This is a genomic window from Pseudomonas soli (assembly GCF_021283165.2).
Classification (GTDB): Bacteria; Pseudomonadota; Gammaproteobacteria; order Pseudomonadales; family Pseudomonadaceae; genus Aquipseudomonas; species Aquipseudomonas soli.
In genome coordinates this window covers 726,671-783,817 of the sequence record NZ_CP128543.1, presented here as the reverse complement: position 1 = coordinate 783,817, position 57,147 = coordinate 726,671, and the positions used below count along the sequence as shown (strand labels likewise).

Sequence of the window (57,147 nt, the reverse complement as noted above, 5' to 3'; positions counted from 1 at the left end):
CAAGGCGCTGACCAACATGTATTTGTTGCTGCACCTGATGGACCGCGACCTGGCCGGGCACATTCGCCTGCCGTACTACCTCGACGAGGCGGCGGACATCGACGAACGCAACCAGGCGGCGTTGCTGGAAACCAGCCAGCAGCTGGGCTTCGTGCCGATCCTGGCGAGCGTGAAGCCGCAGGTGTCGGCGCGGGTGGCGATCGACCTGGAAGGTGGCAGCGGGCCGAATGGCATCTACATCGACGAGTCGGACTGGAAGTACATCAGCCGTCGCGACGAGGTGAAGGCGATAGTGCGTGAGGATGAGGCCGAGGAACTGGCCTGATTCAAACCGAAAAGCATCGCGGGGCAATTCGCATCGGCGCACCGCCGCTCCCACAAGGCTCTGTGGGAGCGGGATTGCCCCGCGATCATTTCAACCGGCTGTTACTGTTGAGCCCAAGGCACGATCGGAATCGCCGTCACCGCATTCTGCGGGCTGCCTTCGATCACGCGGTCGCTGTACACCAGGTACACCAGCGTGTTGCGCTTCTTGTCGAGAAAACGTACCACCTGCATGGTCTTGAACACCAGCGAGGTGCGTTCCTTGAACACCTCCTCGCCATCCTTGAGCTCACCCTTGAACTGGATCGGCCCGACCTGACGGCAGGCAATCGACGCCTCGGCGCGGTCCTCGGCCAGACCCAACCCACCTTTCAGGCCGCCGGTCTTGGCCCGCGACAGGTAACAAGTCACACCATCGACCTTCGGGTCGTCGAACGCCTCGACGACGATGCGGTCATTCGGCCCGACGAACTTGAACACGGTGGACACCTGGCCGATTTCCTCGGCCCCGGCCAGCATCGGCAGTGCCAGCGCGGCGGCGGCAATCAATCCTTTAAGCACTTGCATCTCCTTCAGACCAACACCAGGTTGTCGCGGTGCACCAGCTCAGGCTCGGCGCTGTAGCCCAGCAGGCCCTCAATGGCATCGGACGGCTGGCCAATGATCTTCTGCGCCTCCAGGGCGCTGTAGTTGGCCAGGCCACGGGCCACTTCCAGGCCGTCGGGACCGACGCAGACCACCATCTCGCCACGGCGGAAACTGCCCTGCACGGTCTTCACGCCGACCGGCAGCAGGCTCTTGTTCGATTCGCGCAGCGCCTTCACGGCACCGTTGTCGATCACCAGGGTGCCACGGGTCTGCAGATGGCCGGCCAGCCACTGCTTGCGCGCGGCGAGCATGCCGCGCTCAGGCGACAGCAGGGTGCCCAGGCGCTCACCGGCCTTCAGGCGGTCGAGCACGCGCTCGATACGGCCACCGATGATGATGGTATGCGCACCAGAACGGGCGGCCAGGCGCGCGGCGCGCAGCTTGGTTTGCATGCCGCCACGGCCCAAGGCGCCGCCGGTGCCGCCGGCCACGGCATCCAGCGCCGGATCATCGGCGCGGGCTTCGTAGATCAGCTGGGCCTCGGGGTTGTTGCGCGGGTCGGCGTCGAACATGCCGTCGCGGTCGGTGAGGATCACCAGCAGGTCGGCTTCCACCAGGTTGGCCACCAACGCCGCCAGGGTGTCGTTGTCACCGAAGCGGATCTCGTCGGTGACAACGGTGTCGTTCTCATTGATCACCGGCACCACGCCCAGGTCTACCAGGGTGCGCAGGGTGCTGCGGGCGTTGAGGTAACGCTTGCGGTCGGAGAGGTCGTCGTGGGTCAGGAGGATCTGCGCGGTGTGCTTGCCGTGTTCGCCGAAGCTCGACTCCCAGGCCTGCACCAGGCGCATCTGGCCAAGCGAGGCGGCGGCCTGCAGCTCGTTCATCGCGCTCGGTCGCGTGGTCCAGCCCAGCTGGCTCATGCCCGCCGCCACGGCCCCGGAGGAGACCAGCACCAGTTCCACGCCCGCTTCACGCAGGGCCACCATCTGCTCGACCCACACCGCCATGGCGCCACGGTCGAGGCCCTTGCCGTCGGCGGTCAGCAGCGCGCTGCCGATCTTCACGACCCAGCGCTTGGCGCCAGTCACCTTGCTTCGCATCTTCTCTTCCAACCTATGTCGAATCTGTAGATACCTTGGATACAAAAACGCCGCTCCAGAGAGCGGCGTTTAGTGTACTGCAACCGATCAGTCGCGCACGTAAATGATTTCCGGGCCGTCTTCATCGTCCTCGAAATCATCCCAGTCGTCATCGTCGCCGATGTCGTGCACGCTCTTGACGCCGGTGCGACGCAGGGTGCGGGCGTCGTCGAGGGCCTGCAGCTGGGCGCGGGCCTCGTCTTCGATGCGCTGGTCGAGCTCGGCCAACTCTGCAGCGTAGGCCGGGTCATTGGCCAGGCGGTCGGCGCGGTCCTCGAGGTAACGCATCAGGTCATGGCTGAGCTTCTCGGTACCCTGCTTGGCGATAGCCGAGATCACGTACACCGGGCCATCCCAGTTCAGGCGCTCGACCACTTCCTTGACGCGCTCGTCACGCTCGTCGTCCATGATCATGTCGGCCTTGTTCAGCACCAGCCAGCGCTCACGGTCGACCAGCGCCGGGCTGAACTGCGCCAGCTCGTTGATGATCACTTCGGCTGCGTCGGCCGGGCTGCTGCCATCCAGCGGCGCCAGGTCGACCAGGTGCAGCAGCACGCGGGTACGGGCCAGGTGCTTGAGGAAGCGGATACCCAGGCCGGCACCTTCGGAGGCGCCTTCGATCAGGCCAGGGATGTCGGCGATGACGAAGCTCTTCCAGCGGTCGACGCTGACCACGCCAAGGTTCGGCACCAGGGTGGTGAACGGGTAGTCGGCGACCTTCGGCTTGGCGGCCGAAACCGAGCGGATGAAAGTACTCTTGCCGGCGTTCGGCAGACCCAGCAGACCGACGTCGGCCAGGACTTTCATTTCCATCTTCAGGTCGCGCTGATCGCCCGGCTTGCCTGGGGTGGTCTGGCGCGGCGCACGGTTGGTGCTCGACTTGAAACGGGTGTTGCCCAGGCCGTGCCAGCCGCCTTGGGCGACCATCAGCTTCTGGCCCGGGGTGACCAGGTCACCGATCACTTCCTGGGTGGAGGCGTCGATCACGGTGGTGCCGACCGGCACGCGCAGGAACAGGTCCTCGCCCTTCTTGCCGGTGCAATCGGTGCTGCCACCGTTCTGGCCGCGCTGGGCCTCGTGGTGGCGGGTATAGCGATAGTCGACGAGGGTGTTGAGGTTCTCGTCGGCCACCATGTACACCGAGCCGCCGTCACCGCCGTCGCCGCCGTTGGGGCCACCGTTCTCGATGAATTTCTCGCGGCGGAAGCTCATGCAACCGTTGCCGCCGTCACCGGCTTTTACCCGGATCGATACTTCGTCTACAAACTTCATTCAAAACCGCCTCTCGTCGGACGACGAGTCGAAAACCAGAAAACCATGAGGCTCTTGCAAAAATGAGCGCGGCGGCCCCGTACGAATCAGAAACCAACGCCGGCAGCCCAGACAAACAGCTTTGCAAGAGGCTCACCACAAACGAAAAAGCCCCGTCGCATGACGGGGCTTCTGGAGCGACGTCGCGATTAAGCGGCGACGATGCTCACGTAACGGCGCATGAACTCGCCTTTCTTCTCGAACTTGATCACGCCTTCGATCTTGGCGAACAGGGTGTGATCCTTGCCCATGCCAACGCCGTAGCCAGCGTGGAATTCGGTGCCGCGCTGACGGACGATGATGTTGCCAGGTTTGATGACCTGACCGCCATACATCTTCACGCCAAGGCGTTTCGATTCTGAGTCGCGACCGTTACGAGTACTACCACCAGCCTTCTTGTGAGCCATGGTTCAATTCTCCAATAAATTCAGGGGATCGGGGCGATTAAGCCTGGATACCGGTGATTTTGATTTCGGTGAACCACTGGCGGTGGCCCATGCGCTTCATGTGGTGCTTACGACGACGGAACTTGATGATGCGAACCTTGTCGTGACGGCCTTGCGAAACGACTTCGGCCACTACTTTAGCACCAGCAACAACTGGAGCGCCGATGGTGACTTCTTCACCGTTGGCGACCAGCAGAACGCGATCGAAGGTCACGGATTCGCCAGTGGCGACTTCCAGTTTTTCGATCTTGAGGAGTTCACCTTCAGCGACTTTGTACTGCTTGCCGCCGGTAACGATTACTGCGTAAGACATGGTATTTCTCCGATAATCCTGCTCACCCAGCGCTTTATATGATGAGTATTGGCTGGCATGGCTGCACAGGGCTGGAACGGCCCGGTGCAATTGCGTAAGGCAGGTGCTGCCCAGGAAGTTAGGGTGCGCGATTGTACGCAACCCCATAAATGCTTGCAAGTACCGGCCCGGGGCCACGGCCACCGCGCCTTGACACACCGGTACCTGCGACCTAGCATGCCGCGCAACCTCAATGGAGCAGCCGATGCAACCCCAAACCTTCTACCGCGCGGTAGCTGATGACTTCAGCGCCGTCGACGAGATCATCAAGAAGCAGCTGACCTCGCGCGTGCCGCTGGTATCGAAGATCGGCGACTATATCACGTCCGCCGGCGGCAAACGCCTGCGCCCCCTGCTCGTGCTGCTGTGCGGCAAGGCCCTGGGCCGCGAGGGCGACGACCTGCGCCTGCTGGCGGCGACCATCGAGTTCCTGCACACCGCCACCCTGCTGCACGACGACGTGGTCGACATGTCCGGCATGCGCCGTGGCCGCTCCACCGCCAACGCCCTGTGGGGCAACGCGCCGAGCGTGCTGGTGGGCGACTTCCTCTATTCGCGCTCGTTCGAGATGATGGTCGAGCTGGGCTCGATGCCGGTCATGCAGATCCTCTCCAAGGCCACACGGGTGATCGCCGAAGGTGAAGTGCTGCAGCTGTCGCGCGTGCGTGATGCCAGCACCACCGAGGAAATCTACATGGACGTCATCCGCGGCAAGACCGCGATGCTGTTCGAAGCCTCGACCCACAGCGCCGCCGCCCTGGCCGGCGCCACGGACGCGCAGCGCGAGGCCCTGCGTACCTTCGGCGACCACCTGGGCGTGGCCTTCCAGCTGGTCGACGACCTGCTCGACTACAAGGGCGACTCCGAGACCCTGGGCAAGAACGTCGGCGACGACCTGGCCGAAGGCAAGCCGACCCTGCCGCTGATCTACACCATGCGCGAAGGCACCGCGGAGCAGGCCGCTCTGGTACGCCAGGCGATCCAGAAGGGTGGCCTGGAGGACCTGGAGCAGATCCGCCTCGCCGTCGAGGCATCCGGCGCGCTGGACTACACCGCGCAGATGGCCCGCGACTACGTCGCTCGCGCCATTGCCTGCCTGGAAGTGCTGCCGGCCAGCGAGTACCGGGATGCACTGGTAGAGCTGAGCGAGTTTGCCGTAGCGCGTACGCACTGACACATCGCATCACCCCTATCGCGGGGCAAGCCCGCTCCCACGCCAGCACATCATGGCGTGGGAGCGGGCTTGCCCCGCGATGCTTTTGTGCAGGAAATCACTAAACCCTATACAATGTGCGCCTTTAACCGCCTGTACTTGAAAGGAAACGCCGTGAGCACTCTGCCACCCTGCCCCCAATGCAACTCCGAATACACCTATGAGGATGGCACCCAACTGATCTGCCCCGAATGCGCCCACGAGTGGTCGGCCAACGGCGAAGCCGAAGCCGCCAGCGACGACGTGGTGAAAAAGGATTCGGTCGGCAACGTCCTGCAGGACGGCGACACCGTCACCGTGATCAAGGATCTCAAGGTCAAGGGTTCGTCCCTGGTGGTCAAGGTCGGCACCAAGGTCAAGAACATCCGTCTGTGCGACGGCGACCACGACATCGACTGCAAGATCGACGGCATCGGCGCGATGAAACTCAAGTCTGAGTTCGTGCGCAAGGTCTGATCGCCTGCCCCTCGGGGCTGCCCAACGGGCGGCCCTGACAGATCCTGCAACAGGATCGCCGGGACCATTCGGAAGAAATCTTCCAATAGTCTCTTGCTATTTTGATAATAAGAATTATTCTCATTGGAACCGCTATCCAAGGAGAGTAGCCATGACCTATCTGATCGACGCCTGGCTCGACCGCCCCCACCCTTACCTGCGTATCCTGCATCGCGAGACTGGCGAAGTCTGCGCCGTGCTCGAGGAAGACGCGCTCGATGAATTGCGCGACCAGGGCGACCTGGACCTCATGGGGCTGAATTCGAGTGAGCCGGGAGTGCTCAAGGAGCTGGTGAGGAACCTGTTCCTGTTCTGCTATGCGCGGGCATTGCGCCCGGGCGGAACGGATTGGAACTGAATTTAGCAGGCCTGCCCTCATCGCCGGCAAGCCGGCTCCCACACTGATCGCAACGACCTAAGGTCTTGTGCTGTTCCTGTGGGAACGGGCTTGCCCGCGAATGGGCCGCAAAGCGGCCCCCGACGGTATTACAGAACGTCGAGCAGTTCGACGTCGAATACCAGGGTGCTGTGCGGCGGGATGCTGCCGACGCCTTGAGCGCCGTAGGCCAGCTCGCTCGGCACGTACAGGCGCCATTTGCTGCCAGCATTCATCAGTTGCAGGGCCTCGGTCCAGCCGGCGATCACGCCGCCAACCGGGAATTCGGCAGGCTGGCCACGATCGTAGGAGCTGTCGAACACGGTGCCGTCGATCAGGGTGCCGTGGTAATGAGTACGCACGTTGTCTTCGCGGGACGGCTTGGCGCCCTCGCCTGCGGTCAGCACTTCGTACTGCAGGCCCGAGGCCAGGGTCACGATGCCTTCACGCTTGGCGTTGTCAGCCAGGAATTCCTTGCCGGCGGCAGCGGCGGCTTCGGCCTTGGCAGCAGCTTCTGCCTGCATCACTTCGCGGATGACCTTGAAGGCCGCCGACAGGTCTTCTTCGCTGACGCGGCTGTCGGCGCCGTTGAAGGCATCGGTCAGGCCGGCGACGATGGCGGTCAGGTTGACGCCCGGTGGCGGGTTGTCGCGCAGCTGGCCACCCAGCTGACGGCCGATGCCGTAGCTGACGCGGGATTCGTCGGTGGACAGATTGAGTTCGGACATTGGCGTGCTCCGCTTGAGGGCGCACTGCATCCGCGCCCTGATGAAAAGGGCGAGCAGCCTAGCACACTGGCGCCGCGCGAAGCAGCTACCAGGCCGATCGCTGGGAGATCGGTAATTTGAGGTCTTCTTCCGGGTGCGTGCCCATGCCGCACATCTCGTCTTGCACGGACCAATGGGTAAGATTCATCGACACTTGGGGAATGGCTTGCAGAAGCTGCCTTGCATCCTCCACCGAATGCACCCTCAGGCGTTCACCACGGGCGTCGGCAAGGGGGTGGGCACGGCCTTTGATCCGGGCCTCCAACAGATAATCGCCGCCTTCGATGGCGATCAGGTTGAGTTCGTCGACATGGCCAGCCCTGGCCTCGGAATTGAGCTGATGCAGGTTCATGGACGCACCTCGCTGCGGGAACCGCGCATGAGTGCTCATTTTTTGTACAGACCTGCTGAAAGTACAAGCCACCATCCGTCAGGAGCTGAAAAGCATCGCGGGGCAAGCCCGCGATGAGCGCAGACGGATCAGTGCTTGGTGATGCGATCCAGGTAACCCATGACGAATGCCGAAATGACGAAGGTCATGTGGATGATCACGTACCACATCAGGTAGTCGGTGGAGATGTTCTGCGCATCCATGAACACCCGCAGCAGGTGGATCGAGGAAATGGCGACGATCGATGCGGCGACCTTCATCTTCAACGACGAGGAATCCATCTTGCCCAGCCAGTTGAGCTTTTCCTTGCTCTCGTCGATGTCCAGCTGCGAGACGAAGTTCTCGTAGCCGGAGATCATCACCATCACCAGCAGGCCACCAACCAGCGACATGTCGATCAGCGACAGGATCACCAGGATCAGGTCGGCTTCGGCGAGGGTGAAGACGTTGGGCAGGACATGGATGATTTCCTGGAAGAACTTCAGGGCCAGTGCCAACAGGCCCAGCGAGAGGCCGAAGTAGATCGGGGCGAGCAGCCAGCGCGAGGCATACATCGCGTTTTCGAGGATACGTTCCATGGACAATAAGGGACTCTGAAGTGACTGGAAAAGCGAGCGCGAGTATATCCAGCCACCTGTTACAGCAAAAGCCTGCGGTCAGTTGCCGCAGGCCCGATAAGTCCTCGATACCCTATCGCCGGCAAGCCGGCTCCCACAGGTCAGGTGTGTAACAGCTTGCTGGCGACGAGATCATTGGGTCAGGTTTCGGGATGGAACTGATAATCCCCAAGGTTCCGGCAACGTTCACCATTGATCCGACGCAACTGCGCCTGCAGGTGCAGGCACCAGATCTGCGGATCTTCAGCGACCTGATAGCCATGGAGGGTGAGGCTGTCGACGATGGCGTTCATCACCGATTCGGCGACCATCGGCCCGTGGAACGGGCCCTGGGCCTTGATCGCCGAGGGTTGTTCACCGGCCATGCCGGCGGCGAACAGCAAGGTCCACATGCCATTGTCGCCGGCCAGCGGACGGATGCTGCATTCGATGCGGGTCACCAGGCCCAGGCACTGGCGGGTGAGGCTGAGGTTGCGCATGGCGGCGTCCCCTCTGTAAAGCCCTGTTCAGCCTGAAACCTTCAGGCTGTTTCCATCCTGAACCCTGATAACGTCCTTAAGTTCCACTGTAGCCGACCTAAGGAAAAAGTTGGAAAACTGGCGCTGAACGGTAGCACTTCGCCGCTAGCGCCAGTTTATTGACTTACGCAGGCTTGGCCTGGGTGATGACCTCCTCCAGGCGCTCTTTCTCGGCTTCCTTGATTTCTTCCTCGCTGATCATCTCGGCGATCACCCGCAGGCGCTCGACCACCCGGGCGTTGACACTGCCCTCGGCGAATTCGCCCTTGTCATCCATCTCGCCGGCCTCCTCGCCCACCAGCAGGCTCAAGGCTTCGTCGGCCTGGCTGACGGCATAGACATGGAAACGACCAGCCTCGACCGCCTGCACCACCCGCTCGTCGAGCATCAGCGTGGCGACGTTGGCACGCGGGATGATCACCCCTTGTTCACCGGTCAGGCCACGGGCTTCACAAAGTCGGAAGAAGCCTTCGATCTTCTCGTTGACCCCACCGACCGCCTGCACCTCGCCAAACTGGTTGATCGAGCCGGTAATGGCAAAGCACTGCTTCAGCGGCGTACGCGACAACGCCGAGATCAGCGTGCATGCCTCGCCCAGCGAGGCGCTGTCGCCGTCGACATAGCCATAGGACTGCTCCAGCGCGATGCTCGCCGAGATCGCCAGGGGAAACTCCTGGGCATAGCGGCTGCCCAGGTAGCCGGTGAGGATCATCACCCCCTTGGAGTGGATCGGCTGCCCCAGGTTGACCTCGCGCTCGATGTCGACGATGCCACTGCCGCCCGGGTAGACGGTGGCGGAAATCCGCGCCGGCATGCCGAACGCCGAATCGCCGACCTCGAGCACGGTCAAGCCGTTGCACTTGCCGATCGCCGCGCCTTCGGTGTCAATCAGGATGATCCCGGCGAGCATGTCGTCTAGCACCCGCTGCGACACCCGCCCGGTGCGCTGGGCCTTGGCCTTCAGGGCGCGCTCGATGTGACCGGCGTCGGTCATGCTCTCGCTGGCCAGCTGGCGGATGAAGTCGGCCTCGCTGACCAGCTGGAACAAGTCGCCGATGCGCGCCGACAGCCGCGACTGGTTCTCGGCCAGGCGCGCGCTGTAGGTGGCCAGGCGCGCCACTGCATCGCTGGTCAGCGGCGCCATGCCTTCCTCGTTGGTGCGGGTGCGCAGCAACTGGGCGAACTGCTCCAGGTTCTCGTCGACCATGGGCATGTCTTCATCGAAGTCCACGAGCACCCGGAACATCTCCTGGAAGTCCGGGTCATGGTCCTGCAGCGCATAGTACAGTTGGCGCGAGCCAATGATCACCAGCTTGACGCTGAGCGGGATCATCTGTGGCGTCAGGCTCACCGTGGCGACACGGCCCAGTTCGCCCAGCGGCGACTCCATCTTCAGCTTGCGCGACTGCAAGGCACGCTTCAGGGCGTCCCAGACAAAGGGCTCGCCGAGCATCTTCTCGGCTTCGAGAATCAAGAAGCCGCCATTGGCGCGGTGCAACGCACCGGCGCGAAGCTGGCGATAGGAGGTGTACAAAGCGCCCTGGTCGGTGCTGTATTCGATGCGACCGAACAGATTGTCGTAGGTCGGATGCGGCTCGAACACCACCGGCGCCCCGCCTTTGCCCGGGTGGCCGACCACCAGGTTGGGGGCGTATTGCTCCTCGAGCATCTTGCGCGCCACCGCGTCGGTCTTGCTGTCATCGACCAATTGTTCGACGACAGTCCGCAGCAGGTTCAACTGCACCGATTGCAGATAGGCGCACACTGCGGCGTTTTCTGCGTACTTTTCCGATAACGGCGCCAGCAGCGGCTGTAGAGCAAGGGTGATGGTCTCCTCGTTGAGCTGGCGCAACTGGTTGTTCGATTCACGCTTCCATTGCGGCAGGCTGGAGAGCTCCTCGTTCAAACGCTCCTCGAGCTCGGCGATGTCCTCGTGGAAGCGCTCGCGCAATTGCTCAGGCAGTTGAGCGAATTCAGCTTCGTCCAGCGCCTTGCCATCGGCCATGGGGGTAAAGGCGACATTGCTGCTGTCGCGGTATAGCGCCACATCCTTCTCCAGCGAGGCGCGCTCGATCACATCCAGTGCCCGGTCATAGCGCTGGTTGAAGGCGCGGTCGATGGCGCTTTTCTTCTGCTGGTAGGAAGGGTGCTCGAACACCGCCGGGAACGTAGCCAACAGGTTGTCGATCAGGCCGTTCATGTCGCTGATGAACTCATGGGCGCTACCAGCCGGCAGTTCCAGCGCGCGTGGCTCGCGCGAGTCCTCGAAGTTGTTGACATACAACCAGTCGGCCGGGGTGTGCTGGCGCTTGCCTTCGGCCTTGAGGTAACGCTTGACGAAGGAGAAACGGCCCGTACCGGGCTCGCCCATCACATACACGTTGTAACCGGGACGCGGCATGGCCACGCCGAACTGCAGGGCCTCGACAGCACGTTCCTGGCCCAGCACACCACGAAATGGCTCCAGATCGTCGGTATTGGAAAAAGCAAACTGTTCAGCGGAGAAACGCCGGGTCAGGGCTTCTGGCGCGAGACGCAGGCGCGAGGCGACAGGATCGGGCATTGGGTTTCCTTACTTCGGCGGGGCGGATGAAAGGCATTCTGGCGCTGCCAGCGCGTAGCGGCAAGGCTCCGTGGGACTTTATGTCACAGCCCAAGCCTGGCCATCACGCAAGCAATTTTTCGCAATAAACAACGCAACCTTTGGATCGTGCCTAAACTCCAAGCTGCGCAGGAGGATGGAAATCCTCTCGCACTGGCAACTGCGTTGCCAGAAACCTGACCATTGGTACGTCACTTGAGAAAGAGAACATCGCTATGAAACGGATTCTTCTGGGTACTCTGTTCGCCGCTGTCTCGATCAACGCCATGGCTGAAGCGCCAGGCGGCCCGAACTGCGGCTGGGGCAACCTGCTGTTCGAGGGCCAGCGCGGCACGCCGGCCCACTTCCTGGCCTCCACCACCAACGGCACTTCCGGCAACGCAACATTCGGCATGACCTCGGGCACCAATGGCTGCTCGACCAAGGCCGCACTCACCTATGGCGGCAAATCCTGGTTCGCCATGAACGGCATGATGAACGAGCTCTCCGAAGACATGGCCCAGGGCCAGGGCGAAGCTCTGACCACCTATGCCGTGGTCCTAGGTGTAGCCCCTGAAGACCGCGCGCATTTCGCCGCTGTCACCCACGAGCACTTCCAGCAGATCTTCAGCAGCGCCGACGTGACTGCCGAGACTGTCCATTCCAACACCCTGGCGGTGCTCAAGAGCGACCCGCAGTTGGCCAAGTACGCCACCGAGGCTTGAGTACCACGCCTCCCGCCCCGGCAGCGGGGCGGGTTTGGCGCTTTACCTTTCGGCATCATCAGGATGTAGTTGCCCGACATGCTCAAACGCCTCGCTTCCCTGGCGCTGATCGTCAGCGCACCGCTTCATGCCGCCCCACAGCTTGACCTGGCCCGCGTCCAGCAGTTGGCGGCCACGCCCTACTGGATCGCCCTCGGCCATTACGAGACTGCCAAGCTTGGCGGTTGGCGCAGCTATGTGGACGACCCGCGCTTCTTTCTCGCCGAGGATGGCGCGCATCACCCGGACCAGGAGCTGCAGGCAACGGTCGCCGCGCTCTATGCCCCGGCCAGCCTGGGTGACAAGCATGCCCAGTGCGTGTTCCCGGCACGGACCCGCTGGCTGCGCGAACAGCTGGCCCTCACCGACCTGCCGAGCCCGGCCTGCCAGGAATTCGATACCTGGTACAAGTCGATCGACCCGCACAGCGCGGCGCTGATCTTCCCGGCTGCCTACCTCAACAGCCCGTCGTCGATGTTCGGCCATACGCTGCTGCGCATCGACCAGTCCAATACCCGGCGTGACGACACCACGCTGCTGAGCTACGCGATCAATTTCGGCGCCTACATCGAGGGCAGCGACAACAGCATCCTCTATGCCTGGAAAGGCCTGATGGGCGGCTATCCCGGGCTGTTCGCGATGATGCCCTACCAGGAAAAGCTGTCCGAGTACCGCAGCCTGGAAAACCGTGACCTGTGGGAGTATCAACTGGACCTGACCCCAGAAGAGACCGGGCGCATGGTCGAGCACGTGTGGGAACTCAAGCAGATCAAGTTCGACTATTTCTTCTTCGACGAAAATTGCTCCTATCGCCTGCTGGAGCTGTTGCAGGTGGCACGCCCCAGCCTGGACCTGACCTCGCAGTTCCCGCTGACCGCCATCCCGACCGACACCGTGAAGGCGGTGAAACAGTCCGGGCTGGTGGCGGACGTGCGCTACCGCCCGTCCCGCGAGCGTGAACTGCTGGCCCGTGCCGAGCCGCTGGACCACGAGGAAAAGCAGCAGGTGCTGGCCATCAGCGCCGACACCGCGCAGCTGCAGAGCCCCTCCTTCACCGCCCTGCCCCGCGACCGCCAGGCGCTGGTACAGGACGCCGCCTACCGGTTGGAGCGCTACCGCGCCAACGGCCAGGAACGCGACCCGGCCCAGGCCGGCCGCAGCTATGAACTGCTCAGGGCGATCAACCGCAACCCGCCGCCGCCATTGCAGATCGAGCGGCCCGGCCTGCCGGAGGACGGCCACCAGTCGCGAACCTGGCAACTGGGGGTGGGTACCCGTGAGGACCGCGCCTACGCCGAGTATGGCCTGCGCATGGCTTACCACGACCTCAACGACAACATGGACAGTTTCCCCCTCGGCGCGCAGATCGAGATCCTGCAGCTCAAGCTGCGTCAGTACGAGGGCAACGACTGGCAGGTACAACGCCTGGACCTGGCCACCATCCGCTCGCTGACACCGCGCAACGAACTGCTCAAGCCATGGTCGTGGCAGGTCGCGGGCGGTCTGGAGCGCGTGCCGGGCAAGCATGACGACGAGGTGCTGGTCAGCCATGTCAACGGCGGCGCCGGCGGTACCTGGCAACTGGGTGACGACTTGCTGGGCTTTGCCCTGGGCACGGTGCGGGTCGAGCATCACAACGATTTCGCTGAGTTAATCTCGCCCGCCGCCGGGTTCAACGGCGGGCTGCTGTGGCGCAACCCGCTGGGCAACCTGACGCTTGAGGCAAAGGGTGATTTTTTCACCAACGGCGAAGTACGGCGTAGCGTGAGCCTTAACCAGCAATGGGAGATCAGCCGCGACCTGGGCTTGCGATTGAGTGCTTCACGCCAATTCAGCCACCTGGCCACGGCGCAGAACGAGGTGATGCTGGAGTTGAAGTGGTATCAGTACTGAGCACCTGGGCCGCTTTGCGGTCCCAGTCCCGATGCAATCCTTCGACAGCGTTTTGACATCGCGCCAACAATTCCCGACCTAGACTTTGCGGTATCAATCCGAGGGTCCTGTGGTCATGTCGCGGTACTGGTTAGCCTTGTTTCTCTTGCTGCTGGCGGGTTGCGAAACCACCCATGAACAAATGGTCAACCAGGGCTACCCGCCCGCCTATGCCGACGGCTTCCAGGACGGCTGCAGCAGCGGTCGCCAGGCCGCCGGGCTGATGGCCGGCGACTTCCGCAAGGATGTCCCGCGCTACCTGAATAACCGCCAGTACGAAAGCGGCTGGGACGATGGCTTTCGCCAGTGCCACGCCATGCAGTCCAACGAAGACCTGCGCGAGTATCGCGAACGCTATTGGGACGAGCGTGACCGCGACTGGCAGAAGGAGAAAGACCAAGGTGCGGCCCGTGCATACCGCCGCAACTGACGTCGTAAATGGACAACTGTTGAAACCCGCAGCCTGCCACCATGGTCTCCAGCACAAGGAGGCCAACCATGAGCCGAGCATTCGTCAATGAAGACCAGGCCGCCGCCCAGGCCAGCCAGCCGGTCGAGCGCCTGGTCAGCGACCAGCCCAATTACGTCACCGCCAACGGCCTGGCACAGTTGCAGCAGCGAGTGGCCGCGCTCAATGCATTGCGCGCCGCGCTGCAGGCCGAAGGCGATGCCGACAAGCAGCGGCTGGCCGATACCGAGCGTGACCTGCGCTACTTCACTGCTCGGGTGCAGAGCGCGCAGGTGGTACCTGCTGTAACGTCCACGGAGAAGGTGCAGATCGGCAGCCTGGTGCGGTTCGTCGATGAACATGACCAGGAGCATCAGGTGCAACTGGTGGGCGAGGATCAGGCCGATGCCGCCCAAGGATTGGTCAACTGGGGCTCGCCGCTGGGGCAGGCGCTTCTGGGCGCCGGGCCTGGGGATGAAGTGTTGTGGCGACGGCCGGCGGGGGACCAGATGATCGAGGTACTGGCCATTCTGGGTGAGTGCTGAAATCATCGCGGGCGCTTCGCGCCCCTTTCGGCGCGAAGCGGCCGCAAGTTATCGAATCAGACCACGCCCTGGGCCAGCATCGCGTCAGCCACCTTCACAAAGCCGGCGATATTGGCGCCCTTGACGTAGTTGATGCTGCCATCGGCCTCCTCGCCGTAGTGCACGCAGGCATGGTGGATCGACTGCATGATGTGGTGCAGCTTGCTGTCCACCTCCCCGGCCGTCCACAGCAGGCGCATGGCGTTCTGCGACATCTCCAGGCCCGACACGGCCACGCCACCGGCATTGGATGCCTTGCCAGGCGCGTAGAGGATGCCGGCCTCGATGAAGATATCCACAGCCTCCAGGGTGGTCGGCATGTTGGCCCCTTCGGCAACGCAGATACAGCCATTGCGCAGCAGGGTACGGGCGTCTTCGGCGCCCAGTTCGTTCTGCGTCGCGCACGGCAGCGCGATATCGCATGCCAGGCTCCAGGGCGTCTGGCCTTTGCGGAACTCCAGGCCGAACTGCTCGGCCAGCTCGCTGATGCGACCGCGCTTGACGTTCTTCAGCTCCATCACCGCGTCCCACTGGGCATCGGTAAGGCCGGCTTCGGCATACAAGGTGCCTTCGGAGTCGGACAGCGAGATCACCTTGCCGCCCAGGTCCATGACCTTGCGCGCCGCGTACTGGGCAACGTTGCCGGAACCGGAGATCGCCACGCGGCGACCGTCGATGCGCTGGTCGCGGCGCTTGAGCATCTCTTCGGCGAAGTACACGCAGCCGTAGCCGGTGGCCTCCGGGCGGATCAGGCTGCCGCCATAGGTCATGCCCTTGCCGGTCAGCACCGAAGTGAACTGGTTGGCCAGGCGCTTGTACTGGCCGAACAGGAAGCCGATCTCGCGGGCACCGACGCCGATGTCACCCGCAGGCACGTCGAGGTCGGCGCCAATGTGGCGGTACAGCTCGCTCATGAACGCCTGGCAGAAGCGCATCACTTCGGCGTCGCTCTTGCCCTTCGGGTCGAAGTCCGAGCCGCCTTTGCCGCCGCCCATTGGCAGCGAGGTCAGCGAGTTCTTGAACACCTGCTCGAAGGCCAGGAACTTGAGTACGCCCAGGTTGACCGACGGGTGGAAGCGCAGGCCGCCCTTGTACGGGCCGATGGCGCTGCTCATCTGGATGCGGTAGCCGCGGTTGACCTGGACCTTGCCCTGGTCGTCGACCCACGACACACGGAACAGCACGGCACGCTCGGGTTCGACCATGCGTTCGAGAATGCCTGCCTGCAGGTAGTGAGGGTTGGCTTCGAGGAAAGGCCACAGGCTGCGCAGCACCTCCTCCACGGCCTGGTGGAATTCGGGCTGGGCCGGATCGCGTTGTTGCAGTCGGGCCAGGAAATCGTCGACAGATTCGATCATGGTAGACATCTCACCAAGAGAGGGATTGTTTTTGGTTTTTTCGGGAATGTACCAAGAACCAATCGCACTGGAACAGGGCGAAATGTCGTTTTTATGAAATTAATTGGTGCGTTTTCTATAACTGTATACAAGTTTCTCGCTGTACTCGTGAGAGTGCACTTTCTCCCTGCTCTCCCTTAACGCAGCAATCGCGGGGCAAGCCCGCTCCCACGCAGCCCTTCTCATCCCTGAAAGCCAGGCACAAAAATGGGGCCCCTGAGGGCCCCATCGTTGTGCAGCAAAAACCGGCTTACTGGGCCAGTTTCTTGTGACGCACACGGTGCGGCTGGGCAGCGGCGTCGCCCAGGCGCTTCTTGCGATCGGCTTCGTACTCGGTGTAGTTGCCTTCGAAGAACACCACGCTGGAATCGTCTTCGTACGCCAGGATGTGAGTGGCCACACGGTCCAGGAACCAACGGTCGTGGGAAATCACGATGGCGGCGCCCGGGAAGTCCAGCAGGGCTTCCTCGAGCGAACGCAGGGTTTCGACGTCGAGGTCGTTGGACGGTTCGTCGAGCAGCAGGACGTTGCCGCCCTCCTTCAGGGTCAGGGCCAGGTGCAGGCGGCCACGCTCACCACCGGAGAGGTCCTTGACGAACTTCTGCTGGTCGCCGCCCTTGAAGTTGAAGCGGCCGACGTAGGTGCGCGACGGGATCTCGTAGCTGCCGATGCGGATCTGGTCGGAGCCGTCGGAGATCTGCTGGAACACGGTCTTGCTGCCGTCCAGGTCTTCGCGGCTCTGGTCGACGCAGGCCAGCTGCACGGTTTCACCGATCTCGATGCTGCCCGAGTCCGGCTGCTCCTTGCCCATCAGCATGCGGAACAGGGTCGATTTACCGGCACCGTTACCACCGATCACGCCGACGATGGCGCCCTTAGGCATGGCGAACGACAGGTTGTCGATCAGCACGCGATCGCCATAGCCCTTGGTGACGTTCTTGAACTCGATGACCTTGTCGCCCAGGCGCGGACCGGCCGGGATGTAGATCTCGTTGGTCTCGCTGCGCTTCTGGAATTCCTGCGACTGCATCTCTTCGAAGCGCTGCAGACGGGCCTTGGACTTGGACTGGCGGGCCTTGGCGCCTTTGCGCACCCACTCCAGTTCCTCTTTCATGGCCTTCTCGTGGGCGCTCTGCTGCTTGGATTCCTGCGCCAGACGGTCCGACTTGGCTTCCAGCCAGCCCGAATAGTTGCCTTCGTACGGGATGCCGGCGCCGCGGTCCAGTTCGAGGATCCAGCCGGCGACGTTGTCGAGGAAGTAACGGTCGTGGGTGATTGCCACCACGGTACCGGGGAAGTCGTGCAGGAAGCGCTCCAGCCAGGCTACCGAGTCGGCGTCCAGGTGGTTGGTCGGTTCGTCGAGCAGCAGCATGTCCGGGGCCGACAGCAGCAGGCGGCACAGGGCCACGCGGCGCTTCTCGCCACCGGACAGGTGCTCGATCTTCGCCTCCCAGGCCGGCAGGCGCAGGGCATCGGCGGCGACGTCCAGCTGGCGCTCGAGGTTGTGACCGTCGGCGGCCTGCAGGATGGCCTCGAGCTTGGCCTGTTCGGCGGCCAGCTTGTCGAAGTCGGCATCCGGGTCGGCGTAAGCGGCGTAGACCTCGTCCAGGCGGGCCTGGGCGTCCTTGATCACGCTGACCGCTTCCTCGACCACTTCACGCACGGTTTTGCTCGGGTCCAACTGCGGCTCCTGGGGCAGGTAGCCGACGTTGATGTCGGGCATCGGACGGGCTTCGCCGTCGAATTCCTTGTCGACGCCCGCCATGATCCGCAGCAGGGTCGATTTACCAGCGCCGTTCAGGCCCAGCACGCCGATCTTGGCTCCCGGGAAGAACGACAGGGAAATATTCTTGAGAATTTCCCGCTTCGGCGGCACGACCTTGCTCAGCCGATGCATGGTGTAGACGTATTGAGCCAAAACCAAGCCCTCTATCAGATAGGTAAATACACGCGCCCCGGCATTGGCCAGGGGATGTGATTACGGGGTCATTGAATAAAGTGGGCCATTCTACGCCAAGTCGCGGCGTTGCACAGATGGGGTAGATGGCGGGGCCGCCCGGCGGCCTTCGCGGGGCAAGCCCGCGCCCACGCCGGCACGGGTGGGGCGGGCTTGGCGCAGGCTCAGACGTGCGACTGCCTGGCCTTGCCACGCGGCAGGCGGCAACGGTCCGATTGCTCGGCCAGGCGCGCGGCCCAGGCGGACTTGACGCTGAAGCCGCCACTGCGGGCAGGTTTGCCAGCCGGCTTGCCCACGGCCTTGGCAGGCGCGGGTGTGGGCTTGGCGGTGGTTTGTGCGGCAACCTGGGCGACCGGCTCGGCGGCAGCCTTGGCCGACTTGCGCAGCTCGGCCAGCGACGGCGTCTTGTTGGCACTGGCGGCAGCCGCGTCCGGCTTGGCCAGCGAGCGCTGGCAGGTCTTGCAGGATACGTCCTCGGCCACGGCAGTGCTGACCAGCGTCTGACTGCTACGCCCGCAGGCGGAATCGAGGCCATTGGTGGAATAGTGGGTAACCAAAACCGTACATCTCCGATGCGTTGACTATGAAGCGGGCGGCATTCTCGCACAGGTTGCAGGGACTTGCAGAACCGGCATGACCAACTGCCGGCCGGCATCGGACATGCGGACTGGCACTTTGCCATATTTGAAGGCATGCTAGTCGGCTTCCCGCGTGCGTCTTATAGTGCGCCCAGCAACCACGGCACGGGCCGTGCATGCAGCGACAACGCAACCCCTGCCATCGTCAGCCCAATCGCAGGACCCAACGCTTGACCAATCTCACGCAACCGTCATCCCTGCGTCCTGCCGATTCCACGGCCGGCACGCACCTGCGTGGCTCGCTCAAGGGGGCGCTGGCCCTGCTCGCCCTGGTTCTGCTGGGGCTGCTGCTGTGGCAACTTTTCTCCCAGTACCGCCATACCCAGGCCGACCTGCGCCAGCAGAGCCTGGCCACCAGTGCCGAACTGGCCGACCATCTGAGCCTGAACATGGCGCTGAAGGCCCAGCAATCACTGAACCTGGTCCAGCCCTACGTCAAACCTCCGGCGCCTGTCGCCCTGCCCAGCCTGCTCGCCACCTTGCAGGCCCGCCTGCCGGCCCTGCGCGACCTGGCCTGGCTTGACGCCACCGGGCAGGTGCGCAGCGACACCCTCGCTGGCTCACCCGACCGTCAGCTGATTGACGACCTGCTGCAACTGAATCAGGGCAGGGCATTTTTCTATGGCAACGATGCCGACAATCAGCGGCTCTACCTGCTGCTGCGCCAGCCGACCGAGCAAGACCGCGGCTACTGGCTGCTGCGCCTGAGCCGCGACTACTACCAGGAGCTGACCCGTCACCTTGACGGCCCCACCCATCCCCTGTGGCTGCTGGAAAACAGCCGCAGCGGCGAGGTCATCGAGCGCCACGGGCACCGGCAGACCAGCGAAGAGCCTCTGCAAAGCGTGATGCTTGCCTTCATCGACAACAGCACCTGGCAACTGCGTGGCCTGTTCGATGCCGGCCTGGCCCGCGACAGGTTGCTGCCGGCGCTGCTCGGCAAATGCGTGCTGGTGCTGTTCTGCGCGCTGCTGCCGGTGCTGGCGCTGATCAACATGCGCCGTCGCCAACGCGCCTTGCAGGAAGACCGTCGGCGCTACCAGGAAATCTTCGAGGGCACCGGCGTGGCCCTGTGCGTGCTCGATCTCTCCAGCCTGCCGGGGCAGCTCGACCGCTACCACCTGCGCAACCGCGCCGCGCTCAAGCAAAGCCTGGCCCTGGACACCAAGCTGCGCCGCACCTTGCTTGCGGAACTGAAGATCACCGAGATCAACCAGGTGGCCCGCCAACTGCTCAACGTCGACTCCCACGCTGGCGCCTGGCAGCGCCTGATAGATGGCAGCGGGGACAGCCGCGACAGTATCGGCATGCAGTTGATCGACGCGCTGATCGAAGAGCGCCAGCAACTCGAACTGGAGGTCCGCCTACCCGCCCCGCTCGGTGGTGAACTGCACCTGTGGCTGATGGCCCGACTGCCGCAGCAGCGCCGTGACTACCAGGCGGTAATCCTGAGCATCAGCGACATCACCAGCCGCAAGCAGGTGGAGCTGTCGCTGCTCGAACGCGAGGGCTTCTGGTCGGACGTGGTGCGTACCGTGCCCGACCAGCTCTACGTGCAGGACGTTGACAGCCAGCGGATGATCTTCAGCAACCGCCACCTCGGCCAGACCCTCGGTTACGACCGCGCGGAGCTGGCACAGATGGGTGACCGCTTCTGGGAGATGCTCCTGCATCCCGGCGATGCCGAGCACTACCGCGCCCTGCGCCAGCAGCAGCGCGACACCGGCTATGGCCAGTCGCTGCACTGCCAGTTGCGCTTCCGCCATCGCGACGGTGGCTGGCGGTGCTACGACATCCGCGAGCAGGTGCTGACCCGCGACAGCGAAGGCCTGGTCACACGTATCATCGGCGTGGGCAAGGATGTCACCGTGCAGATCGAAGCCAGCGAATCGCTGCGCGACAGCGAACAGCGCTACCGCATGCTCGCCGAGAGCATCAGCGACGTGATCTTCTCCACCGACAGCCAGCTGCAGCTCAACTATGTCAGCCCCTCGGTGCAGGCGGTGCTGGGCTACCAGGCCGACTGGATCTTTGCCAACGGCTGGCAGTCGATCATTGCCAACCCGGCCCAGCTCAGCGGTGTCTACAACCTGCTCGAGCGCGTCAGCCAGGTGCTGGACGACAGCACGCAACTGGCCCAGTTGCGCAGTACCCTGCCTACGCAGTTGTTCCTGTTCGACTGCCTGCGCGCCGACGGCCGCAAGATCCCCATCGAGCTGCGCCTGGTGCTGGTGTGGGACGAACACGAGCGCTTCGAGGGGGTGCTCGGCGTGGGCCGCGACATCAGCCAGCAACGCCGGGCCGAAAAAGACCTGCGCATGGCCGCGACCGTGTTCGAGCACTCCACCTCGGCGATCCTCATTACCGACCCGGCCGGCTATATCGTCCAGGCCAACGAAGCATTCACCCGCGTCAGCGGCTATGCCGTGGCCGAGGTGCTCGACCAGCTCCCCGGCATGCTCACCGTCGAGCAGCAACAGAACGCCCAGCAAGGCTACGTGCTCAAGCAACTGAGCCAGCGCGGCAGCTGGGAAGGCGAGGTCTGGCTGAAACGGCGCAACGGCGAGCACTACCCGGCGTGGGTAGGCATCACCGCGGTGCTCGACGATGAAGGCGACCTGGCCAGCTATGTGTGCTTCTTCACCGACATCAGCGAACGCAAGGCCAGCGAGCAGCGCATCCACCGCCTGGCCTACTACGATGCCCTCACTCACCTGCCCAACCGCACGTTGTTCCAGGACCGCCTGTACACCGCCCTGCAACAGGCCGAGCGCCAGAAGGCCTGGGTGGTGCTGATGTTCCTCGACCTCGACCGCTTCAAGCCGATCAACGACTCCCTTGGCCATGCGGCGGGCGATCGCATGCTCAAGGACATGGCCGAGCGCCTGCTGGCCTGCGTCGACGACGACGACACCGTGGCGCGCATGGGCGGCGACGAGTTCACCCTGCTGCTGCAGCCCAAGGCCAGCCGCGAGCAGGCCCTCAACCGCGCCATCCATGTTGCCGAGCACATCCTCGACGGGCTGGTCACCCCGTTCGTGCTGGAAAACCGCGAGTTCTTCGTCACCGCCAGTATCGGCATCGCCCTGAGCCCACAGGACGGCAGCGAGCTCAGCCAGTTGATGAAGAACGCCGACACGGCGATGTACCACGCCAAGGAACGCGGCAAGAACAACTTCCAGTTCTACCAAGCGGACATGAACGCCAGCGCCTTGGAGCGTCTGGAACTGGAAAGCGACCTGCGCCATGCACTAGAGCAGAACGAGTTCATCCTCTATTACCAGCCACAGTTCAGCGGCGACGGCAAGCGCCTGACCGGCGCCGAGGCGCTGTTGCGCTGGCGCCACCCGACACGCGGCCTGGTGCCGCCGGGCGACTTCATCCCGGTGATCGAGGAGCTGGGCCTGGTGGTCGACGTTGGCGACTGGGTACTGCGCGAATCCTGCCGTCAGCTCAAGGCCTGGCACCAGCAGAAAGTGCGTGTGCCCAAGGTGTCGGTGAACATCTCCGCCCGGCAGTTCTCCGACGGCCAGCTGGGCACGCGCATCGCAACTATCCTCGACGAAACGGGGCTGCCGCCGGCGTGCCTGGAGCTGGAGCTGACCGAAAGCATCCTGATGCGCGAGGTCAACGAGGCCATGCAGATCCTCGACAGCCTGAAGAACCTGGGCCTGAGCATCGCGGTCGACGACTTCGGCACCGGCTACTCGTCGCTCAACTACCTCAAGCAGTTCCCCATCGACGTGCTGAAGATCGACCGCACCTTCGTCGATGGTCTGCCCGAAGGCGAACAGGACGCACAGATCGCCCGGGCGATCATCGCCATGGCCCACAGCCTCAACCTGGCGGTGATCGCCGAGGGCGTGGAAACTCATGAGCAGTTGGAGTTCCTGCGCGAACACGGCTGTGACGAGGTGCAGGGCTACCTGTTCGGCCGACCGATGCCCGCCAACCAGTTCGAGGCCCAGTTCAGCAACGAGACGTTGTTCATGTTCCAGTAGGCGCTGCGCGGGGTCTTCGCGCCCACCAGACCTCATGCAACCTGGAAAAAACCGGACCTCAAAGTCAACTCCAGCCCAGTCGCCACGCGGCCTGCAACATGAAGCCCATTGGTCCGCGACTTGATGCCACTTCATATGCCAGCGGCGAATCAATCGGTTAGAATGCTCCCCCAATTCTGCCCGATCCTTGAGGACCGCCATGTTCAGCCGTGATTTGACCATTGCCAAGTACGACGCCGAGCTCTTCGAAGCCATGCAGCAAGAAGCTCTGCGCCAGGAAGAGCATATCGAGCTGATCGCTTCGGAAAACTACACCAGCCCGGCGGTCATGGAGGCCCAGGGTTCGGTTCTGACCAACAAGTACGCCGAAGGCTACCCAGGCAAGCGCTACTACGGTGGTTGCGAGTACGTCGACGTCGTCGAGCAGCTGGCCATCGACCGCGCCAAGGAGCTGTTCGGCGCCGACTACGCCAACGTCCAGCCGCATGCCGGTTCCCAGGCCAACGCCGCTGTCTACTTGGCCCTGCTGTCGGCCGGTGACACCATCCTGGGCATGAGCCTGGCCCACGGCGGCCACCTGACCCACGGTGCCAGCGTTTCCTCCTCGGGCAAGCTGTACAACGCCATCCAGTACGGCATCGACGCCAACGGCCTGATCGACTACGACGAAGTCGAGCGCCTGGCTGTCGAGCACAAGCCGAGGATGATCGTTGCCGGCTTCTCCGCCTACTCGCAAGTGCTGGATTTCCCACGCTTCCGCGAAATCGCCGACAAGGTCGGTGCCTACCTGTTCGTCGACATGGCTCACGTCGCCGGCCTGGTCGCCGCTGGTGTGTACCCGAACCCTGTGCCGTTCGCCGATGTGGTCACCACCACCACCCACAAGACCCTGCGCGGTCCACGTGGCGGCCTGATCCTGGCCCGTGCCAACGCCGACATCGAGAAGAAGCTGAACTCCGCCGTCTTCCCGGGCGCCCAGGGCGGCCCGCTGGAGCACGTCATCGCTGCCAAGGCGATCTGCTTCAAGGAAGCCCTGCAGCCTGAGTTCAAGGCCTACCAGCAGCAGGTCGTGAAAAACGCCCAGGCCATGGCCAGCGTATTCATCGAGCGTGGCTTCAACGTCGTCTCCGGCGGCACCGAGAACCACCTGTTCCTGCTGTCGCTGATCAAGCAGGAAATCTCCGGTAAGGACGCCGACGCCGCTCTGGGCAAGGCCTTCATCACCGTCAACAAGAACTCGGTACCGAACGACCCACGTTCGCCGTTCGTCACTTCGGGCCTGCGTTTCGGCACCCCAGCCGTTACCACCCGTGGCTTCAAGGAAGCCGAGTGCCGTGAACTGGCCGGCTGGATCTGCGACATCCTGGCCGACCTGAACAACGAAGCGGTGATCGACGCCGTACGTGAGAAGGTCAAGGCCATCTGCAAGAAGCTGCCGGTGTACGGCAACTGATTGGCAGACGCCTGAAATGAAGAAGCCCGGCCTTGTGCCGGGCTTTTTCATGTTTGTACTTCATCGGGCTGGCGCGACATCCGGTACGAGACGTATTTCCACGCGCTGCCCCAAGGCCCTGGCAGCGCTAGCCAACGTTGCCAAGGTCATGCCAGCGTCTGTCTGATCCAAGGCTCGATCGACCGCCGCCCGACTGGTGTGCATACGCTCGGCCAAAGCCTTCTTGCTGATCTTTTGCTGCTTCATCGCCTGCGTCAGTTGCCAGGCGATCACCCGTTTCAGCGCAGCCGCCGTGACCTCTTCGAGGATGCCCTCTTCGGCGAGAAAATCATCGAAGTTCGAACCGATATGCGGGTTCATGTAGTTGACCTCCGTAAGCTGGCCTTGCGTTGCCTGGCCAGGGCCAGATCTGCTGAAGGCGTTTTCTGGCTTTTCTTGATGAATCCATGGAGCATGAACATCACGCCATCCATGATCGTGAACAGTACACGGGCAACGACATGCCCCATGTCGATACGGATTTCCCAAAGCCCGTGCTCCAGCTTTCTGACCAAGGGCATGCCAAGTGGCCATCCCAACTGAACGGTCTTGATTTCCATGCCAATCAGATAGCGTTCTTCACGTGCCAAGCCCTTTAGCCACTCCCTCACGGGCTCATTACCCAACGCACTACAGAAGAACTGCACATTTATTTTTAGATCCGACGCGGCCAAGTGTACCAAAAAAAGTACCTCCTGCAAGCGGCCACCTCGACTGGCCTGATCGCTGAAACGAGGCCAAAAAAATGCCGCCTTACGGCGGCATCGAACAGTCGGCTGTATCCCAATCAGGCGTGGCTCAAAGCTTCGAAACCAGCCCGAATCCTTTCCTCCGGCAGCTCATCGGCGATGAACACCATCACGCTTTCCCGAAGCTCGCCTTCCTTCCACTCGGCGTCCCAGTCGAAGCCGTACAGCTTCAGCACTCCCTGGAACACCAAACGGCGATCTTCACCCGCGATATTCAACACGCCCTTGTAGCGCAACAGCTGTTTGCCGTGCTCCTCCAGCAGCTCGTTCATGAAGTCGCTGAGCCGATCGATATCCAACGGTGTTTCGGTGCACAGCACCAGCGTCGAAATGCGATCCGGGGTGGCGGGCTTGAGGACCGGGCGCAAGCTGGGCCCGGGGCTGATGCCAAGGTCCGGGTTGAGGTTGAACCCTCGCACATCGAGCAGCTCGGCCAGGTCGATGCGACCGTGCTCGACCACGCGAATCGTCGCCCGGCCATTGATGCACGCCAGGCGCTCGCGCAGGGCATCGACCACCTGCGGCTCGACCAGATCGGTCTTGCTCAGCAGCAGACGGTCGGCAAAGCCGACCTGGGCCTGGGCGATGGCCTGGGTCAGGTGCAGTTCGGCGTGGGCGGTGTCGACCAGGGTGATGATGCCATCGAGGATATAGCGCTCGCGCAGCTCTTCGTCGATGAAGAAGGTCTGTGCCACGGGTGCCGGGTCGGCGAGGCCCGTGCACTCGATCACCAGGCGATCAAAGGCGATCTCGCCGGCGTCCAGGCGTTCGAGCAGCAGGTACAGGGCACGGGTCAGGTCGCCATGGATGCTGCAGCACACACAGCCGTTGGCCAGGGTCATGACCTGCACTGGCTCATCGCCCAGCAGTTGGCTGTCGATGCCGGCCTCGCTGAACTCGTTCTCGATCACGGCGAGCCTCAGGCCGTGCTCGGCCTTGAGCATGTGCTTGAGCAGTGTGGTCTTGCCGGCACCGAGAAAGCCGGTCAGCACGGTAACGGGAATCGGCGTTTGCACGCGGTTGTCTCCTGCAGCTGAAAATGAAAGTGGGAGCCCGGTTGCCCGGGCTCCCACTGGTTCACGCGTGTCGCGGGTTCAACAGCACTTGGGCCCGGACTTGCCACCATAACGCGCTTCCTGGCGCTCGCGGAAGAACGCCTCGTAGCTCATCACCGGCTTGTCCGGGTGCTTGGTCTGCATGTGCTCGACATAGTTGTCGTAATCAGGCATGCCGACCATCAGGCGGGCTGCCTGCCCCAGGTACTTGCCCAGTCGACCCAGGTCGTTGAACATCGCGGCATTCCTCTCAAGCGTCAGGCAGGGCCTGGAACGGGGTTTCCTTGTCGGTCCGCTCCTTGCGGCCCCAGGCGGCATAGCCGACCTTGAGGGCGAAGAACAGGATGCTGAACACCACCACCAGGAACAGGATCGTCAGGCCAGCGTTGGTGTAGGCGTTGAAGATCACGTGCTGCATCTGACCGATATCCTTGGCAGGCGCCAGCACCTGGCCGGCGTCCAGCGCGGTGCTGTACTTCTTGGCCAGGGCCAGGAAGCCCACAGCTGGGTTCGGGTCGAACAGCTTGATCAGGCCCGCGGCGGTGGTGCAGATCAGCAGCCATACCGCAGGTACCAGGGTGACCCAGATATAGCGCTGACGCTTCATCTTGATCAGTACCACGGTACCGAGCATCAGGGCGATACCGGCCAGCATCTGGTTGGAGATACCGAACAGCGGCCACAAGGTGTTGATACCCCCCAGCGGATCGATCACGCCTTGATACAGCAGGTAACCCCACATGGCCACGCAACCGGCGGTCGCGAGCAGGTTGGCCCCCCACGACTCGGTGCGTTTGAGCGCCGGAACGAAGCTGCCCAGCAGGTCCTGCAGCATGAAGCGCCCGGCACGAGTACCGGCGTCCACTGCGGTGAGGATGAACAGTGCCTCGAACAGAATGGCGAAGTGGTACCAGAACGCCATGGTGTTCTCGCCCGGCAGCACCTGGTGCAGGATCTGCGCGATACCGACCGCCAGGGTCGGCGCGCCACCGGCACGGGCGAGGATGGTGTGCTCGCCGATGTCGCGGGCAGTGGCCTCCAACTGCTCGGGGGTAATCATGAAGCCCCAGCTGCTGACGGTCTGCGCCACCGAAGCGACGTCGGCGCCGACCACTGCGGCCGGGCTGTTCATGGCGAAGTACACGCCCGGCTCGATCACCGAGGCGGCAACCATGGCCATGATGGCGACGAACGACTCCATCAGCATGCCGCCGTAGCCGATGTAACGGGCGTTGGTTTCGTTGTCCAGCAGCTTCGGCGTGGTCCCCGAGGAGATCAGCGCGTGGAAGCCGGACACCGCGCCGCAGGCGATGGTGATGAACAGGAACGGGAACAGGGTGCCCTTCCACACCGGGCCGGTACCGTCGGTGAACTGGGTCAGCGCCGGCATCTTCAGCTCGGGCGCGATGATCAGGATACCGATGGCCAGGCCGACGATGGTGCCGATCTTGAGGAAGGTCGACAGGTAGTCGCGCGGCGCCAGTACCAGCCACACCGGCAGCACAGCGGCGACGAAACCGTAGCCCACGAGCATCCAGGTGATCTGCACGCCGGTGAAGGTGAACGCCGGGCCCCACACCGGATCCGCGGCGATCTGGCCCCCCAGCCAGATCGACAGCAGCAGCAGGACCACGCCGACAATGGAGATTTCACCGATGCGGCCCGGGCGGATGTAGCGCATGTAGATGCCCATGAACATCGCGATCGGGATGGTCGCGATCACCGTGAACATGCCCCACGGGCTCTCGGCCAGGGCCTTGACCACGATCAGCGCGAGCACCGCGAGGATGATGATCATGATCAGGAAGCAACCGAACAGGGCGATGGTGCCCGGTATGCGGCCCATCTCTTCCCGGACCATGTCGCCCAGCGAGCGGCCGTTGCGCCGTGTGGACAGGAACAGGACCATGAAGTCCTGTACCGCGCCGGCCAGCACCACGCCAGCGATCAGCCACAGCGTGCCGGGCAGGTAGCCCATCTGCGCCGCGAGCACCGGGCCCACGAGCGGGCCGGCGCCGGCGATGGCGGCGAAGTGGTGGCCGAAAAGGATGTGCTTGTTGGTCGGGACGTAGTCCAGGCCATCATTGTTGAGTACCGCCGGCGTGGCCCGGCGTGGGTCGAGCTGCATCACCTTGGTGGCGATGAACAGGCTGTAGTAACGGTAGGCAACCAGGTAGATGGCCACTGCCGCGACGACGATCCACAAGGCATTGATCGCCTCACCGCGACGCAGGGCGACGACGCCCAGCGCGCAGGCCCCTATGACTGCCAGCGCCAGCCACGGGATATGGCGTAGCAGGCTGTTATTGTTGTTCATGGCATGCTTCCAGCTTAAGTGGTTGGAATAGACAGCCCTCTGAGTCTAGGGCCTGCTCGCCTCCATTACCATATCCAGATGAGCGTCCTTGCTACCCCAGGGGCTCCGACCTAGAGCGTTGTTCCCGCAACTCACCTGGTAATTCTGCCAGTTGTCGGGCCACAGTCCAGAGTGCATTTTGAACAGGTCTTGAATACACAAGGATGTTCACAATGAAGACCAAGTACCTGCTTCACACCTCTTTCATCGGCCTGCTCGCCACTGCGGCGATACCTGCCCATGCCGCCCCCATCGAGCCAATGCATGGCGCCATGGAAGTACCCGTGGCGCGCCAACTGGCTTGCTTCAACGCACAAGACTACCACTGGCCAGAAGATGGCTCAGGTATCAAGAGTCCAGGCTGCAAAGCGGCGTACCAACACGTTTACCGCAAGTTCGACAACAACGCCCAACAGGCGACCTATCAGTTCATCCAATGGCACGAAGTGTCGAAGAACATCCCCGAGTACGACAAAATCGAAGAAGTCAAGAAGGCTATCCCCGACGGCCAGTTGTGCTCGGCGGGCAATGTCGTGGCAGCGGATTCACTAAGCAAGGTCAGGAACGCACTCCTCGAAATTTTGCGCAAGTTGAAATTGGATTCGAATTGGCTGTACCTCTTGGTCAACGACAAGAGCGGCCTGGACCAACCTGCCGAGTGGGCCACCCAGGAACTGCGCAAGGGGGCCGACAACAAAGTGCACATGCGCTACAAGATCGAGGCCGTGCATAACCCCAGTTACTGGGAAATCTATGTGTCCAAGCCTGGCTACAACCCCGCAGAGCGCGCGCTGAAGTGGGACGATCTGGAACTGGTGCAGGAAATCGGCGACGTGCCACCAGTAAATGGGTACTACGAGCTTGAGGTCGATCTCAAGAACCACATCGGCAAGCGTGTCATCTACAGCCGCTGGCAGCGCAAGGACCCGGCCGGCGAAGGCTTCTACAACTGCAGCGATGTGAACATCGTCGGCGGCAAATAGCCTCCGGTTAATCCTCCGAAAGGGACGGCCATGGCTGGGCTATAGTCAGAAGATCTGACGAGGATCCAGCCATGACTAGCTCCCACGACGAACGCCGCCGTTTCCAGCGCATCGCCTTCGATGCCCCTACCGAACTGCGCCAGGGCGAACGTCGCTGGCCGGTGAAGCTCCTCGACCTGTCGCTTAAGGGCTTGCTGGTAGAGCGCCCGGAACCCTGGGATGCGGACCCCACCCAGGACTTCGACGCAGTCATCCACCTCAACGACAAGAAAACCCAGGTCAGGATGCAGGTCGAACTGCGCCACGACGAGTCCACGCGCCTGGGCTTCATCTGCCTGCACATCGACATCGACTCGATGACCCATTTGCACCGTCTTGTGGAACTGAACCTGGCGGACAGCACCGAAATGATGCGCGAGCTGCGCGAACTCATCGAAGAATGATATCTCTTAGCCTGCTAACAATCTGGCTGTGACCGCTTTCTTGTCCAGCCAGACAGCTTTCCTGCCTTTCCCAGCCCCTTTGTACACACCCCTCTGGAACAGCCTCTCGCAGGTTGGAACGCAACGTGCATCCAGGTTTCAGGCACCCTGGATGCATCCTTTACGACGCTACGATCAAAACTTTGTATACAATTTTAGTGGCAATTATTTGCGCTAGTTGTCTACAGTAGCGGCACAACAATAAACAGAGAGCCTGCTCCAATGACCACGTCCCCCAGCACGTCTCCCGCCCCGCGCCCCGAGGACGAAAACCTCGGCCTCGGCGCCAACCTGGCCTACGGGCTGCAGCATGTCCTGACCATGTATGGAGGGATCGTCGCCGTACCCCTGATCCTCGGCCAGGCCGCCGGCCTGGCGCCGGCGGAGATCGGGCTGCTAATTGCTGCCTCGTTGTTCGCCGGTGGCCTGGCGACATTGCTGCAGACCCTTGGGCTGCCGTTCTTCGGCTGCCAGCTGCCATTGGTCCAGGGCGTGTCGTTCGCGGGCGTGGCGACCATGGGCGCGATTCTTGGCAGCCAGGGCGGCGGTGGCCTGCCGGCGGTGCTGGGCGCGGTAATGGCAGCTTCGTTGATCGGTTTCCTGATTACCCCGGTGTTCTCGCGCATCACCAAGTTCTTCCCGCCCCTGGTGACCGGCATCGTCATCACCACCATCGGCCTGACCCTGATGCCCGTCGCGGCCCGCTGGGTGATGGGCGGCAACAGCGCCTCGCCAGAGTTCGGCAGCATGGCCAACATCGGCCTGGCGGCGCTGACCTTCGCCATCGTCCTGCTGCTGAGCAAGCTCGGCAGCGCGAGCATTTCGCGCCTGTCGATCTTGCTGGCGATGGTCGCCGGCACATTGATCGCCTGGTCGCTGGGCATGGCCGATTTCAGCAAGGTCACCGAAGGCCCGATCTTCGCCTTCCCCACCCCGTTCCACTTCGGCATGCCGACCTTCCACATCGCCGCGATCCTGTCGATGTGCATCGTGATCATGGTGACCCTGGTGGAAACCTCGGCGGACATCCTGGCGGTCGGTGAAATCATCGACACCAAGGTCGACTCCAAGCGCCTGGGCAACGGCCTGCGCGCCGACATGGCATCGAGCATCCTGGCGCCGATCTTCGGCTCGTTCACCCAGAGCGCCTTCGCCCAGAACGTGGGCCTGGTGGCAGTCACCGGCGTGAAGAGCCGCTATGTGGTGGCCACCGGCGGCGTGATCCTGGTGGTGCTCGGCCTGCTGCCGATCATGGGCCGGGTGATTGCGGCAGTGCCTACCCCGGTACTCGGTGGCGCCGGTATCGTGCTGTTTGGCACCGTGGCCGCCAGCGGAATCCGTACCCTGTCGAAAGTCAGCTACAAGAACAACGTCAACCTGATCATCGTCGCCGCCTCGCTTGGCTTCGGCATGATCCCGATCGCGGCGCCGAACTTCTACCACAGCTTCCCCAGCTGGTTCGAAACCATCTTCCACTCCGGCATCAGCTCGGCGGCGATCATGGCAATTCTGCTGAACCTGATGTTCAACCACTTCACCACCGGCAACTCGGAAAACCAGTCGGTGTTCGCCGCGGCCTACGAGCGCACCATCCAGTACTCCGATATTTCGGCCCTGCGTGATGGCGACTACTTCAAGGACGGCAAGCTGTTCGACGCCGAGGGCAACGAGGTACCGGTGCTGGAACTGGACGAGCACGGCAACGAGACGCCCAGGCGCAAAGCGGTTGCCGAACACTGATCGCTGACCAGGACGATCACCGAGGGGAGCCGACGCGCATCGTCGGCTCTTTTTTTGTATGGGAAGATGCGTGGAATCCTATGATCGCTTTAGCCGTGAGCCACAAAGTACCGATTCAACACATTCAGATCACCGGCCTCCAGCCCCCCGCCATATAGCGCAGCTGCAACCAGGACCGTAAACCGTTGGTCATTCGGTTTCCTGCAGGCACGGCATCACATAGGCCAGGGCGTTGGCCAGATGCTTTTGCACCGAACTGTCGGAGATCCCCAGATCCCTGGCGACCTCGGCGTGGGTCATGCCTTCCAGGCGGTTGAGGCGGAAGATCTCCCGGGTGCGCTCGGGCAACTCGCCGAGGATCGCCTGCAACCGACGCAGGTGCTGCTCGCGCACGGCTCGCTCTCGAGCCCGGGGCCATCCTCGACGAGCGCCTCGAAAGCCTCGTGGGGCATCGTGTCGGTCTTGCGCCATTGCTGCTAACGCACGTGATCGATCTTCGGGTTGTGCACGGTGCGATAGAGGTACGCCTGGGCGTTGTCGATCGTCTCGGTACACTGCTGCTCGGCCATGCGCAGGAAACTGTCCTGCACCAGGTCAGCGGCCAGCAGTGAGTCGCGCACCTTGCGCGAGAGCAGGCCTTGAAGGTTTTTCGCGTGCTTGAGAAACAGCCGCTTGAGGTCTGACTCCGCCAGACGCACTCCATGAGGTGCTCGCAGGGTGGCGGCATGCTACTCGCTATTGAGAATCACTTATAAAAAAATTGACCTACTCGAACAATGCGTCCAGTGCCTGTTCCAGACGGGTCACGGCAATCACCTGCAACCCGGCGGGCGCCTCTTTCGGCGCGTTGCCCTTAGGCACGATGGCACGCTTGAAGCCATGTTTTGCCGCTTCCTTCAAACGCTCCTGGCCACTGGGTACCGGGCGTACCTCGCCCGACAGGCCGATTTCGCCGAACACCAGCAGGCCATGGGCCAGCGGACGATTGCGCAGGCTCGACATCACCGCAGCCAGCAACGCCAGGTCGGAGGCAGTCTCAAGCACCTTCACACCACCGACGACGTTGAGGAACACGTCCTGATCATGGGTGGGGATGCCGCCGTGTCGATGCAACACCGCCAACAGCATGGCCAGGCGGTTCTGGTCCAGGCCTAACGTCACCCGTCGCGGATTGGCCAGGTGGCTGTCGTCAACCAACGCCTGGACCTCCACCAGCATCGGCCGGGTGCCCTCCCAGGTGGCCATGACCACGCTGCCGGGCACCTCTTCCTGGGTGCGATTGAGGAAGATCGCCGACGGATTGGAGACTTCCTTGAGGCCGCGGTCGGTCATGCCGAACACACCCAGCTCGTTGACCGCGCCAAAGCGGTTCTTCACTGCGCGCAGCAGGCGCAGGCGGCCATCGGACTCACCCTCGAAATACAACACCGTGTCGACCATGTGCTCGAGCACCCGAGGACCTGCCAACGAGCCCTCCTTGGTGACGTGACCGACCAGGAAGATCGCCGTGCCGCTCTGCTTGGCATAGCGCACCAGCAATGCCGTGCTCTCGCGCACCTGGGCGACGCCGCCCGGCGCCGACTGCAGTTGTTCGGTGAAGATGGTCTGTATCGAGTCGATCACCATCACCCGCGGCTTTTCCTGGCGCGCGGTGGCAATGATGGTCTCGATGCAGGTTTCAGTCATGACCTTGAGCTGGTCCTGGGGCAGGCCCAGGCGCCGGGAGCGCATGGCTACCTGCTGCTGCGATTCCTCGCCGGTGACATACAGCGCCGGCATCTGCACGGCGATGTTGCACAGGGTCTGCAGAAGGATGGTCGATTTGCCGATACCCGGATCGCCCCCGATCAGTACCACCGAACCATCCACCAGGCCGCCGCCGAGTACACGGTCGAGTTCGGTGCTGCTGGTGGTGAAGCGCGGGATCTCCTCGACGCTCACTTCGGCCAGGGTCTTGATCTGCGCCTGCTGCCCGGTCCAGCCGGCGCGCCCGCTCGGTGCCGCGGCGCCGCCGCTTTCGATCATGCTCTCGACCAGGGTGTTCCAGGCCCCGCACTCGCCACACTGCCCGGCCCACTTGGGAAAGGTCGCGCCGCACTCGGTGCAGCCATACAAACGCTTGGCCTTGGCCATGGGCTGGGTCTCCTGGAAAAAACCGCCATGATAGCCGAACACGGACGTGCCCCGGAGGCCTCGGCGGACGACAAAACTATTCGCTCTATAAACAGTCTGTAGCTGCGAACGTCACGCATGAAGCGTTTTAGTGGCTTACACTGCGTTTACCTCTCCATTCGTAACAAAGGAATACAGCATGGGCATGCTCAGTGAATTCAAGGCCTTCGCGGTCAAGGGAAATGTCGTCGACATGGCGGTGGGTATCATCATCGGCGCGGCGTTCGGCAAGATCGTCTCTTCCTTTGTCGGTGACGTGATCATGCCCCCCATCGGCCTGCTGATCGGCGGTGTCGACTTCAGCGACCTGGCCATCACGCTCAAGGCTGCCGAAGGCGATGTGCCGGCCGTGATGCTGGCCTACGGCAAGTTCATCCAGACCGTGCTCGACTTCATCATCGTCGCCTTTGCCATCTTCATGGGCGTGAAGGTGATCAACCGCCTCAAGCGCGAAGAGGCCGTGGCACCGACCGCGCCGCCGGTGCCCAGCGCCGAGGAAGCCCTGCTGACCGAGATTCGCGACTTGCTCAAGGCGCAGAATCGCCAGCCCTGAAGCACAAAACGACTGGGGCCGCTTTGCAGCGGCCCCAGTGACGGCGATCCAAAAAGCGCCATTGTTCCTTACCAGTAATTCTCCACCGCCACCTGCCCCGGCCGCTTGCTCAGGCTCAGTTGCAAGTCCCGCGCCTTGAGCACCTTGCGCGTCTCGTCGATCATCTCCGGGTTGCCGCACAGCATGATCCGTGAATGCTCCGGCGACAGCGCCAGCCCCGCCGCCTTTTCCAGTTCACCGTTCTCGATCAACGTGGTAATCCGCGCATTCAACGCACCCGGATGCTGCTCTCGGGTAACCACCGGAATGAACTGCAGCTTGCCCGCGTACTCCGCCAGGTAGTCGCGCTGTTCCAACGCGGCGATTTCATCGACATACGCCAGCTCCTTCGCCTCGCGCACCGAGTACACCAGCTTGATATTGTCGAAGCGCTCCCAGGCCTCGAAGTCCTGCAGGATCGACATGAACGGTGCGATGCCGGTGCCGGTGGCCAGCAGCCACAAGTCACGGCCGCCGACGAAGCGGTCAAGGGTCAGGTAGCCGAAGGCCTGGCGGTCGATCAGCAGGGTGTCGCCTTCGCCAAGCCGGCTGAGCTCACTGGTGAACTCGCCCCCGGGCACCACGATGGAGAAGAAGTCGAGAAACTCGTCATGGGGCGCGCTGACCATGGAATAGGCACGCCAGACAACGCTGCCATCGGCCTTGTTCACGCCCAGCCGGGCGAACTGACCGGCACGAAAGCGAAAGCCTGCATCGCGGGTGACACGCAGGGAAAACAGGTTGGGAGTCAGAGGCTGGACGCCGAGCAGGGTCTGGCGGGTGAATTTGTCGGCGCTGGCGGTCATGACGGGCTCCACGAATCAAGAGCGCACAGTGTCGCGCAAAGCAGCGCAGATAAACACCGTCGATTTGTAGGGCATGACACGACACCGAGCAGAACTACCTAAAAAAGCGACACAGCTATAGCAAAAAAACCCAGCACACCAGTAGGAGCTTTCCTACACTACGGTCCGTGTAGTCCTCACTTTGGATCCACGAAGACGTAAAGGGAGCCTCAGATGCCACATTGGAAGAGCGAGCAGCTCCAGCAACTGCTGGAGGAGAAAGAGCCGCAGCAGGTGTTCGGCCAGGCTGTGAAACTGGCCCAAGCACTGGACATGGAGTTCATCGGCCTGACCTTGCACCTGCATATCGCTGCCCGTGGCCCCCAAATCGTCCTCTACAACAATTACCCAAGCGCCTGGAACACCCTCTATCAGGCTGAAGACTTCATCAACATAGACCCGACAGTATCAAAATGCCACCACACGACGTTGCCACTGGTCTGGAACGACGATCTGTTTCATGAGGTGCCACAGCTGCGTGAGGCCGCCAGCGCCTACGGCATGATCCATGGCTGGAGTCAGTCGGTGCACGACCAGCAGCACAACGAAAGTCAGTTGAGCGTCTCCAGGGCCGAAGGCGCCGTCTCCCGCGACGAACTGTTCGAGAAGAGTGCCCAGGTCATGTGGCTGTGCAACACCTTGCACGCCGCCCTCAGCACGCACCACCTGGCGAAGTACAGCCCACTGCCGCAATTGAGCGAACGCGAGCTTGAAGTGCTCAAGTGGTCCGCCGCCGGCAAGACTGCCGCCGACGTGGCGATGATCCTCTCGCTGTCGACCAGCACCGTGAATTTCCATATTCGCAGTGTGATCAGCAAGACCAACGCCTCCAACAAAGCTGGCGCCATCGCCATTGCCGCCCTGCGCGGCCTGCTCTGACAGCGCGTCCCCCACCCAGGCGCAAAGCCCTGTAGAATTCCCCGCCGCAAGCCCGCCGCACCCGCGCGCCGGGCAGATACGCAGCAGAGCCCCACGTCATGCCCCTGTTCAACAGCCCCTTCGCCGACCTCGACCTGATCCGCCAGCCGGAGCAAGCCAACGACCCGCTGCTGGCGTTCGATGCCGCCGACCAGTACCTGCTGGAACACCTGGCCGCCCAGGCACCGGGCGCAGGGTGCAAGGTGCTGGTGCTCAACGACAGCTTCGGCGCCCTGGCCGCCAGCCTGGCCGGACACCTGGACGTGACCAGCAGCGGCGACTCGCACCTGGCGCACCTGGCCCTGGAGAAGAACCTCGCGGGGAACGGCAAGCCGTTCGACAGCGTGCCCTTCATCCCGGCCAACGAGCCCTTCCAGGGCCCGTTCGACCGCGTGCTGGTGCGCGTGCCCAAGACCCTGGCCCTGCTCGAGGAGCAACTGATCCGCCTGCAGGGCCAATTGGCGCCTGGAGCCCAGGTGATCGCCGGGGCGATGATCAAGCACCTGCCACGAGCCGCCGGCGACCTCATGGAGAAGTACATCGGCCCGGTGCAGGCTTCGCTGGCGCAGAAGAAAGCGCGCCTGCTGAGTGCCACTGTCGCGCAACGGCCCGTCGCGCGCTCCCCCTACCCCAGCCGCTACCGCCTGGACACGCCGGCCCTGGAGCTGGTCAACCACGCCAACGTGTTCTGCCGCGAAGGCCTGGACATCGGCACTCGCGCCTTCCTGCCGCATCTGCCACGTGATTTGGGCCGCGCCCGCGTAGCCGATCTCGGCTGTGGCAATGGCGTGCTGGCGATTGCCTGCGCCCTGGCCAACCCGGATGCGCAGTTCACCCTGGTCGACGAGTCGTACATGGCGGTGCAGTCGGCGCGGGAGAACTGGCAGGCGGCACTGGGCGAACGCGAAGTGACGATCAGGGCCGCGGACGGCCTGGCCGGCCAGGAGAAACAATCGCTGGACGTGGTGCTGTGCAATCCACCGTTCCACCAGCAGCAGGTGGTCGGCGACTTCCTCGCCTGGCGCATGTTCCAGCAGGCCCGCGAGGCGCTGGAAGTCGGTGGCGCGCTGTACATCGTCGGCAACCGCCACCTGGGCTATCACAGCAAGCTGGCGCGCTTGTTCCGGGGCGTCGAGCAGGTGGCGGCAACGCCGAAGTTCGTGGTGCTCAAGGCCCGGAAATAAAAGCATCGCGGGGCAAGTCGCATCGGTGCGACTTGCCCCGCGATGACTCAATGGCTTAGTGAGTACTCAGGCCTGCCGCGTTCATGAACATGCGCATGCCATAAGCCACCACGCCAAGCGCTGCCACGCTCAGCCCCCAGATCAGCACCAGCCAACCCAGGCGTTGCCACAGCGGTTTCTTCTCTTCGACATTCATCGCCCGGCGCTCCTAGTGATAGCCGTCTTCATGGGTCACCTTGCCGCGGAACACGTAGTAGCTCCAGTAGGTGTAACCAAGGATGAACGGCAGGATGAACAGCGTGCCCACCAGCATGAAGCCCTGGCTCTGCGGCGGCGCCGCAGCATCCCAGATGCTGATCGACGGCGGGATGATGTTCGGCCACAGGCTGATGCCCAACCCGCTGTAACCGAGGAAGATCAGCACCAGGGTCAGCAGGAACGGGGTGTAGTGGGCATTGCGCGCCACCGCCCGCAGCAACCCGTAGAAGGTCACCAGCACCAGGATCGGCACCGGCATGAACCAGATCAGGTTGGGCATGCTGAACCAACGCTCGGCGATCTGCGGATAGGCGATCGGCGTCCACAGGCTGACGATGCCGATCACCACCAGCAGCACCAGCGCCAGTGGCCGAGCCATGTCATGCATCTTCTGCTGCAGCGGCCCTTCGGTCTTCATGATCAACCAGGTGCAGCCCAGCAGCGTGTAGGCGACGATCAGGCCTAGGCCCGAGAACACCGTGAACGGCGTCAGCCAATCGAGGGTGCCACCGACGAACTTGCGGTCGACCACCTTGAAGCCCTCGATGAAGGCGCCCAGGGCCACGCCCTGGAAGAAGGTCGCCACCAGCGAGCCCCAGATGAAGGCCTTGTCCCAGATATGGCGCCTGTTGGCCCGGGCCTTGAAGCGGAATTCGAAGGCCACGCCCCGGAAGATCAGGCCCACCAGCATCAGGATCAGTGGCAGGTACAGCGCCTCCAACACCACCGAGTAGGCCAGTGGGAAAGCCCCGAACAGCGCCGCCCCGCCCAGTACCAGCCAGGTCTCGTTGCCGTCCCATACCGGAGCAACCGTGTTCATCATTACATCGCGGTCACGCTCGTCCTGGACGAAGGGGAAGAGCATGCCGATGCCCAGGTCGAAACCATCCATCACCACGTACATCATGACGCCGAAGATGATGATCACGGCCCAGATCAGCGGAAGATCGATACCCATCTCAGTTCCCCTTGCTCAGGCTGCTGGAGTCGGCCTCATGGCCTTCATCGGCGGCGGACAGCGGCCGCGCCGGCGTACGTTTCTGGCCAGGGCCACCCGGGGTGTGCTCATCGCCTTCACCGGTCTTCGGCCCTTTGCGCACCAGGCGCATCATGTAGCCCAGGCCGGTGCCGAACAGCGCGAAGTAGACCACCACGAACATCACCAGGGTGAACCCCAACTGCGCGTAGCTATGGTTGGACACCCCATCGGCGGTGCGCATCAGCCCGTAGACCACCCACGGCTGGCGGCCGATCTCGGTGGTGAACCAGCCGGCGAGGATCGCGATCAACCCCGACGGGCCCATCCACAGGGTCAGGTAGAGGAACGGCCGCGAGCTGTACAGGGTGCCGCGCTTGCGCAGCCACAGGCTCCACAGGCCGACGAAGATCATCAGCATGCCCAGGCCAACCATGACCCGGAACGACCAGAACACGATGGTCGAGTTGGGTCGGTCCTCGGGCGGGAAGTCCTTCATCGCCGGCACTTGCTTGTCCAGGCTATGGGTCAGGATCAGGCTGCCCAAGGCTGGAATCTCGATCTTGAAGCGCGTGGTTTCTGCCTGCATGTCGGGAATGCCGAACAGGATCAGCGGCGTCGGCTCGCCGGGCTTGTTCTCCCAGTGGCCTTCGATGGCGGCGATCTTCACCGGTTGATGCTTGAGCGTGTTCAAGCCATGGAAGTCGCCGATCACGGCCTGGATAGGCGCCACCACCAGGGCCATCCACATGGCCATCGACAGCATCTTACGCACTGCCGGGTTGTCCCTCCCGCGCAACAGGTGCCAGGCCGCCGAGGCGCCGACAAAGAACGCGGTGGCGACGAAGGCCGCGGTGGCCATGTGCATCAGGCGATAGGGGAAGGACGGGTTGAAGATCACCGCGAACCAGTCCACCGGAATCACCTGGCCATTGACGATCTCGTAGCCCTGGGGGGTCTGCATCCAGCTGTTGGAAGCGAGGATCCAGAAGGTCGACACCAGCGTGCCGAGCGCCACCATGCAGGTGGCGAAGAAGTGCAGGCCACGGCCTACACGGTTCCAGCCGAACAGCATGACACCAAGGAAACCGGCCTCGAGGAAGAAGGCGGTCAAGACCTCGTAAGTGAGCAAGGGACCAGTGATGGATCCGGCAAAATCGGAGAACTGGCTCCAGTTGGTGCCGAACTGATAGGCCATGACCAGGCCCGAGACCACGCCCATGCCGAAGTTCACGGCGAAGATCTTCGACCAGAAGTGGTAGAGGTCACGGTACGTGTTGTCGCCGGTCTTCAGCAAAAGGCCTTCTAGGACCGCCAGGTAGCTCGCCAGGCCAATGGTGATGGCCGGGAACAGGATGTGAAAGGACACGGTAAAGGCAAACTGGATTCGGGCGAGCTCTAGAGCTTCCAATCCGAACATGGTGCTTCCTCTTCAGGTAATCCGGCGACCGGGCTCATGGCCTGTCGCCCACTGCCCCCACGGGTATCGAGTGCGGCGCGTTAGAATTGTTCTGTTCGATCGCGGGGATTCCGGCCCGAAGGCCAAGATCGTTGCATCTGGAACGATTGATCCAGATCAACGACTGAATGGAAGCATAGTCCTGAATGCTCCATCCGGATGTGTGGTTGATTGCCGCGTGACCGGTTGCCTCACCCTCTTTTGCGAATTCGCGGCAGTTGATCCACACGACTTTCAGCAACTATTTGTTACAAACAGATGTTACTCTGCAGGCCCCTCTATCTCCGAGGCTGCAGCCCCCCGATGTCCGATTCCGCCCCGCAATTGCTGCGTCATCACCGCCCTTTCCTGGCCTTCTGGCTGGCCCGCGTGTTCACCGCCAGCGGCTTCCAGATGCTGACGGTGGCCATTGGCTGGCACCTCTACCAACTGACCGGGAATGTCCTCGACCTGGGCCTGGTCGGGCTGGTCGAGTTCGCGCCCCGGATGCTGTTCATGCTGCACACAGGCCATGTCGCCGACCGCTACGACCGACGCAAGGTGGCCGCCCTGTGCCAGACCCTGCAGGCGCTGATCGCCCTGGCGCTGGCACTGGGCAGCGTCACCGACAACGTCAGCCGCGAGCTGATCTTCATCCTCGCCTTCCTGCTCGGCGCCACCCGTTCGTTCGAGATGCCGGCGACCCAGGCGCTGTTACCCAACGTGGTGCCGCCAGGGCTGTTCCCACGGGCCGTGGCGGCGTCGGCGTCGGCCACCCAGTCGGCGACCATCGTCGCCCCGGCGGTCGGCGGCTTTCTCTACGCCTTCGGCAGTACCTGGGTGTACGGCCCGACCGTGGCCCTCTACCTCATCGCCTGCCTGTTGACCCTGAGCCTCGACGCGCGCCAGCAACTGCCCCAGCGCGGTCGGGCCAACCTGGAATCGCTGCTGGCCGGGGTACGCTTCATCCGCAGCCGTCCGGACATCTTCGGTGCCATCTCCCTAGACCTGTTCGCCGTGCTGCTGGGCGGCGCTACCGCGCTGCTGCCAGTGTTCGCCAAGGACATCCTGCTCACCGGCGCCTGGGGCCTGGGCCTGCTGCGCTCGGCGCCGGCGGTGGGCGCGCTGCTGATGTCGCTGTGGCTGGCGCGCTTCCCGGTGGAGCGCAAGGTAGGCCTGATCATGTTCGCCTCGGTCGGCGTGTTCGGGGTGGCGACCATCACCTTCGGCCTCTCGACCTCGTTCTGGTTCTCCCTGGCGGTGCTGGTGGTGCTCGGCGCGGCGGACATGATCAGCATGGTCATCCGCGGCGCCTTCGTGCAGCTGGAGACGCCGGACGAGATGCGCGGCCGGGTAAGCGCGGTGAACGGGCTGTTCATCGGTGCCTCGAACCAGCTCGGCGAGTTCGAGTCGGGGCTGACCGCGCACTGGTTTGGCACAGTGCCGGCGGTGGTGCTCGGCGGCGTGGGCACGCTGCTGGTGACCGGGGTATGGATGAAGCTGTTCCCGACGTTGACCCATCGCGACCGTATGCATAACGGCTGAAAACCGTGTTCGCCCCCTCGCGAGGCGAAAAACCGCGAGAGGGCCCGAATGGCCTCTCTCCCCAATGGCCATAGGCCCCCGCCATCCTTGCTGGTATGATGCGCGGCTTTTTTCCACCCCACACAAAACCACGGCACCCGGTACGGTCTGTGCTTTGCTGTTGGGGTCGATACATTCACGGCGCGAGCGCGCCCGGGGAGCAGGCATGCTGGAAAGGCTGTTTCAACTAAAAGCACACAACACCAACGTGCGCACCGAGATTCTCGCGGGCGTCACCACCTTCCTGGCCATGGCCTACATCCTGTTCGTCAACCCGAGCATCCTCGGCGAGACCGGCATGGACAAGGGCGCGCTCTTCGTCGCCACCTGCCTGGCCGCGGCCATCGGCTCGGTGACCATGGGCATCATCGCCAACTACCCGATCGCCCTGGCGCCGGGCATGGGCCTGAACGCCTTCTTCACCTACACCGTGGTCCTGCACATGGGCCACACCTGGCAGGTGGCGCTGGGCGCGGTGTTCCTCTCCGCGGTGCTGTTCTTCCTGCTGTCGATCTTCCGCATCCGCGAATGGATCGTGAACAGCATCCCGCTGCCGCTGCGCTCGGCCATTGCTGCCGGCATCGGCCTGTTCCTGGCGCTGATTGCCCTGCATAACGCCGGCATCGTCGTCGATAACCCAGCCACCCTGGTGGGTCTGGGCGACCTCAGCAAACCCGCGCCGATCCTCGCCACCCTGGGCTTCTTCCTGATCGTCGCCCTCGAGTCGCTGAAGGTTCGCGGCGCCGTGCTGATCGGTATCCTGGCGGTGACCGTGGCCGCGATCGCGCTGGGCGTCACGCCGTTCGGCGGGGTGGTCTCGATGCCACCGTCGCTGGCCCCGACCTTCCTGCAGTTGGACATCGCCGGCGCCCTGGATGTCGGGTTGATCAGCGTGATCTTCGCCTTCCTGTTCGTCGACCTGTTCGACAACTCCGGCACCCTGATCGGCGTGGCCAAACGCGCCGGTCTGATGGGCAAGGACGGCCACATGCCGAAGATGGGCCGCGCCCTGATCGCCGACAGCACCGCCGCCATGGCCGGTTCGCTGCTGGGCACCTCGACCACCACCAGCTACATCGAGTCGGCGGCGGGCGTGAGTGCCGGCGGGCGCACCGGCCTGACCGCCATCGTGGTCGCCATCCTGTTCCTGCTGGCGCTGTTCTTCGCCCCGCTGGCCGGCAGCGTGCCGGCCTTCGCCACCGCTCCGGCGCTGCTGTTCGTCGCCGTGCTGATGGCTTCGGGCCTGGCCGAGATCAACTGGGACGACGTCACCGAAGCCGCGCCAGTGGTGGTGACCGCCCTGGCCATGCCGCTGACCTACTCGATCGCCAACGGCATCGCCTTCGGCTTCATCGCCTGGACCGCCATCAAGCTGATCTCCGGCCGTCGCCATGACCTGAACCCGGCGCTGGTGATCCTGTCCATCCTGTTCGTCATCAAGCTGGGTTGGTTCCCCGCATGAGTGCTGCCTACGATCCCGCGCAATACGACGTGCAACTGGCGGCCAAGGCCGCCCGCCTGCGCGACCTGCTGGCCCCGTTCGACGCGCCGGAGCCGGCCGTGTTCGACTCGCCGCGCGGGCACTACCGCCTGCGCGCCGAGTTCCGCCTGTGGCGCGAAGGCGGCCAGCGCCACTATGCGATGTTCGCCCCGGGCGAGAAGCACAAGGCCATCCTGATCGACGACTTCCCGATCGCCAGCGAGCGCATCAATGCATTGATGCCGCGCCTGAAAGCCGCCTGGCAGACCAATGAAGACCTCGACAACCGGCTGTTCCAGGTGGAGTTCCTCACCACCCTGGCCGGTGACGCAATGATCACCCTGTGCTACCACCGCCCGCTGGACCAGGCCTGGGAGGCCGCCGCGCAGCAGTTGGCCGCCGACCTCGGTGTCAGCGTGGTCGGCCGCTCGAAAGGCAAGCGTGTGGTGATCGGCCGCGACTACGCGGTGGAGAAGCTCGACATCGCCGGGCGCACCTTCAGCTATCGCCAGCCCGAAGGCGCCTTCACCCAGCCGAACGGCGCGGTGAACCAGAAGATGCTCGGCTGGGCCTTCGAGGCCATGGGCGAGCGCCAGGACGATCTGCTCGAGCTGTATTGCGGCAACGGCAACTTCACCTTGCCGTTGGCCACCCGCGCCCGCCAGGTACTGGCCACCGAGATCAGCAAGACCTCGGTCAACGCCGCCCTGCACAACCTCGACGAGAACGGCGTGGACAACGTGCGCCTGGTGCGCCTGTCGGCCGAAGAGCTGACCCAGGCCCTGAACGAGGTCCGCCCGTTCCGCCGCCTGGAAGGCATCGACCTGAAGAGCTACGACTTCGGCACGGTGTTCGTCGACCCGCCGCGCGCCGGCATGGACCCGGACACCTGCGAGCTGACCCGTCGCTTCGAGCGCATCCTGTACATCTCCTGCAACCCGGAAACCCTGGCGCAGAACATCGCCCAGCTGCACGATACCCACCGTATCGAACGCTGCGCGCTGTTCGACCAGTTCCCCTACACCCACCATATGGAAAGCGGGGTGCTGCTGGTTCGGCGCTGACCCGCGACGACGCGGGGCCGCCAGGGCCCCGCCGTTCGCTGCAAGGAGTGATGTGCCATTGGACCAGTTGAGCGCCATGCAGACCTTCCGCCGAGTCGTCGACCTCGGCAGCTTCAGCGCCGCCGCCCACCAGGCGGGCGTTTCCCACACCGTGCTGTCGCGCCAGGTGAAGCACCTCGAACGCCATCTCGGCACACAACTGCTCAACCGCACCACCCGTCGCCTGCAAATGACCGAAGCCGGGGCGCTGTTCTATCGCCACTGCACCCGGATTCTCGAGCAGATGCAGGCCATGAACCTTGAACTGTCCGAGCATCAACAACAGCCCAGCGGCACGCTGCGCCTGGGTGTGGCCACTGCCTTTGGCGAGCTGGAACTCGGACACTGGCTACCCGACTTCGTCGGACGTCACGAGCGATTGCAGGTCGAACTGCATTGCAGCGACCGCTTCATCGACCTGCTGGAAGAAGACATCGATGTCTGCCTGAGGGTCACCGACCACCTGCCCGACTCCAGCCTCGTGGCCCGTAGGCTGGCAGACAGCGAGGTGCTGCTGGTGGCCGCTCCCGGCTACCTGGAGCGTCACGGCACGCCGACCACCCCCGACGCCCTGGCTGCCCACCCATTGCTCGGCTACAGCCGCTTGCCGCATCCACAGCGCCTGCAACTGACCGGCCCCGCCGGCGAGCGCCGCGAGTTGCTGATGCCCCAGCGCCTGAGCGCCAATTCGCCGATGGCCCTGCGCGCGGCAGCGATCGGCGGGTTGGGGATCGCCAGCTTCGACCGCTTCATCGCCCACGATGCCTTGCGCGACGGGCGCCTGGTGCCGGTGCTGGCGGACTGGTCGCTGCCCTCACGCACTGTGTACGCGGTCTACCCGCAGAGCCGCTATGTGGCGCCCAAGGTACGGGCACTCCTCGACTACGTGCAGGCGTACTACGCAGAGCAGCGATGGCAACATTGATTTGTGCTTAAAACGCACAGGTTATGGCACTCTGAAGAAGTATTTGTGCATAACTTGATTGTTTAACCTTCGCCCATTGTCACTTGGCGAAGGAGCCTCCCATGAAAGCACTGCACACGATTTTCGCCGGCCTCACCCTGGCCACTATTACCGCCACCGCCAGCGCCGCTGGCGACACCCTGAGTTCGGTCCCTGACAGCGCTTCGCTGAAATGGCAGCAGGTGCCCGGCACCCACGGCGCGGTGAGCTACGCCAATGTCGAAGGCGACCTGTTCGGCAAGGGGCCGTACTCGGCCTACGTAAAATTCCGCAAAGGCACCGACAATGGCCTGCACACCCATAGCCAGACCCTGCCGACCATGGTGTTGAGCGGAACCTTCTACGCGGTGATCGATGGCAAGCGGGTGGAGTACCCGACAGGCGCCTACTACAAACTGCCCGCCAACCTGGTGCATGAAAGCGGCTGCACCGCGGCGGCCGATTGCCTGCTGTTCCAGTACCAGGCTGGTGCCTTCGATCTGAACCCGGTCAAAGGCTGAGCCTGGGCAACGTGCTTACTCGCTGACCTGGAACTCCACCCGCGCCGTCTCGCCGCTTTCATCCAAAGCACTCAACTCGATGCGCCCGGCCTGCTCGAAACTTACCTGCAGGCTGTCCTGCCCTTGGGTCTCGCCCAAGGGCAGGCCATTGAGGAACCACCAGCGTCGCCCCGCCCCACCCAATGCCGACACCCGCACCTGCAGCGGCTCATGGCTGGTGGCCGGGCGACGCAGGCTGTCGCCGGCCCGCACCCCGACGATCGACAGCGGTGGCGCACTGGCCGCCATCCGCGGTGGGCAGGCGGGGTCGACAGTCGGCAGCCGCGCTGCCCGGCGTTCGGCGCTGGGCAACCACGGCTCGAGCGGGGCCGGCCATAGCGCGACATCATGCGCCCTGGCACCGGGACAAGAGGCATCGACACGCAAGCCGCGCTCGTTGAGCCACACCGTTTCGCGCAAACCCAGCCCCAGCGGCTGGTCGGCAGCCTGCAAGGTCGGTGGCGTGGTAGCGTCGAGGGTCCAGGCGAAACGTTGCCGACGGCAGTTCGGGTCCTGACGGTTCATTGGCTGGCCCAGCGGCCAACAGATCGCCGCCACACCGACCGAATCGGGCACCGGTTCGACCGGCACTTCGATGCCGCGTTGGCTGTCGCGGTTACTCAGCAGGTCATGCACCTGCAGCATCAATGGCGCCGCCGAGGCCAGGCCGAACTGGCCCGGCACCGGGGTGCCGTCGGGGCGGCCGATCCATACGCCGATCAGGTAGCGCGGGCCGACGCCCACCGACCAGGCATCGCGAAAGCCGTAGCTGGTGCCGGTCTTCCAGGCCAATTGCGGACGCTGCACCAGCTCGGCGTGGGGGTCACGGTCCGGCCGCGCCAGGCCGCTGAGAATGCGCCGGGTGATCCAGGCCGAACCCGGCGACAGCAAGCGGCGTTCCACCAGCGGGTCCTGAGGTTGCAGGCGCACCTGCGCGCTCAGCCCACCACGAGCCAGCGCGGCATAGCCACCGACCAGGTCCTCCAGGCGGCTGCCTGCGCCACCAAGAATCAGCGACAGGTTCGGCTCGGCCAGCGGCGGCAGCACCAGCGGCATCCCGCCCATGCGCATCTGCGCGGCGAAGCGTTTCGGGCCGTAGGCTTCGAGCAGTTGCACCGCCGGCAAGTTGAGCGACAGCGCCAGCGCCGAGCTGGCCGACACCGGGCCGCTGAAGCCCATGGAGAAGTTGCCGGGGCGGTAGTCGCCGTAGCGTCGTGGCACATCCTGCAACAGCGATTCGGAGTGAATCAGGCCGTCGTCCATGGCCATGGCGTAGAGGAACGGCTTGAGGGTCGAACCGGGCGAACGCAGGGCGTGGATCATGTCCACGTGACCGAAGCGGCGCTCATCGCTCAAGTCGATGGAGCCGAGATACGCGCGCACGGCCATGCTCTGCGTCTCGACCACCAGCAACGCCGCCGAAGTGCGCTCGGGCAGGCGAGCGCGCCAGCCCAGCAGCAGGTCTTCGAGGCGCCGCTGCAAGGCGGCGTCCAGGGTGGTACGGATCAGTGGCGGGCTGTTCGGCGTATTCAGGCGCCGGGCCAGCAGCGGCGCCAGCGCCGGCTCCTGGCGTGGCGCCAGCAACAGCGGCTCCTCACGCGCCTCGTCGATGCGCTGGGCTGGCCACACCTGGTACTCGGCCAGGCGCTGCAGCACCTTGTCCCGGGCACGCTGGGCGCGTTCAGGGTGGCGGTCCGGACGCAGCCGGCTCGGCGCCTGAGGCAGCACCGCGAGCAACGCGGCTTCGGCCGGAGTCAGGTGTTTCGGCGACTTGCCCAGGTACGCCCAACTGGCTGCCGCTACGCCCTGCAAGGTGCCGCCGAACGGCGCCCGGTTGAGGTACAGCTGCAAGATTTCGTCCTTGGACAGGTGCCACTCCAGCTGCACCGTGCGCCACAGCTGGCGCAGCTTGCCGGGCAAGGTGCGGTCGTGCGGGTCGAGCAGGCGCGCCACCTGCATCGACAGCGTGCTGCCACCAGACACCACCCGCCCGCCACGCAGGTTGAGCCATGCAGCCCGGGCCAGGGCCATGGGGTTCACCCCGGGGTGGCGATAGAACCAGCGGTCCTCGTAGGCGAGCAGGGCTTCAAGGTACAACGGCGAGACTTCCTGCGGGCTGACCGGATAGCGCCACACGCCGTCGGCGTCGGCGAAGCGCCACAACGGTGTGCCGTCCTCGGCCAGCACCACCCGCGCCAGGTCGTCGCCCGGCATGGGCAATGGCCAGATACGGTCAGCCAGCCACAGCAGGGCCATGCCCAGCAGCACGCTGACGGCGACACGCCGCAGCAGCCTGGTCAGGCGCGGGCGCGCTAAGCTTGGCATCGGGAACCGACCGGGCCAGGTGATGGCCAAAGGCTGGGAATCGCCGATTCGTTGATCAGGAAGCGACTATGCATGTAGAAGGTTTTTTCGAATGGCTGGGCCAGGCACTGGGTTCGGTGATCCGGTTCATCGTCGATGGCTTGAGCGGGTTGTTCAACCTGCTGGCCAACGCCGGTGGCAATTTCATCGATGGCCTGGCGCGCACGCTGGGGATGGACACCTCGCTGGTGAGCATCCTGGCGCTTATCGTCGGCCTGATGTTGCTGTACTCGGCGGTCCGCGCTTTCATGCGCGCATCGATCATCCTCGGGATCATCTGGGCGTTGCTGGGGTTGTGGGTGTTGAGCTGGGTAGTGCATTGAAAGCAGCTGCAAGCTTGGAGCTACAAGCGGCAAGTTGAAAGCAGCCTGCATCGACTGCTTTCTCTTGTAGCTTGCAGCTCACAGCTTGAGGGTCAGCGAGCTCTTACAATCATCTCGCCCTGGCTATCACCAATCGCCTGCAGGTTGGGCCGGTACATCGACTCCACCTGCGGAGGCGGAACGCGGTAGCTGCCCGGCGTCACCGCACGGGCCAGGTACAGCAGGTGGGTGGTGCCGTAGCTGTCGAGCTTGAGCGCGGCCACGTAGCGGTCGTCGCGATACTCCTGGTGCACCACGCTGGCGTTCTGCATCGACTCGCGCCACTGCTTCACCGCGCTGCTGGCATTGTCCAGGCTGGCAGCGCTCTGCGCCAGGTTCTGGTTCTCCAGCTCCAGGCCTGCCGGCAGCAGGTCCACTACCAGGGCGTCGGGCACCTGGTCCTGGGCCTTGAGCGCCAGGTGCACCAGCACCAGGTCACCGCTGCGCAGGTTGCGCACATCCAGCGCCTGGCCATTCATGCCCAGGTACTCGCGGCGGATTTCCATGCCATTGCCGCTGGCGGCCGGAGCCTGGCGCGGGTAGCCGGACAAGGTCAGCTGCTGGTACAGGGTGTCGCCACCCTGGTTCTGCACGGTCAATGGCGAGGCCAGCAGCGGGCCCTCGAGCTTCATGCCCGAATCATTGTTGTCGAACTCACGGACTTCACCGGCGCTGTCCAGGCGAGCCTTCCAAGTACCCTCCGGCTTGCCCAGCAGGCCACGGCCGGCAAGGAACAGCGCGTTGCGCTCCTGGGTAGACAGCCAACGGTTGGCGGCCAACTCGTCGGACAGGCCGAACAGGCGCTGGTCGACCTGATTGGCGGCCAGGTTGTTCTCCTGCAGCAGGGACAGGATCAACGCCTGGTCACGCAGGGCGCTGCCGTAGTCGGCCAGCCAGCCTTTGCCGCGGGTGACCGCCAGGCCCGCCTGCAGCGCCTGCTGCGAACGTTGCTTGTCGCCCATCTTGTCCAGCGCCACCGCCAGTTGCACCAGCGGCAAACCGGAGCGGGCGTCAGCACGACGCTCGAACAGGCTGCGCAAGGCGCCCAGCGGCGCCTGTTGGCTGCGCGCCAGCACCAGGCCGGCGTAGGCCTGCACGGCGAAGCGGGTGTGGTCGGCGTTCTGGCTGTAGTCGACTTCGATCAGGTTGCGCTCCTGCACATAGCGCAGCAGGCGCTCGCTGGCCTTCTTCAGCGCCTCGGCCGGTACACCGTAGCCTTGCTCGCGGGCGCGCAGCAGGAAATCGGTCACGTAGGCAGTCAGCCAGTATTCCTCCTCGCTGTCCGAACTCCACAGGCCGAAGCTGCCGTTGTAGCGCTGCATGCCCAGCAGATGCTCGATGCCCATCTCGATCTTGCGTTTGCGCACATCGGCCGGCTCACCCTTGATGCCCAGGCGCTTGAGGCTGTCGGCATCGGCGTACAGCGACGGGTACAGGCCACTGGTGGTCTGCTCCAGGCAGCCGTAGGGGTAGGCTTCCAGGGCGCGGATCTGCTCGGCAAGGTTCAGCGGTGGGCGGCTCGATAACGCCAGGCTGGCCTCCAGGCCCGCAGGCTCGAACTCGGCCAGGTCGCTGTCGGGCAGGCTCCAGGGCTGGTCCTTGAGGGCCACGCGGTAGTGCTTGAGCATCGCCGGGTAAGCCGGGCGAATACCCAGGGTCCATTCACGCTCGAAGGTACTAGCCGGCTCACCCGGCAGCTGCAGGCCGTTGACCTGCACGCGAACCTTGCCCTGGCCCAGGCCCCCCTGGGCCTGCACCGGGATCATCAGGGTGGTGCGCTGGCCTTCGGCGAGGGTGAAGTTCTGCTGAGCGCCACCGACCAGGCTCAGTTGACCTTCGCTGGACACCTGCACGCTCAGTTGCTGGGCGCGGCCGGACAGGTTGGCCAGGTCCAGCGCCAGGCGGGTCTGATCGCCACCGGCGAGGAAGCGCGGCGCGGACAGCTCGGCGATCAGCGGCGCGGCGACCACGGTCTTGCCCTCGGCCATGCCGAAGTGTTCTTCGGTCCAGGCCTGGGCCATCAGGCGCAGTTCACCGTTGAAATCGGGAATATCGACGCTGGCCTGGCCCTCGCCTTTTTCATCGAGGGTCACCGGCAGGCTCTGCTGGGCGACGATGGTCACCGTGGTGTTCGGGCGCTTGCCGCCCTTGGCCATGGCGGCGTCACCGCCGAAGGCCAGGCTGGCCAGGCGGCCCTGGCCGGCTTCGATCAACTGGCCATAGATGTCCAGCTGGTCGGCGCCATAGGCCTTGCGGCCGAACAGGCTGGCGAACGGATCGGGGGTCTTGAAGTCGGTGATGTTGAGGATGCCCACGTCCACCGCCGACAACAGCACATGCACCTGCTTGGGCACGCTGCCATCGGCGTTGACCGCCTTGACCTTGACGGTCAGCGGTTGCTTGGGCCGCATTTTTTCCGGCGCCTGCAGCGACACGGCCAGCTTGCGCTCGGCGCGGTCCAGCGGCAGGTGCAGCACGCCCACGGCGCGTTTCGGCGTGGCGTTGGCCTTGCGCTCACCCGGGCGGATCACCAGGGCGCTGATGTACAGGTCGTGGCGCGCCCACTTCTTGTCCAGTTCGACATCGAAGGTCTTGCCCTCGGCCGGCACCTCGATTTCCTGCCACCACAGCGGGCCGTCGGCGGACTCGATCATCAGGTAGCCGCTGCCGGCGGCCGGCGGGGTGACGGTGACCTTGGCGGTGCCGCCTTCCTTGTAGGCTGGCTTGTCCAGGGCGATCTTCACCTGGTCAGGGCGCACGGCGCCACCCTCGGCGTTGTCCTGGGCGCGGTAGCCGGCCCAGAAGCGGGCACTGGAGACCAGGCCGGTCTGCGGGTCTTCCACCTCGACACGGTACGGACCCCACTCCACCTGGAAGTTCAGCTTGGCGGTGGAACCTGCCTTCACGCTGACGGTTTCTTCAGCCTGGGTAAGGAACTTCTCGTTGTAGTTGTAGCTCCAGCCATCGCTCTGCGAGTAGTTCCAATAGTAGTCGCGGCGCTCGCGGATCAGCCGTACCTTCAGGTTGTCGGCGGCCAGTTTCTTGCCGTCGCGATCAGCCACCAGGAACTCGAACTCCACCGGGCCGTCGCCATCGGTTTCTTCGCCGTCGAACAGGCCGCGCAGGCCCGGCATACGCTCGGCAGGCCAGATCGGCTGCTCCAGGCGCCGGGTGATCGGCCGACCACCGGACTCCTGCAGGCTGGCCTGCACGGTCAGTTGCAGCGGCGAGCGGGCTTCAGCCCAGCGACTTTCGATGTCGATGCGGGCCTTGCCGTTCTGGTCGAGGGTGACTTCGTCCAGTTCCAGGTCCTGGTTCAGCTCGGTCTCGGTGACCGCGCCGAACTGATAGCCCGGCAGCGCCTTCACCGCTTCACGCAACGGACGCACGTAGGCCTGGCCACTGAGGCGGTTGCCGGCGGCGGGAGCTCCATAGAGGTAACGACCATTGACCTGGATCGTGGCGGTTTGCTCCGGCGCCAGCGGCGCGGCACTGCCTTTGAGCTCCAGCGCCAGGCGCTCGGGGAGGAAGTCCTCGACTAGGAATTCGTAAACCTGCTTGCGGCCACCGCCCATGTCGAGCAGCAACTGCCAACGGCCGGTCGGCGCTTCGCTGGCCAGTTGCAGCTGGTACTGGAACAGGCCGTTCTGGTCGGCCTCCCAGACGAACTTGCGGCTGACCTGCTCATCGGGGCGGCGTACTTCCACGTTCACCGGCTGGGCCTTGACCGGCTTGCCATCCTGGTCGCGCAGCAGGCCGTTGAGCAGCACGGTCTCGCCTGGGCGATAGAGGTCACGGGGGCCAAAGATGAAGAACTGCAGCGGGTTGGCCTGGGGCCCGGTGATGTCGAACTCGGCCAGGTCCAGCGCCGCGGTGTTCAGACGCAGCAGGGTGGTGTGCACGCCCTGAGTGGCGATCAGCGTATCGGCCTTGGCGGTGATCGGCAGCTGCGCATGACCGTCGCCGTCTGTTTTGGCCTGGGCCAGCAACTTGCCCTTGTCGTCGTGCAACTCGAGGGTGACGTCCTTGAGCGCCTTGCCGCCCTCAAGAGCCTGGGTGAACACGTCCAGGCGATCGCGATAGCGGTGCGCCGAGACACCGATGTCACTCAGGGTGAACAGGGTCGCCGGCTGCGAGTAGTCATAGGTGCCCGAGGCACGCATCACCGCCAGGTATACGCCTGGCTCCTGCAGCGGCTTGATCCCGGCGATCGGCAACAGCACGGTTTCGCGGGTATTGCGCGCCGGGTTGAGGTCGAAACGGCCGCTGTAGACCAGCTCGGCCATCTCCAGGGTTTCCTTGGACTGGTAGTAGTACAGGCTGCTGTTGCGCCCCCAGTTGACCAGGAAACTCGAGAGCATGTCCGGCTTGATGCGGAAGAACTCGACATCGACCTTGTCGACGTTCAGGGCAATCACCGGCAGGCCTTCGGCCAGGCGCGTGGGCAGCAGCGAACCGCGGCTGGCGAAGCCCACCGTGGCCTGCATATCGCGGGTCTCGAAGCGGCTGACCGATTCGGCCTGCAGCTGGTTGCCGTTGACCGAGAGCAGGCCCTTGTCGATGGTCAGGACCATCTTGCGCTGGGGCTCCAGGTGGCGCAGGCGCAGTTCCATCTGGTTGTCGGAGAGTTCCCAGGCGCCGTCGACCTTGCCCTTGACGGTGTCGACCAGGTGCAACTTGCCGGCGAAGTCCTGATTGGCGTCCAGCGGCGCGGAGACGCTGACCGACAGGGTGCTGGCGCCGTCGAGCTGCACTTCCGAGACGTCCAGCACGGTCAGTTCACGGCCGGCATAGCGTTTGGCGAGCACTGCCGGATCTTCGCGCTTGGCCGTCCGGGTTTCGACAGGCGCGACGGCAGCGGCGTCAGCAGCAGGCGCCGATGGCTTGTCCGGGGTGGAAGAATCACAGGCACTGAGCAGGGCCAGCGCGCAGGCCAGCAACAATCCTTTGTTGAGCATTTGAGAGAGAACTCTTCGGCAGCGTGTACGTGAGGGGGGCAACTATAGCGCAACGGCTCGAGGCTTTCCTGGCGATGCGCGGTAAGTGAGACCGTGTTCGCGCCAATAGGTTGCCGGGCCGGTACAATCCGTTGCGCAATCACGCAGGAGCCCGCATGTCTTCACTGTCCACCGCCTGGCGCAACCGCCCCACCCACCACAAGGTCTGGGCCCTGGCCGCGCCGATGATCCTGTCCAACATCTCGGTGCCGCTGGTGGCGCTGGTCGACAGCACGGTGATCGGCCACCTGCCCCATGCCCATCAGTTGGGCGCGGTGGCCGTCGGTGCCACGCTGTTCACCTTCATGGTCGGCCTGCTGGGCTTCCTGCGCATGGGCTCCACCGGCTTCGCCGCCCAGGCCGCCGGCCGCGCCGACGGCGCCGCGCTGCGCCAGGTACTTGTGCAGGGGCTGCTGCTGGCGCTGGCTTTCGCCGTGCTGATCGGCCTGCTGGCCCTACCCTTCAGCCAACTGGCACTGCAGGCGATGCAGCCCAGCGAGGCGCTGCATGCCTCGACCGAAGCCTTCTTCCACACCCGCCTGCTCGGCCTGCCGGCAGCACTGGCCAGCTATGCCCTGGTCGGCTGGTTCCTCGGCACCCAGAACGCCAGGGCGCCGCTGGCGATCCTGCTGACGACCAACCTGCTCAACATCGCCCTGAACCTGTGGTTCGTACTTGGCCTGGACTGGGGGGTGGTCGGCTCGGCGCGGGCCTCGGTGATCGCCGAATGGAGCGCCGCCCTGCTCGGCCTGGCCCTCACCCGCCCGGCCTTGCGCGCCTACCCCGGGCAGGTCGCCTGGGCCGCGTTGAAACGCTGGCAGAGCTGGCGGCCGCTGCTGGCGGTCAACCGCGACATCTTCCTGCGCAGCCTGGCCCTGCAACTGGTGTTCCTGCTGCTCACCGTGCAGGGTGCGCGCCTGGGCGAGGCTACGGTGGCAGCCAATGCCCTGCTGCTCAATGGGCTGATGCTCACCGCCTATGCCCTCGATGGCCTGGCCCATGCGGTCGAGGCCCTGTGCGGCCATGCCATCGGCGCCCGTGACCGCAGTGCCCTGAAGCAGGCACTGGTGGTGGCCTGCGGCTGGTCGCTGATCGTCAGCCTGGTGTTCGCCGTGCTGTTCTTGCTGGGCGGGCACCTGTTCATCGACCTGCAGACCGACATTGCCAGTGTGCGCGAAGCCGCGTATCCCTATCTGCCCTATCTGGCGGTGCTGCCATTGGTAGCCGTGTGGAGCTACCTGCTCGATGGCTTGTTCATCGGCGCGACGCGGGCACGCGAGATGCGCAATGCGATGCTGCTGTCGGTGGCGGTCGCGCTGCCCCTGGCGCTTGCCATGCGCGGGTTCGGCAACCATGGGCTGTGGTGGGCGTTCCTCGGCTTCATGGTGCTGCGGGCGGTGACGCTGGGGTGGCTGGGGTGGCGTTTGCAGCAGCGCGACCGCTGGATTCGCTGAGAGCGGCGCCGCTTTGCAGCGCTGCGTCACGAAACCAGGCGAAAGCCCTCACCTGCCCCCTTGCCTGCCCCCGGCCTGATTCCCCACAATCGCGGCCATGCCGCACCATGACAGGGAATTCGCCGTGCCATCCATCTACCAGCTCAAACCCCGCTTCCAGGCGCTGCTGCGCCCTTCGGTGCAACGCCTGTACGAGCGTGGCGTCACCGCCAACCAGGTCACCGTCGCCGCCGCGGCGGTCTCCATCGTCCTTGGCCTGCTGCTCGCCTGGCAGCACCAGGCCACCTGGCTGTTCATCCTGATACCGCTGTGGATGCTGCTGCGCATGGCGCTGAACGCGGTCGACGGCATGCTCGCCCGCGAGTTCGGCCAGCAGTCCAGGCTCGGCGCCTACCTCAATGAACTGTGCGACGTGATCGCCGACACCGCGCTGTACCTGCCGTTCGCCCTGCTGCCCGGCGTTTCGCCGGCACTGGTGGTGCTGGTGGTGGTGTTCGCCGTGATCAGCGAATACGCCGGGGTAATGGGCCCGCTGGCCGGCGCGTCACGCCGCTACGACGGGCCAATGGGCAAGAGCGACCGGGCCTTCGCCTTCGGCGTGCTGGGCACTGGCGTGGCGTTCGGGCTGCTGGCCGCGAGCTGGATCAATGGCCTGCTGCTGGTGATCCTGCTGCTCTCGCTCTATACCCTGTACAACCGGGTTCGCCACGGCCTGGCCGAAACCCGCTGAGCCCCTCGCTGCCGGACAAGGATATTCGCCATGCGCCAAGCGCAATCGCTGCATTTCTGCACCCATGACGGCGTCGAGCTGCACTATCGCCACTGGCCCGCCACGCGCAACGAGCATCAACCACGCCGCGCCGTGGTGATGTTCCACCGCGGCCACGAGCACGGCGGGCGCATGGCCCACCTGGCCGACGAACTGAACATGCCCGGTTATGATTTCTTCGCCTGGGACGCCCGTGGCCATGGCCAATCGCCAGGAGCACGCGGCGACAGCCCGGGCTTCGCCACCAGCGTGCGCGACGTGCAGACCTTCATCGAGCACCTCCAGGCCAGCCATGGCATCGCCGAACCCGATATGGTGGTGCTGGCGCAAAGCGTCGGCGCGGTACTGATCGCCACCTGGGCCCACGACTATGCGCCCAGGGTGCGCTGCCTGGTGCTCGCTTCGCCGGCGTTCAAGGTCAAACTCTATGTGCCCTTCGCCCGCCCCGGGCTGAAGCTGATGAAGGCCCTGCGCGGCAACTTCTTCGTCAACAGCTACGTCAAGCCGCGCCTGTTGACCCATGACCCGGAGCGGGTCATGTCCTATGTCGCCGACCCGCTGATCAGCCGGCCCATTTCGGTCAGCATGCTGCTGGGCCTGTATGACGCCGCCGACCGCGTGGTGGCCGACGCCCAGGCAATCCAGGTGCCGACGCAACTGCTGATCTCCGGCGCGGACCTGGTGGTCGAGCGCAAGCCGCAGGAGCAGTTCTTCGATCGCCTGGGCAGCGCACGCAAGGAAAAGCACATCCTGCCAGGCTTCTTCCATGACACCCTTGGCGAGCGCGACCGCGCCCACGCCCTGGCGCGGATCGAACGCTTCGTCGAGCACTGCTTCGACGCGCCGCCAGCGCGCCCTTCCTTGTTGGACGCCGACAGGAGCGGCGCCAGCTGCGCCGAGGCCGAGAGCCTGGCTGCGCCGTTGCCACGCCATTCGCCACGCGACCTCTACTGGCGCGCCACCCGCGCCGGCCTGCAGTTGGGCAAGGGCCTTTCCGAGGGGGTGAAACTGGGCTTCGACACCGGCTTCGACTCCGGCTCGACCCTCGACTACGTCTACCGCAATACGCCGACCGGCAAAGGCCGGTTGGGCGAGCTGGTCGACCGGAACTACCTGGACGCCATCGGCTGGCGCGGTATCCGCCAGCGCAAGCTGAACGTCGAGGAGCTGTTGCGCCTGGCCATCGCCCAGTTGCGCGAGCAGCAGCGCCCGGTCCATATCGTCGATATCGCCGCCGGCCATGGCCGCTATATCCTCGAGGCCTTGCAAGGCCTGCAGCAACTGCCCGACTCGATCCTGCTGCGCGACTACAGCGAGCTGAACGTGCAACAGGGCAACGCACTGATCAGCGAAAAAGACCTCGGCGAGATCGCCCGCTTCGTCCAGGGTGATGCCTTCGATCGGCAAAGCCTGGCCAGCCTCACCCCACGCCCCACCCTCGCGGTGGTC

52 protein-coding genes (2 of these 52 only partly in view) are annotated in these 57,147 nt (G+C 64.1%); 25 read left to right on the top strand and 27 right to left on the bottom strand.

The features are described from left to right. Positions 1-325: the 3' portion of an Mks condensin complex protein MksF gene (gene mksF / locus LU688_RS03500; protein ID WP_094010319.1), read on the top strand. Its footprint begins 2,507 nt before the window's first position; 325 of the gene's 2,832 nt are visible here — the last part of the coding sequence; its start codon lies beyond the left edge, outside the window; the stop codon is at positions 323-325. Between the two features lie 101 nt (positions 326-426). Here the strand turns inward: mksF and LU688_RS03495 are convergent, their stop codons facing one another. The 5 genes from LU688_RS03495 to rplU all read right to left on the bottom strand — a co-directional run bounded on the left by LU688_RS03495 (position 427) and on the right by rplU (position 4,124). After that, positions 427-891, bottom strand: a complete 465-nt coding sequence (locus LU688_RS03495) for a CreA family protein (protein WP_094010320.1) — start codon at positions 889-891, stop codon at positions 427-429. A 5-nt stretch (positions 892-896) separates the two neighbouring features. After that, positions 897-2,015: a glutamate 5-kinase gene (proB, locus tag LU688_RS03490; protein ID WP_094010321.1), complete on the bottom strand. Its 1,119-nt coding sequence runs from the start codon at positions 2,013-2,015 to the stop codon at positions 897-899. 87 nt (positions 2,016-2,102) lie between these two features. Then, complete coding sequence (gene cgtA, locus LU688_RS03485) at positions 2,103-3,326, bottom strand: Obg family GTPase CgtA (protein WP_023631407.1); 1,224 nt, start codon at positions 3,324-3,326, stop codon at positions 2,103-2,105. A 188-nt stretch (positions 3,327-3,514) separates the two neighbouring features. Further along, positions 3,515-3,772: a 50S ribosomal protein L27 gene (rpmA, locus tag LU688_RS03480; protein ID WP_003247464.1), complete on the bottom strand. Its 258-nt coding sequence runs from the start codon at positions 3,770-3,772 to the stop codon at positions 3,515-3,517. Positions 3,773-3,809: 37 nt separating this feature from the next. Beyond that, positions 3,810-4,124: a 50S ribosomal protein L21 gene (rplU, locus tag LU688_RS03475; RefSeq protein ID WP_232888035.1), complete on the bottom strand. Its 315-nt coding sequence runs from the start codon at positions 4,122-4,124 to the stop codon at positions 3,810-3,812. Positions 4,125-4,368: 244 nt separating this feature from the next. Here rplU and LU688_RS03470 point away from each other — a divergent pair, with 244 nt between their 5' ends. The 3 genes from LU688_RS03470 (at position 4,369) to LU688_RS03460 (ending at position 6,229) form a co-directional block, all read left to right on the top strand. Then, a complete protein-coding gene (locus LU688_RS03470; RefSeq protein WP_094010322.1) occupies positions 4,369-5,337 on the top strand; it encodes a polyprenyl synthetase family protein in 969 nt (322 codons plus the stop codon). 153 nt (positions 5,338-5,490) lie between these two features. Beyond that, a complete protein-coding gene (locus tag LU688_RS03465; protein ID WP_046857186.1) occupies positions 5,491-5,832 on the top strand; it encodes a zinc ribbon domain-containing protein YjdM in 342 nt (113 codons plus the stop codon). Positions 5,833-5,983: 151 nt separating this feature from the next. Beyond that, positions 5,984-6,229 (top strand): PA4570 family protein, encoded by a 246-nt coding sequence (locus LU688_RS03460; RefSeq protein WP_038707330.1) that lies wholly within the window; start codon positions 5,984-5,986, stop codon positions 6,227-6,229. Positions 6,230-6,357: 128 nt separating this feature from the next. On the opposite strand, the gene bamJ is transcribed toward LU688_RS03460, so the two are convergent. The 5 genes from bamJ to LU688_RS03435 all read right to left on the bottom strand — a co-directional run bounded on the left by bamJ (position 6,358) and on the right by LU688_RS03435 (position 11,103). Then, the gene (gene bamJ, locus LU688_RS03455) at positions 6,358-6,975 is read right to left on the bottom strand and encodes a BamJ family beta-barrel-assembly machinery protein (protein ID WP_023631144.1); all 618 of its coding nucleotides are present in this window, start codon (positions 6,973-6,975) and stop codon (positions 6,358-6,360) included. A gap of 85 nt (positions 6,976-7,060) precedes the next feature. Continuing rightward, the gene (locus LU688_RS03450) at positions 7,061-7,366 is read right to left on the bottom strand and encodes a DUF6482 family protein (RefSeq protein WP_023631145.1); all 306 of its coding nucleotides are present in this window, start codon (positions 7,364-7,366) and stop codon (positions 7,061-7,063) included. A gap of 128 nt (positions 7,367-7,494) precedes the next feature. Further along, entirely contained in the window at positions 7,495-7,983 is a 489-nt protein-coding gene (locus tag LU688_RS03445) for a TIGR00645 family protein (RefSeq protein ID WP_023631146.1), read from the bottom strand. Between the two features lie 179 nt (positions 7,984-8,162). Further along, positions 8,163-8,501 carry a PA4575 family protein gene (locus LU688_RS03440; RefSeq protein ID WP_023631147.1) on the bottom strand — a complete coding sequence of 113 codons (339 nt, stop codon included), beginning with the start codon at positions 8,499-8,501 and terminating at the stop codon, positions 8,163-8,165. Positions 8,502-8,664: 163 nt separating this feature from the next. After that, a complete protein-coding gene (locus LU688_RS03435; RefSeq protein WP_094010323.1) occupies positions 8,665-11,103 on the bottom strand; it encodes a Lon protease family protein in 2,439 nt (812 codons plus the stop codon). A gap of 254 nt (positions 11,104-11,357) precedes the next feature. On the opposite strand from LU688_RS03435, the gene LU688_RS03430 reads away from it, so the two are divergent. The 4 genes from LU688_RS03430 (at position 11,358) to LU688_RS03415 (ending at position 14,810) form a co-directional block, all read left to right on the top strand. Further along, positions 11,358-11,846, top strand: a complete 489-nt coding sequence (locus tag LU688_RS03430) for a DUF3015 domain-containing protein (protein WP_023630569.1) — start codon at positions 11,358-11,360, stop codon at positions 11,844-11,846. A 78-nt stretch (positions 11,847-11,924) separates the two neighbouring features. Then, positions 11,925-13,778 (top strand): Lnb N-terminal periplasmic domain-containing protein, encoded by a 1,854-nt coding sequence (locus LU688_RS03425; protein ID WP_110604455.1) that lies wholly within the window; start codon positions 11,925-11,927, stop codon positions 13,776-13,778. Positions 13,779-13,893: 115 nt separating this feature from the next. Then, the gene (locus tag LU688_RS03420; RefSeq protein ID WP_023631415.1) at positions 13,894-14,247 is read left to right on the top strand and encodes a hypothetical protein; all 354 of its coding nucleotides are present in this window, start codon (positions 13,894-13,896) and stop codon (positions 14,245-14,247) included. Positions 14,248-14,315: 68 nt separating this feature from the next. Continuing rightward, entirely contained in the window at positions 14,316-14,810 is a 495-nt protein-coding gene (locus LU688_RS03415; RefSeq protein ID WP_094010325.1) for a GreA/GreB family elongation factor, read from the top strand. A gap of 56 nt (positions 14,811-14,866) precedes the next feature. Here LU688_RS03415 and gdhA read toward each other — a convergent pair whose 3' ends face one another. From gdhA to LU688_RS03400, 3 genes are all read right to left on the bottom strand, one after another. Next, a complete protein-coding gene (gene gdhA / locus LU688_RS03410; RefSeq protein WP_046857193.1) occupies positions 14,867-16,207 on the bottom strand; it encodes an NADP-specific glutamate dehydrogenase in 1,341 nt (446 codons plus the stop codon). 289 nt (positions 16,208-16,496) lie between these two features. Then, positions 16,497-18,164, bottom strand: coding sequence for an energy-dependent translational throttle protein EttA (gene ettA, locus LU688_RS03405; RefSeq protein WP_038707327.1), 1,668 nt, complete (start codon positions 18,162-18,164; stop codon positions 16,497-16,499). A gap of 203 nt (positions 18,165-18,367) precedes the next feature. Beyond that, the gene (locus tag LU688_RS03400; RefSeq protein WP_160290874.1) at positions 18,368-18,760 is read right to left on the bottom strand and encodes a hypothetical protein; all 393 of its coding nucleotides are present in this window, start codon (positions 18,758-18,760) and stop codon (positions 18,368-18,370) included. A 251-nt stretch (positions 18,761-19,011) separates the two neighbouring features. Between LU688_RS03400 and LU688_RS03395 the strand changes: the two genes are divergently transcribed. Continuing rightward, the gene (locus LU688_RS03395; RefSeq protein WP_110604459.1) at positions 19,012-22,842 is read left to right on the top strand and encodes a sensor domain-containing protein; all 3,831 of its coding nucleotides are present in this window, start codon (positions 19,012-19,014) and stop codon (positions 22,840-22,842) included. 199 nt (positions 22,843-23,041) lie between these two features. Continuing rightward, a complete protein-coding gene (glyA, locus tag LU688_RS03390) occupies positions 23,042-24,295 on the top strand; it encodes a serine hydroxymethyltransferase (protein WP_160290875.1) in 1,254 nt (417 codons plus the stop codon). 60 nt (positions 24,296-24,355) lie between these two features. Here glyA and LU688_RS03385 read toward each other — a convergent pair whose 3' ends face one another. The 5 genes from LU688_RS03385 to LU688_RS03365 form a co-directional block, all read right to left on the bottom strand. Then, positions 24,356-24,655: a helix-turn-helix domain-containing protein gene (locus LU688_RS03385; protein WP_094010329.1), complete on the bottom strand. Its 300-nt coding sequence runs from the start codon at positions 24,653-24,655 to the stop codon at positions 24,356-24,358. Further along, positions 24,652-25,035 carry a type II toxin-antitoxin system RelE/ParE family toxin gene (locus LU688_RS03380; protein ID WP_236661040.1) on the bottom strand — a complete coding sequence of 128 codons (384 nt, stop codon included), beginning with the start codon at positions 25,033-25,035 and terminating at the stop codon, positions 24,652-24,654. Before LU688_RS03380 ends, LU688_RS03385 begins: the two co-directional genes overlap by 4 nt. An 86-nt stretch (positions 25,036-25,121) precedes the next feature. Further along, positions 25,122-26,099 carry a GTPase gene (gene yjiA, locus LU688_RS03375; RefSeq protein ID WP_104444526.1) on the bottom strand — a complete coding sequence of 326 codons (978 nt, stop codon included), beginning with the start codon at positions 26,097-26,099 and terminating at the stop codon, positions 25,122-25,124. Between the two features lie 78 nt (positions 26,100-26,177). Next, the gene (locus LU688_RS03370) at positions 26,178-26,375 is read right to left on the bottom strand and encodes a YbdD/YjiX family protein (protein ID WP_008094130.1); all 198 of its coding nucleotides are present in this window, start codon (positions 26,373-26,375) and stop codon (positions 26,178-26,180) included. 13 nt (positions 26,376-26,388) lie between these two features. Then, positions 26,389-28,455: a carbon starvation CstA family protein gene (locus tag LU688_RS03365; protein ID WP_038707324.1), complete on the bottom strand. Its 2,067-nt coding sequence runs from the start codon at positions 28,453-28,455 to the stop codon at positions 26,389-26,391. Positions 28,456-28,667: 212 nt separating this feature from the next. Between LU688_RS03365 and LU688_RS03360 the strand changes: the two genes are divergently transcribed. The 3 genes from LU688_RS03360 (at position 28,668) to LU688_RS03350 (ending at position 31,699) form a co-directional block, all read left to right on the top strand. Then, complete coding sequence (locus LU688_RS03360) at positions 28,668-29,477, top strand: lytic polysaccharide monooxygenase (RefSeq protein WP_160290876.1); 810 nt, start codon at positions 28,668-28,670, stop codon at positions 29,475-29,477. Between the two features lie 71 nt (positions 29,478-29,548). After that, a complete protein-coding gene (locus LU688_RS03355) occupies positions 29,549-29,920 on the top strand; it encodes a PilZ domain-containing protein (RefSeq protein WP_094010332.1) in 372 nt (123 codons plus the stop codon). A 261-nt stretch (positions 29,921-30,181) separates the two neighbouring features. Beyond that, positions 30,182-31,699 (top strand): nucleobase:cation symporter-2 family protein, encoded by a 1,518-nt coding sequence (locus tag LU688_RS03350; protein ID WP_023630301.1) that lies wholly within the window; start codon positions 30,182-30,184, stop codon positions 31,697-31,699. Between the two features lie 189 nt (positions 31,700-31,888). On the opposite strand, the gene LU688_RS03345 is transcribed toward LU688_RS03350, so the two are convergent. From LU688_RS03345 to radA, 3 genes are all read right to left on the bottom strand, one after another. Beyond that, positions 31,889-32,170 carry a sigma-70 family RNA polymerase sigma factor gene (locus LU688_RS03345; protein ID WP_232888034.1) on the bottom strand — a complete coding sequence of 94 codons (282 nt, stop codon included), beginning with the start codon at positions 32,168-32,170 and terminating at the stop codon, positions 31,889-31,891. A gap of 5 nt (positions 32,171-32,175) precedes the next feature. After that, a complete protein-coding gene (locus LU688_RS03340; RefSeq protein WP_232888033.1) occupies positions 32,176-32,397 on the bottom strand; it encodes an RNA polymerase sigma factor in 222 nt (73 codons plus the stop codon). A 67-nt stretch (positions 32,398-32,464) separates the two neighbouring features. Further along, positions 32,465-33,832: a DNA repair protein RadA gene (gene radA, locus LU688_RS03335; protein WP_094010333.1), complete on the bottom strand. Its 1,368-nt coding sequence runs from the start codon at positions 33,830-33,832 to the stop codon at positions 32,465-32,467. 178 nt (positions 33,833-34,010) lie between these two features. Between radA and mscL the strand changes: the two genes are divergently transcribed. Then, the gene (gene mscL / locus LU688_RS03330; protein ID WP_023630299.1) at positions 34,011-34,424 is read left to right on the top strand and encodes a large-conductance mechanosensitive channel protein MscL; all 414 of its coding nucleotides are present in this window, start codon (positions 34,011-34,013) and stop codon (positions 34,422-34,424) included. Positions 34,425-34,492: 68 nt separating this feature from the next. On the opposite strand, the gene LU688_RS03325 is transcribed toward mscL, so the two are convergent. Next, positions 34,493-35,269, bottom strand: a complete 777-nt coding sequence (locus tag LU688_RS03325) for a ferredoxin--NADP reductase (RefSeq protein ID WP_094010334.1) — start codon at positions 35,267-35,269, stop codon at positions 34,493-34,495. Positions 35,270-35,482: 213 nt separating this feature from the next. Here LU688_RS03325 and LU688_RS03320 point away from each other — a divergent pair, with 213 nt between their 5' ends. Together LU688_RS03320 and LU688_RS03315 are read left to right on the top strand one after the other, a co-directional pair. Beyond that, entirely contained in the window at positions 35,483-36,187 is a 705-nt protein-coding gene (locus LU688_RS03320; RefSeq protein WP_094010335.1) for an autoinducer binding domain-containing protein, read from the top strand. A 98-nt stretch (positions 36,188-36,285) separates the two neighbouring features. Further along, the gene (locus LU688_RS03315) at positions 36,286-37,410 is read left to right on the top strand and encodes a methyltransferase (RefSeq protein ID WP_094010336.1); all 1,125 of its coding nucleotides are present in this window, start codon (positions 36,286-36,288) and stop codon (positions 37,408-37,410) included. Between the two features lie 55 nt (positions 37,411-37,465). Here LU688_RS03315 and LU688_RS03310 read toward each other — a convergent pair whose 3' ends face one another. From LU688_RS03310 to LU688_RS03300, 3 genes are read right to left on the bottom strand one after another with little or no spacing between them, the layout of a single operon-like run. Continuing rightward, the gene (locus tag LU688_RS03310; protein WP_023630574.1) at positions 37,466-37,606 is read right to left on the bottom strand and encodes a DUF2474 domain-containing protein; all 141 of its coding nucleotides are present in this window, start codon (positions 37,604-37,606) and stop codon (positions 37,466-37,468) included. A gap of 12 nt (positions 37,607-37,618) precedes the next feature. Then, positions 37,619-38,626, bottom strand: a complete 1,008-nt coding sequence (gene cydB, locus LU688_RS03305) for a cytochrome d ubiquinol oxidase subunit II (protein ID WP_023630573.1) — start codon at positions 38,624-38,626, stop codon at positions 37,619-37,621. 1 nt (position 38,627) lies between these two features. Beyond that, on the bottom strand, positions 38,628-40,064 hold the full coding sequence (locus LU688_RS03300; RefSeq protein ID WP_094010337.1) for a cytochrome ubiquinol oxidase subunit I: 1,437 nt from the start codon (positions 40,062-40,064) through the stop codon (positions 38,628-38,630). A gap of 342 nt (positions 40,065-40,406) precedes the next feature. Here LU688_RS03300 and LU688_RS03295 point away from each other — a divergent pair, with 342 nt between their 5' ends. From LU688_RS03295 to LU688_RS03275, 5 genes are all read left to right on the top strand, one after another. Continuing rightward, positions 40,407-41,627 (top strand): MFS transporter, encoded by a 1,221-nt coding sequence (locus tag LU688_RS03295; RefSeq protein WP_094010338.1) that lies wholly within the window; start codon positions 40,407-40,409, stop codon positions 41,625-41,627. Positions 41,628-41,832: 205 nt separating this feature from the next. After that, the gene (locus tag LU688_RS03290) at positions 41,833-43,128 is read left to right on the top strand and encodes an NCS2 family permease (RefSeq protein WP_038707321.1); all 1,296 of its coding nucleotides are present in this window, start codon (positions 41,833-41,835) and stop codon (positions 43,126-43,128) included. Next, positions 43,125-44,210, top strand: coding sequence for a tRNA (uridine(54)-C5)-methyltransferase TrmA (gene trmA, locus LU688_RS03285; RefSeq protein WP_094010339.1), 1,086 nt, complete (start codon positions 43,125-43,127; stop codon positions 44,208-44,210). The genes LU688_RS03290 and trmA overlap by 4 nt, the downstream gene beginning before the upstream one ends. A gap of 58 nt (positions 44,211-44,268) precedes the next feature. After that, on the top strand, positions 44,269-45,174 hold the full coding sequence (locus tag LU688_RS03280; RefSeq protein ID WP_038707320.1) for a LysR family transcriptional regulator: 906 nt from the start codon (positions 44,269-44,271) through the stop codon (positions 45,172-45,174). Between the two features lie 101 nt (positions 45,175-45,275). Continuing rightward, positions 45,276-45,713, top strand: coding sequence for a cupin domain-containing protein (locus LU688_RS03275; RefSeq protein WP_094010340.1), 438 nt, complete (start codon positions 45,276-45,278; stop codon positions 45,711-45,713). A gap of 15 nt (positions 45,714-45,728) precedes the next feature. Here LU688_RS03275 and pbpC read toward each other — a convergent pair whose 3' ends face one another. After that, complete coding sequence (gene pbpC / locus LU688_RS03270; protein WP_038707652.1) at positions 45,729-48,077, bottom strand: peptidoglycan glycosyltransferase PbpC; 2,349 nt, start codon at positions 48,075-48,077, stop codon at positions 45,729-45,731. A gap of 68 nt (positions 48,078-48,145) precedes the next feature. On the opposite strand from pbpC, the gene LU688_RS03265 reads away from it, so the two are divergent. Beyond that, positions 48,146-48,439, top strand: a complete 294-nt coding sequence (locus LU688_RS03265; RefSeq protein ID WP_023631497.1) for a hypothetical protein — start codon at positions 48,146-48,148, stop codon at positions 48,437-48,439. A gap of 92 nt (positions 48,440-48,531) precedes the next feature. On the opposite strand, the gene LU688_RS03260 is transcribed toward LU688_RS03265, so the two are convergent. Then, on the bottom strand, positions 48,532-53,436 hold the full coding sequence (locus tag LU688_RS03260; protein ID WP_094010341.1) for an alpha-2-macroglobulin: 4,905 nt from the start codon (positions 53,434-53,436) through the stop codon (positions 48,532-48,534). Positions 53,437-53,591: 155 nt separating this feature from the next. On the opposite strand from LU688_RS03260, the gene LU688_RS03255 reads away from it, so the two are divergent. The 3 genes from LU688_RS03255 to LU688_RS03245 all read left to right on the top strand — a co-directional run. Beyond that, the gene (locus tag LU688_RS03255) at positions 53,592-54,929 is read left to right on the top strand and encodes an MATE family efflux transporter (protein ID WP_038707318.1); all 1,338 of its coding nucleotides are present in this window, start codon (positions 53,592-53,594) and stop codon (positions 54,927-54,929) included. A gap of 124 nt (positions 54,930-55,053) precedes the next feature. After that, a complete protein-coding gene (locus LU688_RS03250) occupies positions 55,054-55,659 on the top strand; it encodes a CDP-alcohol phosphatidyltransferase family protein (RefSeq protein ID WP_094010370.1) in 606 nt (201 codons plus the stop codon). 30 nt (positions 55,660-55,689) lie between these two features. Then, positions 55,690-57,147, top strand: partial view of a bifunctional alpha/beta hydrolase/class I SAM-dependent methyltransferase gene (locus LU688_RS03245; protein ID WP_094010342.1) — the 5' portion only. 297 nt of this gene lie beyond the right edge of the window; only the first 1,458 of its 1,755 coding nucleotides appear in the window; its start codon is at positions 55,690-55,692; its stop codon lies off the right edge, out of view.

What these genes read in the sequence shown, in the direction of transcription:
- LU688_RS03495 (WP_094010320.1), bottom strand. Translation starts at nt 891, where the DNA reads ATGCAAGTGCTTAAAGGATTGATTGCCGCCGCCGCGCTGGCACTGCCG.
- cgtA (WP_023631407.1), bottom strand. Translation starts at nt 3,326, where the DNA reads ATGAAGTTTGTAGACGAAGTATCGATCCGGGTAAAAGCCGGTGACGGC.
- LU688_RS03265 (WP_023631497.1), top strand. Translation starts at nt 48,146, where the DNA reads ATGCATGTAGAAGGTTTTTTCGAATGGCTGGGCCAGGCACTGGGTTCG.
- LU688_RS03360 (WP_160290876.1), top strand. Translation starts at nt 28,668, where the DNA reads ATGAAGACCAAGTACCTGCTTCACACCTCTTTCATCGGCCTGCTCGCC.
- LU688_RS03450 (WP_023631145.1), bottom strand. Translation starts at nt 7,366, where the DNA reads ATGAACCTGCATCAGCTCAATTCCGAGGCCAGGGCTGGCCATGTCGAC.
- bamJ (WP_023631144.1), bottom strand. Translation starts at nt 6,975, where the DNA reads ATGTCCGAACTCAATCTGTCCACCGACGAATCCCGCGTCAGCTACGGC.
- LU688_RS03445 (WP_023631146.1), bottom strand. Translation starts at nt 7,983, where the DNA reads ATGGAACGTATCCTCGAAAACGCGATGTATGCCTCGCGCTGGCTGCTC.
- LU688_RS03295 (WP_094010338.1), top strand. Translation starts at nt 40,407, where the DNA reads ATGTCCGATTCCGCCCCGCAATTGCTGCGTCATCACCGCCCTTTCCTG.
- LU688_RS03350 (WP_023630301.1), top strand. Translation starts at nt 30,182, where the DNA reads ATGACCACGTCCCCCAGCACGTCTCCCGCCCCGCGCCCCGAGGACGAA.
- mscL (WP_023630299.1), top strand. Translation starts at nt 34,011, where the DNA reads ATGGGCATGCTCAGTGAATTCAAGGCCTTCGCGGTCAAGGGAAATGTC.
- LU688_RS03315 (WP_094010336.1), top strand. Translation starts at nt 36,286, where the DNA reads ATGCCCCTGTTCAACAGCCCCTTCGCCGACCTCGACCTGATCCGCCAG.
- LU688_RS03385 (WP_094010329.1), bottom strand. Translation starts at nt 24,655, where the DNA reads ATGAACCCGCATATCGGTTCGAACTTCGATGATTTTCTCGCCGAAGAG.
- cydB (WP_023630573.1), bottom strand. Translation starts at nt 38,626, where the DNA reads ATGGGTATCGATCTTCCGCTGATCTGGGCCGTGATCATCATCTTCGGC.
- LU688_RS03460 (WP_038707330.1), top strand. Translation starts at nt 5,984, where the DNA reads ATGACCTATCTGATCGACGCCTGGCTCGACCGCCCCCACCCTTACCTG.
- LU688_RS03255 (WP_038707318.1), top strand. Translation starts at nt 53,592, where the DNA reads ATGTCTTCACTGTCCACCGCCTGGCGCAACCGCCCCACCCACCACAAG.
- LU688_RS03425 (WP_110604455.1), top strand. Translation starts at nt 11,925, where the DNA reads ATGCTCAAACGCCTCGCTTCCCTGGCGCTGATCGTCAGCGCACCGCTT.
- LU688_RS03355 (WP_094010332.1), top strand. Translation starts at nt 29,549, where the DNA reads ATGACTAGCTCCCACGACGAACGCCGCCGTTTCCAGCGCATCGCCTTC.
- LU688_RS03435 (WP_094010323.1), bottom strand. Translation starts at nt 11,103, where the DNA reads ATGCCCGATCCTGTCGCCTCGCGCCTGCGTCTCGCGCCAGAAGCCCTG.
- proB (WP_094010321.1), bottom strand. Translation starts at nt 2,015, where the DNA reads ATGCGAAGCAAGGTGACTGGCGCCAAGCGCTGGGTCGTGAAGATCGGC.
- pbpC (WP_038707652.1), bottom strand. Translation starts at nt 48,077, where the DNA reads ATGCCAAGCTTAGCGCGCCCGCGCCTGACCAGGCTGCTGCGGCGTGTC.
- radA (WP_094010333.1), bottom strand. Translation starts at nt 33,832, where the DNA reads ATGGCCAAGGCCAAGCGTTTGTATGGCTGCACCGAGTGCGGCGCGACC.
- rplU (WP_232888035.1), bottom strand. Translation starts at nt 4,124, where the DNA reads ATGTCTTACGCAGTAATCGTTACCGGCGGCAAGCAGTACAAAGTCGCT.
- LU688_RS03275 (WP_094010340.1), top strand. Translation starts at nt 45,276, where the DNA reads ATGAAAGCACTGCACACGATTTTCGCCGGCCTCACCCTGGCCACTATT.
- LU688_RS03325 (WP_094010334.1), bottom strand. Translation starts at nt 35,269, where the DNA reads ATGACCGCCAGCGCCGACAAATTCACCCGCCAGACCCTGCTCGGCGTC.
- gdhA (WP_046857193.1), bottom strand. Translation starts at nt 16,207, where the DNA reads ATGATCGAATCTGTCGACGATTTCCTGGCCCGACTGCAACAACGCGAT.
- LU688_RS03365 (WP_038707324.1), bottom strand. Translation starts at nt 28,455, where the DNA reads ATGAACAACAATAACAGCCTGCTACGCCATATCCCGTGGCTGGCGCTG.
- LU688_RS03290 (WP_038707321.1), top strand. Translation starts at nt 41,833, where the DNA reads ATGCTGGAAAGGCTGTTTCAACTAAAAGCACACAACACCAACGTGCGC.
- LU688_RS03415 (WP_094010325.1), top strand. Translation starts at nt 14,316, where the DNA reads ATGAGCCGAGCATTCGTCAATGAAGACCAGGCCGCCGCCCAGGCCAGC.
- LU688_RS03320 (WP_094010335.1), top strand. Translation starts at nt 35,483, where the DNA reads ATGCCACATTGGAAGAGCGAGCAGCTCCAGCAACTGCTGGAGGAGAAA.
- rpmA (WP_003247464.1), bottom strand. Translation starts at nt 3,772, where the DNA reads ATGGCTCACAAGAAGGCTGGTGGTAGTACTCGTAACGGTCGCGACTCA.
- LU688_RS03440 (WP_023631147.1), bottom strand. Translation starts at nt 8,501, where the DNA reads ATGCGCAACCTCAGCCTCACCCGCCAGTGCCTGGGCCTGGTGACCCGC.
- LU688_RS03470 (WP_094010322.1), top strand. Translation starts at nt 4,369, where the DNA reads ATGCAACCCCAAACCTTCTACCGCGCGGTAGCTGATGACTTCAGCGCC.
- LU688_RS03310 (WP_023630574.1), bottom strand. Translation starts at nt 37,606, where the DNA reads ATGAATGTCGAAGAGAAGAAACCGCTGTGGCAACGCCTGGGTTGGCTG.
- trmA (WP_094010339.1), top strand. Translation starts at nt 43,125, where the DNA reads ATGAGTGCTGCCTACGATCCCGCGCAATACGACGTGCAACTGGCGGCC.
- LU688_RS03260 (WP_094010341.1), bottom strand. Translation starts at nt 53,436, where the DNA reads ATGCTCAACAAAGGATTGTTGCTGGCCTGCGCGCTGGCCCTGCTCAGT.
- LU688_RS03370 (WP_008094130.1), bottom strand. Translation starts at nt 26,375, where the DNA reads ATGTTCAACGACCTGGGTCGACTGGGCAAGTACCTGGGGCAGGCAGCC.
- LU688_RS03420 (WP_023631415.1), top strand. Translation starts at nt 13,894, where the DNA reads ATGTCGCGGTACTGGTTAGCCTTGTTTCTCTTGCTGCTGGCGGGTTGC.
- glyA (WP_160290875.1), top strand. Translation starts at nt 23,042, where the DNA reads ATGTTCAGCCGTGATTTGACCATTGCCAAGTACGACGCCGAGCTCTTC.
- LU688_RS03300 (WP_094010337.1), bottom strand. Translation starts at nt 40,064, where the DNA reads ATGTTCGGATTGGAAGCTCTAGAGCTCGCCCGAATCCAGTTTGCCTTT.
- LU688_RS03430 (WP_023630569.1), top strand. Translation starts at nt 11,358, where the DNA reads ATGAAACGGATTCTTCTGGGTACTCTGTTCGCCGCTGTCTCGATCAAC.
- LU688_RS03345 (WP_232888034.1), bottom strand. Translation starts at nt 32,170, where the DNA reads ATGGCGCAAGACCGACACGATGCCCCACGAGGCTTTCGAGGCGCTCGT.